The sequence below is a fragment of the Gemmatimonadales bacterium genome, assembly GCA_036265815.1.
Taxonomy (GTDB): Bacteria; Gemmatimonadota; Gemmatimonadetes; order Gemmatimonadales; family GWC2-71-9; genus CAVVWJ01.
This window is the reverse complement of sequence record DATAOI010000058.1, coordinates 57,672-107,560: the sequence shown is the minus strand read 5'-3', so window position 1 is coordinate 107,560 and position 49,889 is coordinate 57,672. Positions and strand designations below refer to the sequence as shown.

Below are 49,889 nucleotides of genomic sequence, written 5' to 3'. Positions count from 1 at the left end.
AGCCCGATAGCCGATGAGCCGGACGTAGACCGTATGAGGACCCGCGGGGACGCCGGTAATCTTGTATTCGCCCGTGCCGCCGCTCACGGCGGCGAGGCCGGTGCCTTCCACGGTCACCGAGGCGCTGGCCAGGGCCCCACCGGTGCTGTCGGCGATGGTGCCGTGCAGGGTTCCCGCCTGCGCGGCAAGTGGGCCCGCCGCGCCGGCCAGCGTCATACACATAACGATACCGATGAGCAGTCGAACCAGGTCTCGGGGCACGAAGACCTCCGGGGGTGAGGACCAGGATTGGATTTGCGGCCGGGCGAGAGACGGAGGCCGCGTAAGCTAGGCGATATGTAGATATGCCGCGGCGGAAGTGGCGTCAAGCGTAAGCGGCGGGGCGGGAGGGGTTCCCGCCGCCGGCAGGGTTTTGACAACTGGCGCGGCGTCTTGCACATTGGCAGACCATCCAGCGCTGCCCGACCCGATCCGACACATCCTCGCACCGGCCTCCCGGGCAGTCTCGTATCACAGGAGAAGGACTATGGCCACTGGCATCCGTCAGCGATGGCTCTCCGCGATCTCACTCCTCTGCTGTGTCCTTCTGGGTGCTCCGATCTCCGTCCTGGCCCAACAGGGCGCCATCGGCGGCCGGGTCACCGACCAGTCCGGCGGTGCCGGCCTGGAGGCCGCACGGATCCTCCTCACCGGCACCAGCCGAATCGAGAACAGCGATCGGCAAGGCCACTTTCTCTTCCGCAACGTGGCACCCGGCAGCTATCAGGTGCGCGTGCTGCGGGTCGGCTACAAGCCGGCCGCCCAGACGGCCGCGGTGGGAGCGGGCGAGACAGTGGCACTCGACTTCGCGCTCGAGGCCGCGCCGGTCCAGCTCGATGAGCTGGTAACCACCGCGACCGGCCAGCAACGCAAGCTGGAAATCGGCAACGCGGTCACCACCATCGATGTGGCCAAGGTGGCGGAGACGGCGCCGATCACCGAGTTCACCAATCTGATCTCGGGCCGGGCGGCGGGCGTCGAGGTGCTCAAGAGCAGTGGGATCACCGGGAGCGGCACCCGAATCCGGATCCGCGGCTCGAACAGCATCTCGCTCTCCAACGAGCCGCTCTACTATATGGATGGCATCCGGCTGGAGAGCTCGGCCTTCTCGACCACCCTGGATATCAGCGGCGAAGGAGTGGACGACCCGACCAACGCCGGCCCCTCGCGGATCAACGACATCAACCCGGACGACATCGAATCGATCGAGATCGTGAAGGGCCCGGCGGCCGCGACGCTGTACGGCATTCAGGCCTCCAACGGCGTCGTCCGGATCACGACCAAGCACGGAACCGCGGGACCACCGCGGTGGAACCTGTTCTCCGAGCTGGGCGCCGTCTCGGACAACAACAGCTATCCGCTCAACTTTGCCGGCCGCGACACGACAGCCGCGGGCATCGAAAGCGGCTACGACGGCTTCTGCAGCATTCAGAGCGAGCGCTATGGGCTCTGCACCCAGACGTCCGTCCAGAGCTTCCAACCACTCAACGACCCGGCTACCCGCCCCTACAAGGCCGGGCTTCGGCAGCAGTACGGCGCGAATGTCTCCGGCGGGAGCGACGACGTGACGTACTTTGTCGCCGGCTCCTACGACAACGAACTGGGCCCGTTCCGCCTGCCGAAGTTCGAGGAGGACTCCGTCATATCGGCGCGCGGCTCGCTGCCGGACAACCAGCGTCGGCCCAATGCGCTGGAGAAGTTCGCGGTGCGGGCCAACGTCGCGGCGAAGGTCGCCAAGACTCTCGACGTCGACGCCTCGGTGGGGTTCCTCAGCAGCAACACCCGGTTCATCGAGAACGACAACAGTTTTCTCACCGTGAACGGCAGTGGAACGACGAGCGGATACCTCCCCGACTTCAACCGGGGCTGGTACTTCATCCCCGCGGAACTTTTCGCCGAGCTGGCCAATCAGGCCGCCAACCGCTTCACCGGCGGCTTCACCGGCAACTGGCGCCCGCGGGAATGGCTCACCGGGCGGGCCACCATCGGCTACGATGTGGTGAACCGCACCGACGTCCAGTTCTTCCCAACCGGTGAGGTGGCAGACTACGACGGGGGTGGCGGCTCCAACCGGCTCGGCGCCCGGAGCGACAACCGGTTCCAGATCTCCCAGACCTCGATCGATCTGGGTGTGGAGGCCCGCTTCTCGCTGTCGGACGCCGTGGGCTCCCGCACCTCAGTTGGCGGCCAGTTTTTCCGCGACCTCTCCCGCGGTAACTACGCCTCCGGCCGGGACCTGCCGGCCGGCTCCTCCAGCATCAGCGGTGCGGCGACCAGCCAGGCGAGGGACACCTCGCTCGAGTCCCGTTCGATCGGGAGCTACCTCGAGGAGGAGATCAATCTCAAGCAGCGCCTGTTCGTGACCGGCGCGCTCCGATTCGACGACAACAGCGCGTTCGGCCAGAACTTCAACGCCACGGTGTACCCCAAAGCTAGCGCCTCGTGGCTGATCTCGGACGAGCCGTTCTTCCACCTCGACGCGCTCAATACCCTGCGGCTCCGCGCGGCTTTCGGCGCCTCCGGCCAGCAGCCCGGCACCACGGACGCCCGGCGCTTCTTCTCCGCGACGGCCGGAAAGCGCACCGGCCGCGCGACCACTGGCGTGAGCTTCGGCAATTTTGGCAATGCCAACCTCAAACCAGAACGCTCGCGCGAGTTCGAGGCCGGCATCGACGCTGGACTCTTCCGCGACCGGGTCTCGGTCGAGCTCACGTATTACGACAAGCTCACCAAGGATGCGCTCATCGAGCGGGACATCGCGCCGTCACTGGGCGCTTCCAAGTCTCAATTCGTGAACCTCTCCCGGATCAAGAACCATGGCTTCGAGGTGGCAATCAACACCCGGATCATCGACAATCCCCGGATCGCGTGGGACGTGACGCTGAGCGGTTCGACCACCAAGAACAGGATCCAGGAGCTGGGCGAAGGGGTGAGTCCCATCTTCGTCGGCTTTTACCAGCGGCACGTCGCCGGCTATCCAGCGGGCGGGTACTGGGCCCCGGTGATCACCTTCAACGACGCGAACGGGGATGGCATCATCGATCTGGACCCGAATCTGGACGGCGTCTTCGACGACTCCGAAGTGAAGCTGAGCGACAGCGCGGTCTTCCGCGGCTCCGCGATCCCGACCAAGGAAGCGTCGCTCAACAGCAATCTGGCGATCTTCGGCGGGCGGGTGGTGCTGGGCACCCAGTTCGATTATCGCGGCGGTCATCTGGTGGACAACTCGCTGGAGCAGTTCCGGTGCTTCTCGATACAGAATTGCCGCGGGCTCTACGACAAGACCGCGCCGCTGGAGGAGCAGGCCAAGGCTCAGGCGACCTTCCTGCCGGGCGGCGGCAACTCTGTCGCGTTCCTGGAGCCCGGGTGGTTCATCAAGCTTCGGGAGCTGTCCCTGACCTTCGAGGCGCCCGATCGCTGGGCCCGGGCGTTCAGGGCCAGCCGGCTGAGCCTCACGCTCGCAGGACGGAACCTGTGGACCATCACCGACTACACCGGGGTCGACCCGGAGGTAAACGCCTTCAACCAGGACAACTTCGCGTCTTCGGATTTCGAATCCCAGGCACAGGTGCAGTACTGGACCGCGCGCCTCAACGTCGGCTTCTGACCGGGATGACATCGAACATGACGATCCTGACATGGAGCAGGGCGCGCCTGGCTGCCACGCTGATCACCAGTGTGACGCTCACGGGCGCCTGCGGCCTGCTCGACACGACCCAACCCGCCGCCATCGACCCCGGCACGCTCGACTCGCCCGAAGGGGCCGCCTCGTTGCGCCTGGGGGCGATCTCCGACTTCGGCTTCGTGAAGGACGGCGATGGAAGCGAATTCGACGACGGGCTGATCTTGCTGAGCGGCCTGCTCGCCGACGAGTTCGAGCACTCCACCACGCCGCCCTCGGAGCAGGAAATCGACCAGCGCACCACCGCGCTGATCAACCCCAACCTCTCCGACGTTTATCGCAACCTGCACAAGGCCCGGGCCGGCGCGGAACACGCCGCAGAGGCGTTGCAGAAGTTTCTGCTGGAGCCGGGGAGCACCCCGGACATCGCCGAGATGCTGGCCCTTGCGGGATATACCTACCTCTACTTCGCCGAGGACTTCTGCTCCGGGGTGCCGTTCGGCAAGGTACGCGGTGACACTGTCACCTTCGGCACCCCGCTGACCACGGCGGAGACATACCAGGCCGCCCTCGCTAAGTTCGACTCGGCGCTCGCCCACCCGGGGCTCGCAGAGGACGACGGCACCATCACCAACCTGGCACTGCTCGGGCGCGCCCGCACCCTGCTGGACATGGGCCAGTTCGCCGAGGCCGGCGCCGTAGCGGCCGATGTGCCGACTGATTTTCTGTATGTGACCGAGCACTCCGAGAGTCCGCTCCGGCTCCAGAACGCCATCTTTACCTATGGTCAGGCGGGCCTCTGGTCGCTGTCCGACCAGGAGGGCGGCGTGGGACTCGCCTACCGGTCGGCGAATGACCCGCGGGTTCCCTACACCGACACCGAGGACTTCGGACTCGATCTCATCACCCCCCAGTTCAATCTCGATAAGTATCCCGACGCCACCTCACCAGTGCCGGTGGCGGATGGCACCGAAGCCCGGCTGATCGAGGCCGAGGCGGCGCTGCAGGCGGGCGACGTGTCGGGGATGACCACGATTTTGAACGATCTGAGGGCGAACGCCATCTCACCTGCGCTGGGCAACCTGGCCGTGCCGGGCTCGAGCGACGAGGCGGTGGACCTGCTTTTCTCCGAGCGGGCCTTCTGGCTCTTCGCTACCGGCCACCGGCTGGGCGACATGCGGCGCCTGGTGCGGCCCGCGCCGACCGGATACGGACGGCCGGTGAACTCGGTCTTCCCCAACGGCGCCTATCACAAGGGCGGCACCTACGGTTCCGACGTGAACCTGCCGATTCCGATCGAGGAGCAGAACAATCCCAACGCACGGACTGGTTGCATCGACCGCAATCCCTGACCTCAGTACACCGCCAGACTCGAGCGCGCGAGATCGCTCTCGAGCGTCCACTTGAGGGTTTGCCCCGGCTGCACCAGCACCGACTCGCTGGTGTAGCCGCTCCCGCCGATGGCATGCGCCGAGAGCCGCGCGTCGCCGCTGTTGCCCAGCCGGCGGTAGGGGAAGGTGAAGACCGTGTTACCCAGCGCGGTCACCATCCCCAGCCGCTGGCGCTGACTGCCCCGGACCAGATAGATGACGATATCGCTCCAGTTGTGATTCTCCACCTCGAGCTCGACCGGCGTATTGGGCGAGACCGCCTCGGAGGTGCCGTGGTGCGAGCCGCAGCCGGCGAACATCAGCGCGAGCAGCAGCGGCCAGGAGATGCGGGTGTAGTGAGCCTTCATAAAGTCACCCGGTATGACAGGGTGGTTACCGTCTGTAGATCGGTGCATCACCTACGGCGACGGATCGGGGCGCCGGCTCCGGCGGCGGGCGTGGTCGGGGGGGCCGGCTCCGGGCCGGGCTCGCTCCGGTCACAACAGGCCGCCCCGGGGACACGGAGCTAGACCGGCATCACACGGCCTGACTCCCTCCGCGATCCCCGCCCGCCGCCTGCGCCCGAGCATCGGAGCCCGCGGGCACGTGCGAACCGACCATCGCGCAACGCCGTTGCGCCCACCACTGTACCAGCGCGGCACCCGCCGCGCTCACGCGCGCTGTGTGCGCGTGCCTGGGGGCCGAGGGGGGTCACGCAGGGAGTGTCAGGCCGTGTGATCTCGTCGTGCGACGTGCGCCCCGGGGCGGCCTGCAACGACCGGAGTGACCCCCCTCGGCCCCCGTCCCTCGGCCCCCGGCCCTCGACCCCCCCTACCGCACCGACGTCGTGGCCTCTCCCGCCTTCAGATACTTCCCGTACCACGCCAGGTACCGCTCCAGCCGGTCCCGCTGGTGGCTCGGCTTGTTGAGCCCGTGCGGCTCGCCCGGATAGATGATCAGCTCGGTCTCCCGCCCCAGGCTCCGGAGCGCCTGGTACATCTGCTCCGAGTTGAGCAGCGGCACGTTGAAGTCGGCGTCGCCACAGAGAAACAGCGTGGGGGTCACGATCCGGTCTGCGTGGAAGAAGGGGTACGACACCCTCATCCAGACCTGCGGCTTGGCCCACGGCTTCCCCAGCTCGGCCTCGTACTCCCGCACGTACTGGTCGGTGCCGTAGCCGGCCAGCGCGTTCCCCTGCCCTGCCCCGACCGTGGCGGCCTTGAACCGGCGGTCGCGCGTGATCACCTGGTTGGTGAGGATGCCGCCGTAGCTCCACCCGCCCACGCCGAGCCGCGTCGAATCGGCGATGCCCTGGGCCACGGCGTAGTCCACCGCCGCCAGCACGTCTTGGCCATCCTTCTCGCCCCACGCGGCCCAGATAGCGGTGGAGAACCTCTCTCCCCGACCCGAGCTGCCCCGTGGATTGGCCCCGACCACCACGTAGCCCTGCGCGGCCAGCACCTGCCAGTCGAAGTTGCCGAAATCGTTATAGAGCTGCCACACCGGACCGCCGTGAATCCGCAGGATGGTGGGATAGCGGCGCCCCGCCTGATAATCCGGGGGCTTGACCAGGAAGCCGTTGATCGGCGTCCCATCCTTGCTCTTGAAGGTGATCTCCTGCACCGGGGCCAGTCGTACCTCCGCGAGCCACGCCTTGTTCTGCTGGGAGAGCGGCCGGAGGTCGCGCCCTTCGACGGCGTAGATCTCCGCGGGAGCCGCGGGCGTGCTCGAGGCCACGGCGATCCGCCCTTCCGGGCCGACCGAGAGGTCGGTGATCGCCCGGCGCCCTTCGACCAACCGCTCCACCGCGCCTCCCTTCGCCGGCACCCGCGCCAGATGATAGACCCGGTCGTCCTCCAGCAGGAAGAGAACCGACGACCCGTCGGGTGACCAGGTCGGCGAGAGCACGTTCCGGTCGAGCGCCCCGGTGAGCACCCGGGCTGGACCGCCGGACACCGGCACCACAGCCACCTTCTGACCCGCATAGTAGATCAGCGCGGGCGGCCCGCCCTGCACGTAGGCGATCTGGGTCCCGTCCGGACTCCACGACGGCGCGCGGTTCCCCCAGTCCGGGTCCATGTCCGGACCGTCGAAGGTGGTGAGCTGCCGCGGCGTAGCGCCCACCAACGCGTCGACCACATAGAGATCGAAGTTGGCGGTCCGGTCGAAGTCCGGCCGCCGCCGGCTCACGAATGCGATCGACCGCCCGTCGGGCGACCAGGAAGGGGAGAGCTCCTCGTACTCGCCCGGCAGCAGGAGGTGAGGTGCGCGGGGCGTAGCCGACAGGTCCAGAAGGTAAAGATGGTCTCGCCGCGCGTCGAGGTAGCCCACCTCGTCCTGCTTGAACTGGAACCGGTCCACCACGATCGGCTTGGGTGTCTTGGGCTTGGCCGAGTCGGCCGGGGACGCGGCGTCAGCGTCCGGGTCCCGCGCTACCAGCGCGATGCGCCGACCGTCCGGGGCCCAGGCATACTCGGAGACCCCGGCGGGAAGATCGGTGATCCGCTCCGCCTCGCCGCCGCTCCGGTTCAAGAGCCAGAGCTGGTCGGACTCATGGGGATCATCCCGGTCGGACAGGAAGGCGAGGTAGCGGCCGTCCGGGCTCCAGCGGGGCGCGTGCTCGTCGGCCGGGCTGCGGCTGAGCTGGACCGTGCGGGCACCGTCCCAACTGATCATCCACACGTCGCTGTCGTTCCGGTCCTTGGCCGTGTCGGCCACCGAGACGGTGTACGCCACCCAGCCGCCCTCCGGCGAAAGCTGCGGATCGCTCACGTCCCGCAACCGGTCCAGGTCTTCCACCGTCACCGTCCGTTGCGCCGATACGGGGGCCGCGGCCGCGACGACAAGAGCGGGGACAAGGCCCACAACACACATCATGCACTGCATCGCACTCACTGCCTCCGTGATGACGAGTTCTCCGGCAGGTAGACCGTCCCGCCCTTCATGACGAAGCCGACCCGCATGACGCGGCTGAGATCGGCCAGCGCGTCTCCCTCCACCGCGATGATGTCGGCGTACTTGCCCGGCGCGATGGAGCCGACGCTGTCCTTCCACTGCATCAGCTCGGCCGCCGAGATGGTGGCGGACTGGACGGCCTGCATCGGGGTCATGCCGTAGCGGACCATGTAGGGCAACTGCATCGCGTTCATCCCGTGCGGATACACTCCGCTGTCGGTGCCGTAGGCGATCCGGACTCCCGCCGCCACCGCCTTCCGGAACCCGGCGCGCTGGGTCTCGGTGGTCTCCAGGTTCTTCCGCAGGATGTCGGCCGGCCAGTGCTGCTCCCGGCCCACGCTGTCGATGTAGTCCCCGTTGTAGATGTCGGCCACCAGCCAGGTGCCGTGCGCTTTCATGAGCGCGATTCCCTCGTCGTCGATCAGGGAGCCGTGCTCGATCGAGCGCACGCCGGCCCGCACCGCCCGCTTGATCCCCTCCGCGCCATGGGCGTGCGCCGCCACGAAGGTCCCGTACTCCGCGGCCTGCTCCACCGCGGCGCGGATCTGCTCCTCGGTGTACTCGGACACGCCCGGCTGAGTGCCGCGGGTGAGCACCGCACCCGTGGCGATGATCTTGATGAAGTCGGCGCCGCTATTGAGCAGTACCCGGACCCGCTCGCGCACCTCGTCGGCCGAGTTGGCCACGCCGAAGCGAAACGACGCCGGCAGATTCACGTCGGGCGCGGCGCCCGCCACCTCACCGCCCCCGGTCGAGACCGTGATGTAGGCACCGGCCACTTTCATCCTCGGTCCGGGTACGGTCCCGTCGTTGATCGCATCCCGCAGGGCCGCATCCACCAGGGCCCGGTAGGTGCCCACGTCGCGGACGGTAGTGAAGCCGGCCAGGAGCGTGGCCTTCGCGTGGCGGACGCCGCTGAAGACCTGCTGCGCCTCGGAGCGCTCCAGCGGCAGCAGCACGTCGGCGGACTCGATGTCGTCCACCAGGTGGGTATGGCAATCGATGAGCCCGGGGAGCACGGTGGAGCGGGAGAGGTCGATGACGCGCGCGCCCGCGGGGAGTTTGGCCGAGCCCGATTGAACGGCCTCGATCCGGTCGCCGCGGACCAGGATGACCTGATCGCGCCGGACTTCGCCCTTGTCCACGTCGACCAGCCGGCCGGCCCGGATGGCGATGAGCGCCGCCGGCCCACCCTGAGCCACGGCGTCGCGCGGCACCCAGCCAGTGGCCAGGGTGAGCGCCGCGAGCCCCGCGCCGAGCTTCAGCATGCCGACTCCTGCTGTGTGCAGAGATGCAACGGTGCAACGACTGGGGACCGCAGGGGAATATATCCAAAGCCAGCCGACCCGCTGGCAGGTGCGCCAGCGGGTCGGAGAAAGAGGATGACCGTTAGCGGATAGCGCTCACGGCTTGCGCTCGGCCGGCGGTTTCACCTCTACCTTCGGCAGGTTCACTTCCTTCTTTTCGGTCTTTACCTTGGGCACGTTGATGGTGTCCTTGACGGTTCCGGTCTCGACGCTCGGCGTCGCCACGGTATCCGTCGTGGTGCCGATGACCGGCTTCTGCACTTCGTATTCGCCCTCGCCGGTTTTCCGGCAGGCGCTGGTACTCCAGAGCGCCGCGATACCCGCGGCAAGGATCAGCTTCCGCACGAACGACCTCCGGGTTGGGGCCTCCCAGGAATTTCCCGTGGGAGTGCCCGGACGCCTGTGTCGCGGGTCACGGGGGCGCCGGATTCTTTTCCTCATCGGATGTAGAAATTGTTGACAACGGAATCTGAATCTACTGCAGCGAGAGAGGTTACGCCCACCTGAACCGACTGAATCTTTGTTGAAGAAACGACGACGGCCACCCTGAGGTGGCCGTCGTGATCCTACCGGGATTCGGCTCCCCCCGCGGTCAATCCTGCACCAGAATGAGATACTTCGATGCAGACCAGAACTCTTCCGGCTGGGCGATGTTGACGGTGCCGGTGACCTTGCCATCCTTCGCGACGCCCGGGGCCAGGTAGGTCGGGCTCTGCCGCGAGATGATCTTGTACTGCTTGTCGGTCCGGGGGAGCGGGATCGAGGTGTTGGTCACCTTGTCGATCGCCGTGAACGCCTGGGGATCGAGGTTGCGGGCCGGCTCCAGGCGGGTGCCGCCGAAGATCAGGAACTTGGAGCCTTCCTTGGTGATCACGCCCCTCTTGATCAGCTCGTCCTTGGTACCCGCGGCGTAGTACACGGTGTTCTTGTACGCGGTAAGGTTGACCACGGTATCGCTCAGCGCGGCCTTCTGGGAGGACAGCGTGGTGTTCTCCGTCGTCAGCGTATCCACCCGGCCGGCCAGGGTCGCGATCTGGGTGTTCGCCGCGGCGATCTGCGCCTCATAGTCGGTCTTCTGCTGCTCGGCCGTGGCCTTGAGGTCGTCGATGGTCTTCTTGTAGGTCTCGATCTGGGCGAGGAGGCGCGCGTTGCGCTGCCGGGACTGCTTGGCGCGGGTTTCGACCTGGCTCAGGTTCGCCTCGCTCTCGTTGAGCTTCGCGATGACAGCCTGGACCCGCGCGAGCGCCTGCTTCCGCTCCTCCCGGTCCTTCTTGGCCCCGGGCAGGCCCGGATCGGTGCCCTTGGTGCTGACCGTGATGCTCTTGGTCTTCGCCAGCTCCCCGTTGATGTCGCTCACGAACTGAGTGGTTTCGAGGACCTCGGTCAGGAGGCTGTCCTTCTGCGCTTCGGAGGCCTTCGCATCGGCGAGGGCCTTCCGCAGTTCACCCTGATTGCAGCCGACCGTCGATACGGCCACGAGCACGATCAACGCCCAAGCTTTCCTCATGCGTGCCTCCCCACTGTGCGTGAAAATTGGTCAATGCCCACGGACGCCTGCGCACGCTGAGCCCGACCGCGCGAGGGCACCCGCCTTTGAAAGGGCGAGCGCACCAGCCAGAGGGAGCCGAATACCCGGTGTGATCAGATTCAGCGGACGAGCACAAGCATAACTGGCGGGTACGCCAAATGGCACCCCTTTCAGAGGTGCCGGATCTGGACCGCGGTAGTTAACTCCTTACCAGGAGAGGCGAAACACGCTGCCGCGGCCGCGACCGTCCTGGGGGTGACAGCCTCCGCCCCCGACCCGGATAATGCCGCCGCGCCGCTCCCTGAGCGGGGCTGGACCCTCCTCCTGCGCGGGGGTGGGTCCGGACTCGGCGGGCACCATCGTCACCGTCTGTCCCGGTTCCAGCGCGGCGGCTCCGCCTTTCCAGACTACCGGCGTCTCCACCGGAGCGGGCGAACGAGAAGGCGACACCGTGACCGGCGCTGGGACAGTCGCCTCGGCAATGGGTGTGACAGTCTGCGCCTTGGGCGCGGGCCGGTGAGCGCGGGACTTGGCCTGCCGTGCCGGCTCCGACCGAATCACCTCGCGACTGGAAATCACCTGCACGGACGGCGAGGAGGTGAGCGGAGTGGTCAGGTCGCGCGGGTGCGGCGGGTCTCGTGGAGCTTCGGCCGGGGTGGAGCGGCTGCCGGCCCCGCAGCCAGCCAGGATGACGGGGAGCAGGGTCCAACTCCAGAATGTCCGCATGAATCCTCCGAGCGTGGACGAACTCTGGTGACGTGCACCTTTTATCATAGTGCACGCTGTTTCAATGGTCACCACTGTGAGTGCCGTTGTTGTGGTGCTGCCGGCCACCATCGCCCCCGCCACCACCTTCACCCCCACCATCCTTCCCGGCCTTACCGCCCTTCCCGCCCTTCCACGGACGCCACTCGCGCCCGCCGCCATGCAGCGATCCGTCCGATGGCACGCCGGGGCATGAGCCGGATGAGCAGCACCAGCAGCCTGTTGCCGAGCCCCGGTACGCAGACCACCGGCCCCCGCCGGTCCAGGCTCCGGAGCGACGCGCGAACCACCGAGGCCGCGCTCATCCACATGAAGGCCGGTGCCCCGGCCGATGACGCGCCCATCCGGTCGTGAAACTCGGTGTGGGTAAACCCGGGACAGAGCGCCTGCGCCTGCACTCCGCTCCCCTCGAGCTCCGCCGCCAGCCCCTCGGTAAACGTCGTCAGGTACGACTTGGTGGCCGAGTAGTTGGCGTTTCCCGGGGAATAGACGAATGAGGCAATCGAGGACACGTTGATCACCGCGCCTCGCCGGTTGCGCAAGAGCATCGGCAGGGCCGCGAGCGTGAGCCGGACCGGTGTAAGCACATGCAGGCGGACCATCGCTTCCTGTTGCGCCGGGTCCGTCGCGGCTAGCCGGCCGGCCGCGCCGAACCCCGCGTTGTTGACCAGCAGCGCGAGCCGGGCCTCCCCCGCGATGCGCTGGGCCACCCGGGTCACTTCGGCGTCGACCGTGAGATCGGCCGGGAGGACCTCCGCACCGACGTCGTATCTCGTCTCGAGCGAAGCCGCGACTTCGCCCAGCCGGGCGGCGTCCCGCGAGACCAGGATCAGGTCGTACCCACGCTGGGCCACCTGCTCGCCGAACTCCCGTCCGATGCCGGCGGAGGCGCCGGTGATCAGCGCGATACCATGGTCGCTGGAGACGCTCATGGGCGACGGCCTCTCAGCGTTGGAGCCCGCTCTCCACCGCGGGCGCGGCGGACCGCACCCCTCTGGCCGTCTCCGCCGCCCTGATGCTGCCGAGCCGGCGGGCCGCCTCGGAGAGAATGTCCTCCGTCTTGCAGAAGACGAACCGCACCAGCGATCGCCCACCGCCCTCGCGGAAGAAGCTCGAGCCGGGCACTGGAGTGACCCCGATCTCACGAGAGAGCCACACCGAGAAGGCGGTGTCGTCCATCGGCGGCCCCGTGCCGGAGACGATTTCGCCCAGCGCCGTGAAGTCGGCCAGGATGTAGTAGGCACCTTCGGGGCTGCTGCACCCGAAGCCCGCGTCGATCAGGGCGCCGTGCAGCAGGTCGCGCTTGGAGCGGTAGGTGGCGGCAAGCGTCTGATAGAAGACCGGCTCCAGATCATCGAGTGCCGCGGCGATCCCTTCCTGCAGCGGTGCCGGGGCGCCTACGGTGAGAAAGTCGTGCACCTTGCGGATGGCGTCGGTGAGTTCCGGCGGGGCGATGATCCACCCGATCCGCCAGCCGGTGACGCTGAACGTCTTGGAGGCGCCGCTGATGGTGACCGTGCGCTCCCGCATTCCCGGCAGCGTGGCGATCGGCAGGTGCGCGCCCTCGAAGCGGATGTGCTCGTAGATCTCGTCGGTCACCGCCAGCACGTCGTGGGCCACGCAGAGATCGCGAATTGCCTCCAGCTCCGCCCGGCCGAGCACCCGGCCCGCCGGGTTGCTGGGCGTGTTCACGACGATCGCCCGGGTGCGAGGCGTGAACGCCGCGGCCAGCCATTCCAGGTCCAGGGGCCGGCCGGGCTCCAGGGGCACGAACACCGGGCGGGCATCGGCCAGGATGGTGTCCGGCCCGTAGTTCTCGTAAAACGGCTCGAACACAATGACCTCGTCGCCTGGGTCCACCACGGCCAGGAGGGTGGCGATCATCGCCTCGGTGGCGCCGCAGGTGACGGTGATCTCGCGCTCGGGGTCGGCGGTCAGGCCATACCACGCCTCGTACTTCCGCGCGATCGCTTCGCGCAACCGCTGCGCCCCCCAGGTGATGGCGTACTGGTTGATGTCGTCCCTGATGGCCCGGGCCGCGGCCTCCTTGAGCAGGTCCGGCGCCGGAAAGTTGGGAAATCCCTGCGCCAGATTGAGCGAGTTGTGCTCCCGCGCGAGGCGGGTCATCCCTCGGATCACGGACTCGCGAAAGCCATGGGTTCGGCGGGCAGTCTGCACTGAGCGCTCGGCGTAAAGGGCTCCGGAAGTATATCTCGGTCCATCTGACTCGGTGATCGGTGATTACCTGAATCCGTGGGCGTGATTAGGATAGACACCGTGAGCTCACCGCACTCTCCCAACCCGCCCCCGCCCTTCGTCGATCTGCACAACCACCTCGTCCCCGGCGTGGACGACGGGTCGGAGTCGGTGGAGGAGTCGCTCGGCTGCCTCGCTGTCCTGTTCGCCGAAGGCGTGCGTACCCTGGTCTCGACCCCGCACCTCCTGCTCCCGCGCCTCACCACCGATGCTGCCATCACCCGCGAGCTCGACGTCCATCGCCGCGCCTTCGACCGGCTCGTGGCCGCCACAGGCGGTCACCGCGACCTTCCCGCGCTCGGGCTGGGTCAGGAGATCTGGGCCCCGGATGCCGGCACCCTCGCGCGGGTGGCGGGCCGGGCCGACGTGGGATTGGCCGGCTCCGCCACCCTGCTGGTGGAGTTCGGCTTCGACCTGCAGGGCGAGCACACCGACGTGATCCGCGCCGCGCGCGCCGCCGGCCGCCGGATCCTGATCGCCCATCCGGAGCGGTATCGTTACCTCGAGGGGACCATCCCGCTGGAGCTGATGCGCCGCTGGCGGGAGCTGGGCGCGCTGTTGCAGGTGAACGCGGGCAGCTTCACCGGGCACTACCGATCGGGCCCTGAGGCGCTGTCGTGGGGGATGGTCACGGAGGGACTGGTGGATCTGGTCGGCAGCGACCACCACGGGATCCGGCGGTCCGGGGTGTCGCCGCTCGCGGCCTATCAAGCGCTCATCGCCCGCGGCGAGCCGAAGCTGGCCGAGCGGGCGATGAGTGTGACACCAGGCGCGCTGGTCGAGAAGCCCGGCGCCGAGAGCGGCGCCGGAGCGCTTAGATCTCCAGCGGCGGGCGGGTAGTGCCGATGGCCTGGAGCAGGTAGCCCACCGGAGTGTTCGAGTCGGCGCCCATCAGCACCGACGCCGAGTCTACCGTGGCCGCGATGCGCTGGCGGAGCGCCGAGTAGCTCTCCTTGGCGGCCGGGTCATCGAACTGGATGGTGCGCGGCGTAATGGTGTAGGCGCCCGCCTGCGCATCCAGCACACCGAGCAGGCTGTCCACTCCCGCGAGGAGCGAGTTGGTGAGCTCGACCACCACCGGCGACTCCTTCGGCGTGACCCGGCCATACCAGCGCCGAATCGCCGCGGGTGACCAGCCAAGCCGCTTGGAGACTACCGTGAACGAGTCCTGATACTGGCGTTCGATCAGACCACGCTGCTGCCGGTACACCCGAATGAAGTTGCTCGCGCCGGCCAGACCCATCCGGGTCTCGGTCACGCCGCCACTGGGAGAGAGCCGGGACGTCCCAAACAGATCGTTCAGCCGCACCACCCGCATGCCGCCCTCCAGCCGCGCCCTGGCCGAGTCGTGCGCCGCTCTCCACTGCCGGATAAAGGTGTCGATCGACACCACGTTTCCCCGCTCGCGTGCGGCCGGCTGAGCGGCCGGCTGGGCCACCGGTTGCGCGGGCAGCGCCTCACGCAGCTGCTTCGAGCGAATCTTGGGGGCCACGGGCAGCTCGAACGGCAGCTTCACCGGGCCGGGCGCGGCAGGCGCGGCGGCAGGGGCGGCGGCAGGCGCGGAAACGGGCGCGTTCACCCGGGCGGTTTCGACCGACGCGCCCTGCTCCGGGTCAAGGTCCTCACTCCGAAGGTCGTCACTCCGAGTGTACCCCTGGTATCTCGACGAGCTGCTCGCGAGGGAGACCTGGGCATCCGGTTCGCCTGCGGGCGCTGACACCTGCTCCGCCCGCTCGGCCGCCGTCCGCGGAGCCAGCGGCTTGGGAGACCACGGCGGACGCGGAGCCGACGACGAGAGCTCGATGCCCAGCAGCAGGAGGAGACCAGTGACGCTCAGCGCCAGCGGGCGGCGCCAGGGATGCATCGGGCCGCCCTCCGAGCGCCCGGAACGGTGCGTGTCGTCCGACGGGGGCTCCGGATCCGTAGCACCTTCGAGGGTCTCGGCGGCGGCGTTGAAGAAGGTCCAGCTGGTGCGCTCCAATGGCGGAAGCGGTGCCGGCTCGGGCTGGCGCTGGGCCGCGATCGCCTTGTACTGCGGGTGCATGGTGATCGAGATCCACTTCGAGGTGGCGCGATGATAGATCCGGGACTGGATGTCGACGTCGCCGCTACGGATGGCGGCCGCTAACTCGTCGCCTGTCCGATACAGCTCTTCCTTGCCCGGCCTCAGCTCAACGAGATACATGGCCCACGCTCGTTCGGTTTTCGGGCCCGGCTGGGCCCTCGGTGGATTCGCTTTGCCGCGTGATGTTTTCGGGGGCTGGATCTCTGGATGCCGCCATGGGGAAGTGCCAGTTCCGTGCTGCTGCTGGTGCCGCCCACGCTGGGGTCACGATCCAGGGCCGCCTGCACCGTGTTAACGCCTTATCGATCAACGTCTTACATCCTAGAAATCGACCACGCCACCGCCCCCGTCCCGTCCGTCCGGCGGCCCCAGCTCGCCCTGCCTGCCCAGACGCGTTTTTCCGCAGCGGTGGTGGAATGCAAGATATTTCCTTCACCCCTCCGATTGATTAGAGTGCGAAACGTTCCCGTTCCGGGCCTGCCCCGGACGCAGCCTACGGAAAGCACTGCGGGGCTGTCGGCCCGCGTTGGAGGATGCATGACGAGAGAGCAGCGCATCAGCGAGGAGTCGCAGGAGACCGGGGGCGGCGGCCGGAGAGGACGCCGGACCGGAGCGGCGGGGGCGCTGGTGCTCGCCGCGGCGATTGGCGTCGGCGTGGGGCTCCTCGCCGCACCCCAGGCGGGCACCAAGACGCGGAAGGTTCTCCGGAAGCGGCTCTCCGAGCTGGGGGACGATCTCGAGGAAGGCTACGAAGAGGTCCAGGAGCTGAGCGGCCGCGCGCGGCGGCGCCTCCAGAAAGGCGCGGGCCGTCTCAAGAAGGGCGCGGACCGGCTGCGCGAGCGTGCCGAGCGGCTCCGCGCGCGCGCTGCGGAGGCTGCCGAGGCGTCGGAAGACGAGGAGGACCTGGACGAGTTCGAGGAGGAGGACGAGCTCGAGGAAGACGAAGGCTCCGGCCGCCTCGGCATCGTCCTGGCGCTCGCGGCGGGTCTCGCGACCACCTTCCTGATCACCAGCGATCGCGCGGCCCCGGCCCGCGAGCGGATTCGCGAAGCCGCGGATACCGTCCGCGAGCGCGCCGGTGAGCAGTGGGATCGCTACCAGCAGCGGAGCAGCACCACCAACGGCGCGCCGTCGGCCAGCGATGCGGCGGCCAACTCGATGGGCGGGGCGCCGCAGGCAAGCTGAAGCTTCCCCCGCTCACCGGACGACGCCTCGCGCTCGCGGCGCTCGTCCTGCTGCTCACGCTGGCGCTCGCCACCGGCGGGTGGATCGCCACCTGCGGCTTCGCCGGTTGTCCCAGCACCGCCCAGATCCAGGCTTTCCGTCCCAGTGAAGGCGGACGGATCCTGGACCGGGCGGGCGCGCCCATCGGCCGGCTGGCCTACGTTCGCCGAATCAACGTGCCGCTCGCGCGGGTGCCCCGCCGGGTGCGCGCGGCGTTCATCGCCGTGGAGGACCGGCGGTTCTACTATCACCACGGGGTCGACTGGCGCAGCGCCGCCCGCGCCGGCTTCCGCAATCTCTCCCATCTGGAAGTGCGCGAAGGCTTCAGCACGATCACCATGCAGGTGGTCCGAAACGCGTTCGTGCCCGAGCTATCGCAGCAACGCTCCCTTCGCCGGAAGCTGATCGAGATCCAGCTCGCCCGGCGGCTGGAGCACTCTCTCACCAAGCAACAGATCCTCCAGCTCTACCTCAACGTCATTTATCTCGGAAACGGCACCTTCGGTGTGGAGGCCGCGAGCCGCGATCTGTTCGGCAAGAGCGTCGACCGGCTCTCGGTGGCGGAGGCCGCGACCCTGGCCGCCCTCGCGCGGGGTCCATCGTTCTATGCCCCGCGGCGTCATCCCGACCGGGCCCGCGGCCGGCGAGACCTGGTGCTCACTCTCATGGCCCGCGAAGGCTACCTCCCGCCCGCGCTCGCCGAGCGCGCCCGGCGCGAGCCACTTCGGCTGGCACCCACCGAATGGCACCCTCGGGAGGAGCGCTCCTACGGGTTGGACCCGATTCGAGCCGTGGTGGACTCGGTCTTAGGAGATGATCCCGGCGGCCTGGGCGACCTGGTGGTCTACACCACTCTCGACTCCACCGCGCAACGGGCGGCAGAAGCGGTGGTGCGCAGGCAGGCCGTGGCCATCGAGCGCGCCGCCGGGCCCCGCTACCGGGGCGGCGGTGAGCCGCTCGAAGGCGCCCTGGTGGCCCTCGATCCCAGGAATGGAGAGATCCGTGCGCTGGTCGGCGGGCGGCAGGCGGTGAGCCGGGGATTCAATCGGGCGCTGGTGGCCAAGCGGCAGCCCGGCTCTGCATTCAAGCCCTTCGTATACGCGGCGGCGCTCACCGACGGGTTCACCCCCGCGAGCGTGGTCGACGACTCGCCGGTGGAGCTCGAGGAGCACGGACGAATCTGGCGGCCGGTCAACTTCGGCGGCGAGTACGGTGGACCACTCACCCTCCGCCGCGCGCTCATGCGGTCGGCCAACGCGGCCACCGTGCGACTGGGCCGCTCGGTGGGCGAGCGGCGGGTAGCCGCGTTTGCCCACCACTCCGGAATCCGGAGCCCGCTCGCCGCCGTGCCGGCACTCACGCTCGGCGCCTCGGAGGTGACGCCACTCGAGCTGGTGGCCGCTTACGCGCCGTTCGCCAACGGAGGATTCCGGGTCACGCCTTCGCTGGTCCGCCGGATCGAGGCCGGAGACGGAACCGTGCTCTGGCGTGCGCCGGCTGCCAAGGCGCAGCGGGTGCTGGGTCCTGCCGAAGCGTTTCAGATCACCTCGATGCTGGAATCGGTCGTGGACGGCGGGACCGGTCGCGTCGTCCGGCAGCTCGGCGTGCGCGGTGCCGTTGCGGGGAAGACCGGCACGACCAACAACGGCGCGGACGTCTGGTTCGTGGGCTACACGCCGACGCTGGTTGCGGGAGTGTGGTTCGGCTACGACGCGCCCCGCCCGATCGCGGCGGATGCTTCGGGTGGACGACTGGCCGCGCCGGCCTGGGCAGCATTCTACCTGGAGGGCTGGCGGGAACCCCCGCGCGCCGGGGACTGGAGCCCGCCGGCCGGGATGGTCCGCCGCACCATCGACGCCTTCAACGGCGATCTCGCCAATCAATGGTGTCCGGTGACCCAGCGCGAGTGGTTCAAGGTGGGCACCGAGCCCACCCGCGAGTGCCAGGAGCACCACGCGCCGCTCATCGAGCAGATCGAAGATCTGGGACGAAAGCTCGGAAAGGCTCTGCGGAAGCTGCTGCGGTTCTAGTCGACCTGCGACGCGACCGGAATCGCGGGCGGCTCGGAGTGCCGGCTGCTGTCTGAGGCAAACCGGAAGGTGGGGTAGAGCAGCAGCTGCCGGCGCACCTGCCCCGCCGCCCGCATCACCTTGCTGGGATATCGGTGGCAGTTGGGCGTGTTGGCGCTCACCACGCACCCGTTGTATCGCAGCAGGGCGCGATGCACGTCCCCGGTGCGGGCGAGCAGCTGTCCGAAGACATGAGCGCCATGACAGATGTTGGCCTCCACCTGCAGCAGGTCGCTCGAGGCGCAGTCGAAGGTCCCCGCGTGGAAGTGCATCACCTGCATCAGTCCGATGGCGCCCTGACTGCTCACCGAGCCGGATTCGAGCCGCGGGTTCTCGGTCAGCAGTACCCCGGTCAGGAGGCTCGGCGCGACGTGCAGCCGGCCCGCCTCCTTCACGATGGCCCGGGCGATCCGCACGGCCATGCCGGGCGCCCGGGTGTGCTGGCCCAGCAGCCGGGCCAGGGGACGATACTCATAGCGCGAAACCACCTCCCGCTCGAGGGCGCTGCTGTCCACCGGCGCCGGCGCAACGGGCTCCGGCGCGCTCACGAAGAGCGCCGGAGCCAGCAGCGGGCGTGCCGGTGCCGCCGCCACGGGCATGGCAGGTGTCAACTGCACCGCGGCGACGAAACCGCACACGGCGAGCGCCACCAGAAATGGCCGTCTCGGTGCTGGCTGGATGAGTCGTCTCCTGCGGGGGAATGGGCCGGGACATCGGGCGGGCCGACGTACGCAAGAAGCAGGCACCAAACCGGGAGGCGCTCGTCAAAAATTTTGGCGGTAGAAGTCCAAGTCGAGTGAGGGCATGGCCGATCGGCCTGGCCTCTCAACCAGAGTCGAGCCAGAATTCGCGGCAATATCCTCGGCGGAGCGGTGAGGCTGGCGACAACAGTGTCCCGGGCCACCGGCGATTTCCCGCCGGCCCCGGAACTTTGCAACCGGACGTCAGACGAGCGAGCGCAGGAGTTCCATCATCCTGACGTCGAAGGGATCGGGCGTTGGATCGTCCGGGGCGATGTCGGGATTCTGCTGCGGGGTCTCCAGCACCAGCGGCACCCCAGCGCTCCTCCGGTCCCCCAGCAGCCAGCGGAACGGCTCCCGGCCGATCTTGCCTTCCCCGATGAGCATGTGCCGGTCCTTATTGGATCCCAGACCGCCCTCGCTGTCGTTGAGATGGAAGAACGCCGGGGGCGCCCCTGCCGCTGCCTCGAACTGGTCGAGCACCTGGGTGAGCGCCGCCGCCGAGGAAGAGATATCGTGGCCGGCGGAGAAGAGGTGGCAGGTGTCGAGCCCGTATCCGGTGCGTGCCCGGAGCGCCCGCGGCACCGCTGCGAGGATGGCACCCACCTCCTCCGCCGTCCGGCCCAGCGTGGTCCCGGCGCCCGCGGTGTTCTCCACCAGGAGCCGCGTGGTGCCGGGGACCGCCTCCAGCGCCTCGGTGATCGCGCGGGCGACCCGACTGGCGCCCGCCTCACGATCGCCGTCGGTAGCGGCGCCCGGATGGAAGCAGACGGCGCCGATTCCCAAGGCGGTCGATCGCTCCAGCTCCTTTCGGAGGCCCGCGGCCGCCCGTCCCCACTTCTCCTCGTCAGCCGTGGCCGTGTTGAGCACGTAGGCGGCGTGGGCCAGCACCTGGGCCGGGGCCACCCCGGCCTGGTCGAGCGCGGCACGAAAGCGGGTGACCCGTTCCGGCCGGATCGAGGTCTTGTCGCCGTAGTATTTGGGGATCGCGGTGAAGAGCTGCAGCGCGCTCATGCCGGCGTTCCCCGCCCGGAGCGCCGCCAGGTGAATGCCGCCGTTGTCGATGGTGTGGGCGCCGAGGTAGGGGATCACGTGATGCTCCTTACAGACAGCGATCTACCACCGCGCCATTCTCCCGGTCTGGGCCTGCCCTCGTGGAGCGCAAGCGCGCGAGGCCCACATTCCCCTAGCCACCGGAGGTCATCGTGCCACGCGAGAGGAACGAAGCGATCAACAGCTATGTCACCGATATGTTGTCGCTGGAGGACCATATCGAGAAGGCCATTCAGGCGCAGATCAAGGATTTGGAGGATTATCCCGACGTCATCACCGAATTGAAGCAGCTCCACCGCACCATCGAGCACCACATCAGCGATCTCCGCATGCTGAGCGAGCGGCGCAAAGCCGCCGGCATTACCGAGGCCGTGAAGCGGGCCGGGTCCGCCGTGGCCGGCGTGGCGGCCGGCGTCATCGACCTGTTCCGCACCGAAGGATTGCCCAAGAATCTGCGCGACGACTACACCGCATTGAGCCTGGCGACCATCGGTTATGTCATGCTGTATACCACCGCGCTCTCCCTGAGCGACCGGGAAGTCGCCGATCTGGCCCAACAGCACTTCCGGGAGTATGCCGAGGTGATGGTCCGCTTCAACAGCTTCATTCCACCGGCGGTCATCCGCTACCTCGGTCAGGAGGGACTCCTGGCGCGGGAGGACGTGCTCCCCGAGATCTACGGCGCCATCCAGGACGGCTGGCGTACCGCGGAGTCCACGGTCGCCTCTCAGCCCGAGGCCGCCACGGTCAGGAATCGCTGAGCCTCGCGGCCTGCGGGGAGGGACCCGCGATCGGCGGCCGGGGCGCCGGACGGGAGCTGGTTCTCCGCTCGGCGTCCCGGCGGCAGTAGAACAGCCGGGCTGGCATGACGTTGCGCAGCTCGAACTCCTCCCGCACGATGCCGAACAGCCCCCGGAGCGAGGGCAGCACGGCCCGGGTGAACTGGAAGACCAGGAAGGTGCCGTGGGGGTGCAGCAGGGCGTGAGTCTTCCGGAGGATCTGATCGCGGGTGCCCTCCGGCATCGTGGTGTAGGGGATGCCGGAGATCACGTAATCGGCCTGCTCCAGGCCGGCGCCGGCCAGCACGTCGTCCGCGTTGGCCGCCGATCCGTGCACCAGCCTCAACCTGGGGTCCTGGATCCGCCGGCGGAGGAAGCGGACGAAGTCGGCGTTGGTCTCGATTGCCACCAGGATGGCGTCGGGAGCCATCCGCCGGAGGATCTCGGTCGTCACCGTCCCCACCCCCGGTCCATATTCCACGATCACCCTGGCCCGGGTCCAGTCGACCGGCGCGAGCAGCCGTTTGACCAGAAACCGTGAGCTCGGAATCACCGACCCCAGCATCCGGGGGTGCTTGAGAAAGTTGCGGCCGAAGAGCAGGAGCCGCTCCGAATGGCCTAGCGGGATCCGCATCCGAATTCCTCCCTCAGGGGGTTCATCTCCGGCGACCCACGGATGATGCCTCTATCCGCGACTAATTCAAGCCCATGCCAGCTCTGGATCGGGACCTCGGGATACGTCTATCCCCACTGGCGCAAGGGCGTGTTTTACCCCCAGGGGCTCCCCCAGAAGGACGAGCTGGCCTATTTCGCGACCCGCTTCCGTACCGTCGAGCTCAACAACTCGTTCTACCGGCTCCCGCCGCCCGACGCGTTCCTCCGCTGGCGGGAGGCGACCCCGCCGGACTTTCAGTTTGCCGTCAAGGCGAGCCGGCTCATTACCCACCTGCTGCGCCTGCGAGACTCCATGGCCCCTGTCGCCCTGCTCCTGGACCACGCGGGTGCGCTGGGACCGAAGCTCGGGCCGGTACTCTTCCAGCTACCGCCGACCTTCCAGGCGGACCTCCCCAGATTGGACCGGTTCCTGTCGCTGCTGCCGGCCGGCCCGCGCTGGGTAATCGAGTTTCGCCATCCGAGCTGGCAGACCGCTGCGACGTATGACCGGCTGGGCCGGGGCGGCGTCGCGCTCTGCGTTCCGGTAGGCGGCAGAATCCAGCCCGATCTGGTGACCACCGCGCCGTTCGTCTACCTCCGAATGCACGCCGGCCGGGGAGCGGAAGGCGGGTTCAGCCCTGGCGAGCTGCGGGGCTGGGCCGCCCGGATTCTCGCGCTCGACCGCGCCGGCAAGGAGGTGTACGTCTACTTCAACAACGACCGGGAGGGCCATGCCGCCCGCGATGGACAGCGGCTCCTCGGCCTGCTCGGCATCGAGCGCTGAGCCGGACACACCGACGCCCACCGGGCCGCGGCCCGGTGGGCGTCGATGTACACTCAGGAACGCTCCGGTCTCAGCGCGCGCCTGCCGCGGCGGTCTGCGCCTGATAGAGGTCGATGCGACGCTTGGCGATGTCCTCGTCCCTGGCGGCCAGATCCTTGGCGGCCTGGGCGCGCGATTGCTGGGCCTCCAGGGTCCTCCGCTCCAGCTCTCGGATCACTCCATCCTGACGCAGGGTGGCTGCGGGGTCGCTGCCCGCGACCTTCGCCCGCTCGGCGCGATGATTGGCCAGCTGCAGCTCCAGCTCGAGACCACTCTGTGACACCTGCGCCAGCTTCTTCGCGGCCTTGGCCGCATCCATCTCGGAGTTGTGGAGCGCCGCGCGGCGGTTGAGGAAGTCGCGATGCCCTTCCAGCACCTTCTTCTCGGCCTGCAACGAGACCTTCTCCGCGTCCTGCTTGCCCTTGTCGGCCGCCTTGATCCGCGAGTCGATGGTGGAGATCTCCTGCTTCTTCACCGCGATGTCGCCCTGGGTGCTCGCCTTGTGGCCGGTGGCCTGGAGCAGATCCGCGTCGGCGTCGCGCTCGGCCCCTCTGGCGTCATCCAGCAGGGCCTGGATGCGCTCGGGAGTCCGGGCGGGCAGAACGTCGATGAACCCGAGCGCGGAAGCAACCGTCGGCGCGGCGGGGGCGGGCGCGGCTGCGGCAGCGGCCGGGGCGACAGCGGCCGGGGCGGCAGCCGCAGGGGCGGCAGGAGCGGGTGTGGGGTTGGCAGCCGCGGGAGCCACGACCGCGGCGGCCGGCGCTGGAGCAGCGGCCGCAGGGGCATACCCCTGGACGGCGCTGTCGGCCGCCTGAGGGGCCACCGGCGCCGGAGCGGGTTGCTGCGCCTCGAGCGGCGAGCAAACGGCCGCCAGCGCGGCGGCAACCATCACTGGGAGGTAACGTCGGGAGTACACGGAGGGCTCCGTTTCCAAGGGTTCCGGGAGGCACGAACTTACCTCCAAAAACCTCGGACGGTAATACCGGGCGGGATCGCTAGGCCTCCACCCAGCGGGTGAGCTCGGCCGCGGGCCGGCGGCGGCCCGGTACCGGGGCTTCGGCGGGGTATCCAAGCGACACGATACCCACCACCCGGAACCCTTGGGGCAGGCCCACCAGCTCCGTGAGCTCGGGAAGCCGCATGACCCCGCCGGTCCGGAGGTAGGTGCCGAGGCCAAGCGATTCCGCCGCGATCATCATGTTCTCGGTGGCCATCATGGCGGAGGCGTAGTCTTCCTCGCGGGTGAGCTCGTCGTCGCTCACCGCGCACATCACCGCCACGAACGCCGGCGTCTCCAGTGCCTCCCGCCGGACCTTGTCGGCTCCGGCTTTCGCCTCGGGCGATTCGGGATCGGTGTATCGCTTGCTCCGATGCCGGGCCCGGATCTCTGCAAAGCGCGCCCGGGCGGCCCCGGTGAGCACGGCGAACCGCCAGGGCTGGGTCAGCTTGTGATTGGGGGCCCGTACAGCGCACTCGAGCAGGCGCTCGATGGCTTCACGGGGCACCGGCTCGGGTCGGAAGCGGCGAACCGAGGTCCGCCGCTGAATGGCATCGATGGCATCCATTCGCCCAATCTACCCCTGATGCACCGCGCGGGCCGGGAGCAACTCGATGATCGCGAAGACGGCCTCCTGAGGGTCCTCCAACACGGCGCACCGGCCGAGCTCCGGTACCTCGGCCGGAGACACCACGATCCGACCGCCGATCGAGGCAGCCTTCGCCGCCGCCGCCTCGCAATTCTCCACCGCGAAGTACAGCAGCCAGTGGGGCAAGCTCGGGCCATCCACGGCGCCGGCCCTCCGCATCCCGCCCGCAAACGACCCACCCCGGCGGCACCGGGTGTAGCGGATGCTTCCCATGGGGTGGGAAACGCACTCCCATTCCAGCAGCCCGGTGTAGAACGCCACTGCGCTCTCCGGATCGGTCGTGACCAGCTCGTTCCAGCACGGCGTGCCCGGCTCCCCGACCACGCCTGCCCCGATGTGCCGCTTTGGTTCCCATAATGCGACGACCGCGCCGATGGGGTCCCTGATCACGGCCATCCGCCCCACGTCCAGCACGTCGAAGGCCTCGTCCAGCACGTGGCCTCCCAGCTCGCGGGCCCGTTGCACGGTGGTTGCGGCGCCCTCGACGGAGATGTAGGAAAGCCAGTGCGGCGGAGCTGCCGGCTCCGACTGGGCGTCCTGCCGGTAGAGGGCGGCCACCGGCCGTCCTCCGATCGAGAACATGGTGTAGAAAACGTCCGGGCCGAGCGGCCGGTCCACGGAATCCCAGCCGAAGAGCTGCGTGTAGAACCGGGTCGCGGCCTGGGCGTCGGGCGTGCCCAGGTCGGCCCAGCAGAACGTGCCTGGGGCGTACATTTCCATCAGCGTCATGCCCGTCCTCCAGTGCTGATCTTTTCGGCGGGATGGTGCAGCGAGGGGGGGCCGCGGCCGGCCCCCAGCTAAAGGACGGACTCGACCGGGGCCGGTTTCACACGGGCCAGGAGCGCCAGTGCGATCAGATCGTAGAGTCCATGGGCCAGCATGGGCACCAGCAGGTTGCCGGAGAGCAGAAAGATCACACCGAGATAGAGTCCGACGAGGGCGGCGGCGAGGGCGTACTCGCGGGTGAGGAAGTGGACCAGACCGAAGAGGATGCCCGTGGCGGTCAGCGCGGTCCAGTCCGGCAGGTGGTCGGCCAGGGTCGGCTGCAGCACCCCGCGAAAGAGCGCCTCCTCCCCCGCTCCGGCCAGCGCAGCTATCATCGCCAGCTCGAGGAGCGAGCAGCCGGCGAATAGCGGCCGGACCCGCTCGTCCACCAACCGGACCAGGCGAGCGACGGGCGAGAGCCGGGTGTGAAGACACCACGCCAGTGCGGCGCAAAGGGGAGCGGTCGCGGCGATACCCCAGCCGATGCCGCTCCAGTCGACCCGGAGCTGCGCCAGGGGAGGGTGCCCTGTCAGGCGACCCACCCCAAGCGCCAGCAGCAGGATTCCTCCTTCGACCATCGCCGCCGCCCGGATCACCGTCGGATGCGGCGGTCGCTCCGCCGGCGTGGTTACTTGGCCCGCTCCAGGTAGACGCCCTCCCGCGGATTCACCCGGACCCGCTCGCCCTCCCCGATGAACTCGGGCACCTGAATCGTCATCCCGTTGCTCAGCTTGGCTGGCTTGGTGCTGGCTGTCTTGGTGGCGGTCTTCATGGTGGGTGCCGTTTCCACCACCTCCAGCTCGGCCACCGATGGAAGCTGGATCGAGATGGGACGGCCATTCAGCCAGTCGGCCTGAAAAGTCATGCCCGAGTCGAGCCACTGCCCCTGGTCTCCGATGACCTCGTCGTCCAGGGTGTACTGCTCATAGCTCTCGGCATCCATGACGTGGACCCCGTTGGCATCGCGGTACATCACCTGGAGATCCTTGGTGTCGAGCCGGGCATCCTCCACGAACTCGGTGGCGCTGAGCCGGGTATCGAAGGTGTTCCCCGAAGTCAGGTTCCGGAGCCGCAGCTGGACGAATGCGCGCAGGTTGCCCGGCGTCCGGTGCTGAAAGTCCATCACCCGGCAGGGCTGCCCTTCGAGAATGAGGACGTGACCGCGGCGGATATCGCTTGCCTTCATCGGTAGGACGCTCCCTGTTGCTGCATGGCTGTCAGCCGGACGGAAGGTGGAAAATACACCCGGGTCGCCCAGGCGGCAGGAGGGAGGTGGTGAGCACAGTCACATCCCGGCTCTCGCCTCCCGGTGTAGCTTCGCCGCTGAGATCAGCGGGGGGATCTGGCGTGACGGACGAGCTCCGGGGTGTCGAGCTCCGGGTGATGAACGGCTAGGCGGACCGGGGCCGACCGGCTCGCTCCCTGGCGCGCCAACGTCGGGGAGCCGCTGGCGCTCGACCTCGCGCCACCGAGCGAGACGCACTCAGCCACGTCTACCCTCGTGGTGCTCAGCTGGAACGTCTGGATCGGGCGCGGTCGGCTGAGCGACCTGGTCAGCCGCATCCGCCCGGGACCCGAGGCGGCCCTCGTCGTTCTGCTCCAGGAGGCGTACCGCGCCGATCACTCCGTGCCCGCCCGTTCCAGTGGCCGCGCCGGGCGCGACCACCTCACCCGCGCTCGCCCGCAGGAAGACGTTGCCGACGCCGCGCGGCGGCTCGGCCTCAACTTGCGCTACGTGCCGTCGATGCGGAACGGCGGCGAGCGGAGCGACCGAGGCAATGCGATCCTCTCCAATCTGCCGCTGGCATCGACCACCGCCGTGGAGCTGCCGCTGGTCCTCCAGCGGCGAGTGGCCTTGACGGCGTCGATTTCCCTGGCCGGCCGGCACATCCGCCTGGTCAGCGCGCACCTCGACCCGCGTGGACCACCGGGGCACAAGTGGCTGGGCGCCGCCGGCCGAGGCCGGCAGGCTCAGCATCTCCTCGAGCATGTGGAGGACGATCTCGTGGTGCTCGGTGCCGATCTGAACTTGGGGCGGGGACGCGCGGAGCGGAGCTGGCGGCTGCTCAAGGAGGCCGGATTCGCTTTCGGGGTTCCCCCCGCGCTGCCGGCCTGGCGGCACACCTTTCATGCGTTGCCTCGGCTGGTCCTCGACTACGTGCTGATCCGGGATCGCGCCGGGGCCGTGGCCCGCGCGGACGTCGAGCGGCTCGACGAGCATCCGCGCGACCGCGGGGCCACCGTGTTCGGGTCCGACCACCATCCGCTGCTTGCCCGGATCGCGCTGCGTGCCTCGGACCGGAGTCCGCCATGAGCGGGTGGCTCGGGCTCGATCTCCCCTGGTTCGCCTGGCTCCTGCTCGCCATCGGCGCCGTATCGCTGGTCTCGGTGATCGGCGCGCTCTTCCTGCCGGACTGGCCCGAGCCGGATTATCAAAAGGGGTTCGGGCTCGACACCGGCACCGATGACTTCATTCAGGCGGCCGCCGGGTTCCTCAATGTGCCCGTGCTGCGCGGCGGAGAGCCGACGTTGATGGAAAACGGCGATGCCTTCTACCCCGCCATGCTCGAGGCCATCCGCGGCGCCAGGGAGAGTGTCAATTTCGAGGTCTACATCTTCGTGCCGGATGAGGTCGGCCGAGAGTTCCTGGACGCGTTCAAGGAGCGGGCGCGGGCGGGCGTGGAGGTGCGGCTGCTGGTGGACGCCTTCGGCTCTCACCAGTTGAAGAAGCGCGAGCGCGAGGACCTGCAATCGGCCGGGGTCAGGATCGAGCGGTTCCGCCCGGTCGCGCTCCGCAACCTGGTGCGGGTCTACCGGCGCACCCACCGGCGGGCCATCGTGATCGACGGGCGAGTGGCGTTCATTGGCGGCGCGGCGGTGTCGAAGAAGTGGATCGGCAACGTCCGCAACACCCACGAGTGGCGCGACAGCATGACGCGGGTCACCGGCCCGATGGTCAGCGGAATCCAGTCGGCGTTCGCCACCAACTGGGTCTACTGCACCGGCGAGGTCATCGCCGGGCCGCGCTTCTATCCCCGGTTCGAGTCGGCCGAAGGGGCGTGTGGGCTGTCGGTGGTGAGCTCACCCTCCGACGCCCACCAGCCCATCCGGTTGCTCTTCTGGCTCAGCTTCATCAATGCTCGCCGCCGGCTGTGGATCGCCAACTCGTACTTCATTCCGGATCGGCGGCTCCGACAGGCGGTGATCGAGCGGGCACGGAGTGGGGTGGATGTGCGGGTGCTGGTGCCGGGCAACCACACCGACGCGGTGCCGGTGCAGCTCGCCGGTCGCAGCTATTACCAGGAGCTGCTCGAGGCCGGCGTGCGGATCTTCGAATTTCAGCCGTCCATGATGCACGCCAAGACCGTCGTGGTCGACGACGGCTGGTCGATCGTCGGTTCCGCCAACCTGGACGAGCGCAGCATGGAGCTGAACGAGGAGAACGTGCTCGGCATCGGCGACCGGGAGTTCGCCCGGGCCGTCTCCGACGGCGTCGAGGCGGACTACGGCCGCTCCCGCGAGATCCGGCTCGACCAGTGGCGCCGGCGATCGCTGCTGCAGCGCGGGCTGGAGATGATCGCCAAGGCGCTCATCGAGCAGTACTAGCCGCCCGCGATCGCCGCCACCACAGTGATCTCGTCCCCTTCGCGCACCGGGGTGGCGAAACCGTCGCGAAACCGGATATCCTCGTCGTTCAAATAGAAGGTGACGAACGGGTAGGGCCCGCCGGCCTCGTCCCGGAGCCGCGGCGCCAGCCGGGGAAACCGTCCCGCGATCTCCGACACCACATCGCCCAGCGTCGTGCCACTCGCCTGGATCGTCGCCTGCCCGTCGGTCAGCCGGGCCAGGACGGTGGGGAGACTAAAGGTCACGGCCATGGAGAGCCTCCAGCTCGCGAATCTTGGGATTGATGATCGGCGCCGCGGGCAGGGTGCCCTCCAGCGCATCGGCGGTCTTGAGTCCGTTGCCAGTGATGCAGAGCACGACCTCGTCGTCCGAGCGGAAGCGCCCTGCCTCGGCCAGCGCGAGCGCGCCGGCCACGGTCACCCCGCCGGCCGTCTCGGTGAACACGCCGGTCGACTCGGCCAGCAGCCGGATGCCGGTGAGCAGGTCTTCGTCGGAGACACCGGCCACCCATCCACCGGTGTCTCGGATCGCCCGGGCCGCGAAGCGCCCGTCCGCGGGGTTGCCGATGGCGAGCGAGCGCGCGATGGTGCGGGGAATCACCGGCTCGACCGCTTCCCCGCCCCGCTTGACCAGGTTGACGATCGGCGCGCAGCCCTGGGCCTGAGTGCCGTAGAGCCGCGGGGCCTGGCCGGACACCAGCCCCGCCTCGGCGAACTCGCGGAACCCCTTCTCCAGTTTGGTCAGCAGCGATCCGCCGGCCATCGGCGCCACTACCGCGCTCGGCAGCCGCCAGCCGAGCTGCTCGGCGATCTCGAACGCCATGGTCTTGGAGCCTTCGCCGTAGTATCCGCGGAGGTTGATGTTCACTAGGCCCCAGCCGAAACGGTCGGCCACCTGGGAGCACAGCCGGTTCACGTCATCGTAGTTGCCCCGGACCCGCACCAGGTGGGGATGGTAGACCAGGGTGCCCACTACCTTGGCCGGCTCCAGGTCGTGTGGAATGAAGATCCAGGCGGGGAGCCCGGCCCGCGCGGCCTGCGCGGCGACGGCATTGGCCAGGTTGCCGGTGGAAGCGCAGCCAACGGTGTCCAGACCCAGCGCGTGCGCCGCGTTGAGGGCGGTGGCCACCACCCGGTCCTTGAACGAGAGCGAGGGATGGGAAACCGCATCGTTCTTGACCCAGACCCGCGCGACTCGCAGCAACCGCGCAAGGGACGGACTCTCCAGCAGGGGCGTGAACCCGCTGTCGAGTGAATGGACCGGCGTGCCCTCGAAGGGAAGCCACTCGCGGTAGCGCCAGAGCGACGGAGACCTCGCTCCGATCTGCGCCGCGCTGGGCAGCGCCCGGCCGGCGGGATACACCGGCTCCAGCGGTCCGAGACATTCCTCGCAGGTGGCGGAGGCCGTGCCGGGATAGGTGGTGTGGCAGAGTTTGCAGACCAGGGGAAGGACCCGAAGGTCCCGACCGGAGCTGGCGGCGGGCTTGCCGAGAGCGATAGACGGCAGGTCGAGCGTGATTGTCATGAGGCTGATCTCCGCCCCACGCTCCGCTGTCTCGGCACGGGCCCGAAAAGACGAAGCGCCCGATGCCAAAAAGACACTCGGGACGCGAGGCTTTTTAGCATTTGTTTTACGTGGCTGCAATAGGCCGCAAATGACCACGAGATTCAGTTGTCGAAGTCAGGATACGTAATTGGCGGGCGGGGCGCAAGGTGGGGGAGCTGACGTTGCCCCCGCGGTTGCCTCTACCTCCCCGAGCCACGGCTCGATCCCATCACGGTTCGATAGCACTGCGCTGCCGCCTGACGGCAGATGCTGAGATCGGGTCGGAAGCGCCACACCTCGGCGCGCACCAGCGCCGCGGTACCGGCCAGCGCGCGTCCGGGCTCCGCCGTGCGGTCCTGACTCCGGCCGGCCGGCGCCTGCTGGAGTTCTGTGGCCGCTACTTCCCGGAATACGCCCAGCTCGCCGTCGAGCTGGCCCGCGGAGCCCCGGCCGCGCGGAGCCGCTTCGAATCGCCGCGGTCAGCGGGTTCGGCCGCTATGTCCTCTTCCCCGCGCTCAGCGCGCTGGTTCGGGGCGAGGCACCCCCGGCCCGGCTCGACCTCCGTTTCCGAACCGCTGCCGAGGTGCTCCGCATGGTCGAAGACGGTGAGGTCGACCTCGGCGTCGTCTATCTGCCCAAGGTGTCGAACCACCTGAGCTTCCGGGCGCTCAGGGGACGAGGAGCTGGTGCTGATCGCCGCGCCGGCGCTGTTGCGCGGCCGCCTGGCGCAGCGCACACTCGGCCGGCTCGAGACCTACGAGACGGTGCCCTTCGTGACCTACCTGGAGGGAGATTATGTATTCGGCCGCTGGTTCGACGCGCACTTCGGGGCCCAGCCAGCCCGCACCAGCAGCGTGCACCATTTCGACGAGCTGGAGGAGGTGGTCGCGACCGTCGCGCTGGGAAGCGGAGCCTCGGTGGTGCCACTGGACTCGGTTCGCGCCGCCCTGAGCCGGCGCGAGGTCCGCCTGGTTCGCCCCATCCGGGGCCGGTGCTGTGTCAACCAGGTGTTCGCCGTCACCCGGGCGGGCGCGTTCGTCCGTCCCGAAATCGAAGCGGTCCTCGCCGAGCTCGGTCGGGAGAAGCCCGCAGGCGGCACCGCCGTCGAGAACCGCAGATAGGCGAGGAGAATGGTCCCACCTGAGGCCGACACTCGTGTGGCACTCATCGGCTTCGGGTACGCGGGCCGGGTGTTCCACGCACCGCTGATCGCGGCGACACCGGGCCTAGCTCTGGCGGCAATCGGCTCGCGTCAGGGGAGCCGCGTGGGATCGGCTTACCCCGGCGTCGATGTCATTCCCGATCCGCTCGCGGCGGCACGGCATCCCGACATCGATCTGGTCGTGATCGCCACGCCCAACGACACCCATGCGCCGCTCGCCGAGACGGCGTTGCGCGCGGGCAAGCACGTGGTGGTGGACAAGCCGTTCACCATCACGCTGGCGGAGGCTCGTGCGCTCGCCGCCATCGCGGGCGCGGCCGGGCGGGTCCTCTCCGTCTTTCAGAATCGTCGCTGGGACAGCGACTTTCTGGGCGTCGCCCGGGAGCTATTGGCGGGGCGGATCGGCGAGATCCTGGAGCTCAGATCGGAGATGAGCCGCTACCGCCCGCAGATTCGCGATCGCTGGAGAGAGCGTGCCGGTCCCGGGGCGGGCATCTGGTACGATCTCGGCCCGCACCTCATCGATCAGGCGCTCGTCCTGTTCGGTCCCCCCGAGACGGTCCTGGCCGATCTGCAAATCCAGCGCAGCGGCGGAGCGGCCGTCGACTGGTTCGAGGCCATCCTCGGCTACGGAAGGAAGCGGGTCATCCTGACGTCCAGCATGTTGGCGGCGGACTCGGGCAGGCGCTTCCTCGTGCGCGGTACCAGCGGCAGCCTCCTCAAGCGCCGGGGCGACCCGCAGGAGAAGCAGCTCGTTTCCGGGCGGACGCCCGGCTCGCCGGGCTGGGGCAGCGACCCCGATCCGCTCCTGCTCATCGCCGGCGAAGCGGCGTCGCCCGCGGAGGTCGCCGCGCCGGCAGGGAATTATCTGGGATATTATCTGGCGCTCCGGGACGCGCTTCGAGGCGAAGCAGAGCCTCCGGTCACCCCGGGGCAGGCAGCCACGGTAATGGCGATCATCGAGGCCGGCATGCGGTCCGCGGAGGAGGGCCGGCGGGTCGCTCCGGAGTACACCGACGCCGAACGGTCGGCATGGCGGCCAGGAGACGCGCCTCACCAGTCCCGGTCGCCGGTCGCTCCCGACTTCGGTGGCCGCCCTTCGTGACTGGTGAGCTGCTGCCGCTGCACCGTCTCCAGCAGCCGACGCGCCTGGTCGAGGTCCAGCTCCTTCACCGTCTCGCCCTCGCCCGCGCCAAAGCCGCCGCCGGCCATCGCGCCCACGGCGGCTTCGGGGTTCCCCTCGTATCCCGGATTGTTCATGTTGCCTCGCCCATAGTCTGCGTTGCGGCCGCGTCCGGGTGAGCCGCCCGACGTCCGATCGTCTGACAGCCGCCTGACCGCAAGCTCCAGGTTCCACTTCGCGGCCACGTCTCCGGGATCGAGCCGCAGGGCCTCCTCGTATGCCGTGATCGCCTCGTGCAGCGGCTCGGGATGGCTGGGCGCTTCCTCTGCGGCCCGTACCAGCGCGTTGCCGAGGTTATACATGCTCCGCTGCCGGAGCTCCGCGGATTCGGCCGCCAACCGGTAGCGTCTGGCGGCATCCTCGTATCGCCGCAGCCGGTACAGCGCGTTCCCCGAGTTATACGCCCGGGCCGGCGTAGTGTCGGCCGCGAGTGCCTGGTCGAACGCTGTCGCCGCTGCCGCGAAATCGCCCGCCTCGTAGCGCTGCTCTCCCCGGCGGCTCTCCAGGAATCCGCGCCCGCAGCCGGCGGTCCCGAGCGACAGCAGCAGCGCCGCCGCCACCACCGCGCGCCTGACCACGGACGCGGTCGGCGGGCGAGCCACCCGCACCCGGAGCCCCAGCTCCGCCAGCAGTGCCAGCACCGCCAACGCGAGCGGCCACTGAAAGCGGTCCGCTCGCTCCCGCGACTGCCGGGCGGCCAACGTGCGCGATTCGAGCTTCCCCAGCACGGCGGTGAGGTGGCGCCGCTGCGCCGGCTGATCCCAGCGGGCGAAGACGCCGCCGGTGGCCTCCGCCACGCGACGGAGCTCGCCCTCTTCCATCCTGGAGACCGCGATGCGCCCGATGTGGTCCCGGTGGAATCGCTCCGGCGCCTCGGAGCTGTCCGCCGGCACAGGTCCGCCCGCTCGGGTCCCGACCGCGAGCGCGAACACCGGGATCTCCGCCTTTCGGAGGGCCGCCAGGGCGCCGTCCAGATCGCCCTCGCCGCTCTCGCCGTCGGAAACGATCAGCGCGGCCCGGTGTCCCCGCTCGCCCTCGTGCTCGAACACCTTTGCCGCCGTGCTGAGTGCGGTGGGGATATCGGTGGCCGGGTCACCCAGATCATCGGGCGTAGCGGCGTCGAGGAAGAGCCGCAGCGTGGCCTGATCCGAGGTGAGCGGCAGCTGGAGGAACGCGCTCCCGCCGAAGACCAGGAAGCCGACCCGGTCGCCCGAGTTCGCGGAGATCGTTTCCCACGCCGCGCGCTTGGCCACGGCCAACCGGGAGGGGGACACATCCTGCACCGTCATCGAGCGCGAGAGGTCGAGCATCAGCAGCACGTCTCGTCCCTGCCGGGCCAGCTCCGCGCGCTTCTCGCCGAGCTGCGGGCGGGCCAGCGCCAGGAGACCGAACCCGAGGGCCGCGACCTGGAGCCCGGCGCGGATCGCCATCACGCGGTCGTCCGCTATGACCGAGCCGCGCCGGAGCAGCGCCGGATCGCCGAAGCTCCGGAGCGCCGCCCGGCGCTGCCGCTCTCGCCGACGCGCGAGCCACCCCGCCGCGGGCAGCAGCAGCGCCAGCAGCAGCAGTCCGAGCGGGGCAGCGAAGCTCATCGCCTCCTCATGGCAAGCCACGGAGCCGGGTGGCACCGAGCAGGAGATCGGCCGCGAGGAGCAGCAGCGCGGGCAGCAGCACCCAAGGGTAGAGCTCGCGATAATCCCGCGTCTCGCTGATCCGGACGTCGTTCCGCTCCAGCGGATCGATCCGGGCAAGAATCCGGGTCAATGCCTCCGGGTCGGTGGCCCGGAAGTACTCGCCCCCGCTCCGGTCGGCGATCCGCCGGAGCACCGTCTCGTCGGCGCTGGTGAGCCGGTCGGGCGTGCGGCCCCAGCGCCAGATGAACTGCTTATCGGGACCGGTCGTGTCGGCGGCGCTCACGCCGATGGTGTGGATCCGGACGCCGATGGCGCGGGCCGCCTCCGCCGCCACGTAGGGCGATGGCTGGCCGGTGTTGTTGGCGCCGTCGGTGATGAGCACGATGACGCTCGCCTTGGGCGGCAGATCCTTGAGCTGGTTGAGGCAGGTGGCCAGCGCGGTTCCGATCGCGGTGCCGTCCGGCAGCATGCCGATGTCGACCCGGGTGAGCGTCTTTCCCAGGAGATCGATGTCGGGAGTGAGTGGCGCCTGGAGAAAGGACCGGCCCGCGAAGATCACCAGCCCGAGCAGGTCGCCCTCGCGCTGGGCCACGAACTCGCTCAACACCCGACGGGCCACCTGAAGCCGATTGCCGGGTTTGAAGTCGCTCGCCTTCATGCTGCTCGAGATGTCGAGCGCGAGCATGATGTTCCGGGCTCGGCTGTGGATCTGGCGGATCTCGTGGGGGAGCTGCGGCCGGGCCAGCGCCAGGATCAGGAATGCGAGTCCGCCGAGACGGAGCGCCGGCGGGAGCTGGTGCAGCCGAGCCCGCAGTCCCGTTGGCGCCTCGCCCAGGAACAGTAGCCCCGGGAACCCGATCCGCTCGGGCGGCGGCTGTCGGCGCCGGAGCCATCGCCACGCGGCGTATCCCAACGGAAACGCCAGGAGCAGGAGGAACCCCGGATCAGCGAACCGCATCGAGCTCCTCCGCCCGCGGCGCGGCAGCATGCCAGCGGGTGAGCAGGTCGCGCGCGCGTTTCAGGAAGGCCGCCGAGTCAGCGGGACCGGGCCGGACGCGGGCGAACTTCACCAGGTCCGCCTCGTCCAGCGTCTCCTCGCAGCGGCGGCGAAGGCCGCGCTCCACCAGGTGCGGCGGCAGGGCCCAGAGCAGCTCGGACGTGGTGCGCTCTCGTGCCGGCAGCGACTCCGCGGCCTCGAGATAGTCCCGCAAGGCGTCGGTGACCGCCTGGTAATGGCGCGCCACTTCTCCCTGGGCCGGCCAGTCCGCCCGTTCGATCTCCCCCAGCCGGTCCCTTGCGATGGCGAAGGGATCGGGCTCGGGCGTGGGTGCCGGCTCCGCAGGAACAATGGCGGCCGGCACCGCGCGCGACCGTCCGCGGCGTACGAGCCAGGCCGCGGCCGCCATCAGCGCCAGCGCGATGCCCAACCAGAATGGCCCGAGCCCTGGCGCGGGGGCCAGTTCCCGGATATCGCGCAGCGAGGGGTTCCCGGCGTCGAGCACCGGCGCGATCTCCACGAACGCGCTGTCGCTCAGCACCGTTCCGTGCTCGATCCCCTTCACCGCCCGCATGAACGGCAAGGAGAAGACCGGCACCGCCTGCTGTCCCGGGCGAAAGAAGACGAGACGCGCCTGCCCCACGAAGATCCGGTCGGGCCGCCGGACCAGCTTCTCCACCGACAGCAGGCGCACCTCGTCAGTCAGCGGATCGGCCGGGCGGGGCAGCGAGTCGAACAGGAGATCGCGCTCGTCCAGCCGGAGCCGGAAGCGGACCGTCACCGGGTCGCCCACCGTTGCCCGCGCCGTGTCGGGCACCACCTCCCATTTCTGGTCGGTGCGCTGGGCCTCTGCGGGCTGAGTGAGGAGGGTAGCGAGGAGCGAAACTGTCATCCCGAGCGCTCGCGCTGTCATCCGGAGCCCATTCGCTGGGCTCAGGGCAAGCTCCGCGAGGGATCTTCTCCGCCGGTCCCGGAGAGTCGCGGCGCGCACTCCTCCCCGCTTCACCGCCACAGCATCCGCTCCCGCCGGCGGAAGAACGCCAGCAGCGGCTCCGCGTACGACCGCCCCGTCTCCAGACGCAGCAGATCCGCGCCCCGCTCGCGGAGCCCCCGCTCGAGCGAGCGGTCGAAGTCGAGTGCCCGGCGGCGGAACCCCTCACGCACCGACAGGTCGCTCGTATCCACTCGCCGCCAGCCACCCCGCTCGGGATCCCACAGCGTCACCACGCCGGCATCGGGCAGCTCCCGTTCCCGGGGATCCACCAGCTGCAGGGCCACCAGGTCGTGGCGCCGCGCCAGGCGTGCGAGGGTGCCCTCGTAGTCCGCGGCGATGAAGTCAGAGAGGAGGAAGATGACTGCCCGCCGACGCAGCGTCGGCTCCAGCTCGTCGAGGGCCGCGGCCAGGTCGGTGCCCCGGCCGGACGGCTGGAAGGAGAGGATGTCGCTGATGACCCGCAACACGTGGCGTCGGCCCTTCCGCGGCGGAACATGGTGCTCCACCCGGTCGGTGAACAGGAGGGCGCCCACCCGGTCGTTGTTGCGCGCCGCGGCCAGCGCCAGCACCGCGCAGACTTCGGCCGCGAGCTCGCCCTTGGTGCGCACCCGGCTGCCGAACCCGCCCGAGGCGCTGAAGTCCACGGCGAACATCACCGTGAGCTCCCGCTCCTCCAGATAACGCTTCACGTACGCGGCGCCGAGCCGGGCGGTGACGTTCCAGTCGATGGTGCGGACGTCGTCTCCCGGCTGGTACTCCCGCACCTCCGAGAACTCCACGCCGCGGCCACGGAACGCGCTGGAATACTCTCCGGCGACGATGTCTCGCACCAGGTGGCGGGTGGTGATCTCGATCCGCCGCACCTCGTGCGTGACCTCCTCCGGCGTCATGGCACCGGCACCGCCTCGAAGATCCGGAGCAGCAGCGCGTCCGCCCCGATGCCATCCGCATCCGCCCGGTACGTCAGGATGATCCGGTGACGGAGCACGTCGAGGCCCAGGGCCTTGATGTCGTCCGGCGTCACGTAGGCCCGGCCGCGGATGAAGGCGTGCGCCTTGGCGGCGCGGAGCAGGAAGATGGCGGCCCGGGGCGAGGCCCCGAACTCCACCAGCGGGGCCAGCTCGCCGAGCCCCGCCTCGGCGGGCCGCCGGGTCGCCGCCACCAGGTCCAGCACGTACTCCTTGATCCGCTCGTCGGCGTAGATGGTCTGCACCAGCCGCCGCGCCCCCAGGATCCGCTCCGGCTCCACCATGCGCTCGGCCGTCGGCTCGGTCGGACCGGTCATCCGGTCGAGCACGGCACGCTCCTCCTGCCGCTCCGGGTAGGTGACGACCAGCTTGAACATGAAGCGGTCGACCTGGGCTTCGGGAAGCGGGTAGGTGCCCTCGTGCTCGATCGGATTCTGGGTGGCGAGCACGAGGAAGAGCTCGGGCAGCGGAAATGTCTTCCCGCCGATCGTCACCTGCTTCTCCTGCATCGCCTCCAGCAGCGCGCTCTGCACCTTGGCCGGCGCCCGGTTGATCTCGTCGGCCAGCAGCAGGTTGGTGAAGATCGGCCCCTGCTGCACCGTGAAGTCGCCGCTTCGCTGATTGTAGATCATGGTGCCGATCAGGTCGGCCGGCAGGAGGTCGGGAGTGAACTGGATCCGATGGAAGCCGGCCGCGATGCTGGCTGCGAGGGTCCGCACCGAGAGCGTCTTGGCGAGCCCCGGCACGCCTTCCAGCAGCACGTGCCCATCGGCCAGGAGACCGATGAGCAGTCGCTCGAGCATCACCCGCTGGCCCACGATCACCCGGCCGAGCTCGCGCATGAGCTCGCCCACCAGCCGGCTCTCCCGCTCGATCAGCGCGGCATCCGGCACGCCCGGCGCCGCGCGGGGATCGGCCGCGAATCGTTCGGGAAGCGATGGCATGGGAAGAAATCTACTACGGCCACTCCACCAGCGGTGCGGGGGCCGCGGGGAGCGGCGCGCCGATGGTCACCGTCGCCGGTGCAAACACCTCGCTCCGCCGCCTGCGCTCGACCGCCGCGCTCCACACGTACTGCCGCCCGTCGTAACGCGCCCCGGAGTACCAGAAGGTGATCGCGTCCGTCAGCGGCTCGTAGGCGAACGTCGTCCGGTAGACGATGTCCTCGAATTGCGACACGGTCCCCTTGGCCAGCACCGGCTGTGGCAGCGCCTGCCAGGTCACCCCGTCGTGACTAGTCGCGAGGAACACGGCGGGCGTGGTGCACGAGCCGGAGGTCTTCCCGTTGTACACCGCCCAGAACTCGTCCCGGCTGGGGATCCACTGCACGTCGATGTGCCAAGCCCAATAACCGGGCTGGGCCAGATCGACCGTCGTAGGCGTCCCCCAGTGGAGCCCATCGCTCGAGCGTCGGAGCTCAACGCTGGTCGTCGTCGCGCCGCAGCCGGTGGGGCCGCCGTTGACCGACCACATCCACCACTCATCCGCCGACCGGCGGACTACCGTGGGGGAGATAAGCCCGTGATTGGGCACCCGGACCAGCTCCGCCGGTGCGCTCCAGGTCACGCCGTCCGTGCTCCGCACCAGCTGCACGATGTTGTCGGTCGTCACCTGGCGATAGTAGAGCCACAGCTCGTGGGTCTCGGACAGATACACCAGGTCGGGATCGGAGAGATAGCCCAAAGTGGGCCGCACTACCGGGTTCGGGCTGCCCGTTGTGAGATGCCAGTGATCGAGGGACCCGCCGCCGAACAGCGACGGATTTTCCAGGTGCGCGTCGCCGAACGGGTACGGGGTGATCGCCAGGTGATGCGGCGCTCCCGTCCCCACCGGTGACGCGGCGTAGTCGGGATGCACCACCTGACCGGAGCCGTCATAGGTGGGAATCTCGAGTTGGCGGATCTGGTCGAACGGCAGCGCGTCGGGCGACTCCGCTACCGCGGTGAACACAACCGGTGCGGCGCCGGAAATTCTGGCGACCGCGGTAACCGTCCCCGCCATCAGGCCCAGGGTCCAGGTTGACCGCGCCTGGCCCTCGGCGTCGGTGATCGAGGACTCGGGAGACACAGTGCCGGCGTCGGCGCGCCACGAGACCGTGACTCCCGGCATCGGCTCTCCTGCCGCGTCCACCACTTTGACGACGAGGGGCGCGGGCAGCGCGTGCCCGGCGAACGCGACCTGCCCGTTGCCGTCGGCCACCCGCACTTCGGCCGACTGCGGTGGCTCTACGTTTCCGGCGTCCCGGCATGCAACGGAGGAGGCGAGCCACAGCAGCGGCGCGATGCGCGCCGGTGTTCGGAAGAACAGAGAGAATGACATTGACCAGTGACAGACGCCGCTCCGCGTTCGGTTGTGACAGCCGAAACTCTCGACGGCCCGCCGAGTCCATCACCAGCCCTCGGCGACCTGGCGCACGCCCGCGCGTATCGGATGGCGGGTGTCGGGCGGTTCGGTGGACTCGAGCGGCGGGTACGGACCGGCTGGGTTTTGGAGTGTCGCGCTGGACGACAACAGTCAGGTGGGCGTCTTGGTCAACAGCTACCTGCGTAAACCGGATTCGTGCGGATCTATGGCGGGGGATAGAACAGCGGGAGCCCGACCCGAATCAGGCCGGCATTCTGGCGGTCGCCGAGTAGTTCCTACGCCGGGCCGTTGAACGCCGGATCGGTTGCCCGCGTCCGGAGGTCGGTTTCGGTGCCGCGGTACCACCCACCCCGGAACTCGAAGTGCTGGCCGTCCAGGATGCGGCTATTGAGCGCGTCGGTCCCCTGCTGCTGCACCTGCCACAGCAACACCTTGGCCCCCATTTCCGCCGCGGTCTCCCAGATGCCCGCCACCAGAGGCGGATAGAGATCGGCGTACTCGGCCTTCAGTCTGGCTTCGCGGGCCGTGAACTCCATGCCAGCCTCCGGGGGACGACGTTGGTCATTAGCCCCCAACGACGCGAGGGCAGGCCAGCAGGATAATGCAGCCCGGTCGGCAGAGCCACCAGGGGGCGGGGGGGGTCGCCCCTCCCGGTCCCCTCCGAACCAGGCCAATTTACGGCCCCATGCGCATTGCCGTGGTGTTCGACACACCGTACGACGGGTGGGGCTCCCCGGAGCACGAGCGCCAGATGGCGACCGAGGTCGCGGCCTGGAAGCACGATGAGCCGGAGATGGAGTACCAGATCGCCGACGCGCTCCGGGTTCGCGGCCATGAGGTCTTCCTGATCGGAGTGCGCAACGATCTGCAGTACCTGGTCGGCTGTCTGGAGGAGATGCGGCCGGACCTGGTCTTCAATGCGGTCGAGGCGTTCTGCGGCAACCCCGGGCTGGAGTACATGATCCCCGGGATGCTCGAGGCCAAGGGCTACCACTACAGCGGGGCACCGCCGCTCGCGCTCGCCGTCTCCCGCAACAAGGCGATGAGCAAGAAGGTCCTGGCGTATCACGGCATCCGGGTGCCCGGGTTCGTGACCTACCGTCCGGGTGAGTCGGTGGAGGGTTCGCCCAAGCTCCCTTTCCCCCTCATCGTCAAGCCGCTCCAGTCCGACGCCTCCGCCGGTATCGCCCAAGCCTCCGTGGTCCAGGACGAAGCGGCGCTGGCCGAGCGGGTGCAGCTGGTCCAGGACCGGTTCCACCAACCCGCGATCGCGGAGGAGTTCGTCCAGGGACGCGAGCTCTACGTGAGCGTCCTCGGCAACGGGGACGCGCTCACCATGCTGCCGATCACCGAGATGGTCTTCGACCAGCGGCGCACCCGGCCGGAGGAGCGGATCGCCACGCAGTTCGCTAAGTGGGACGAGGACTACCGCACCCGGAAGGGGATTCGGAACGTCTTCGCCCGCCCGCTGTCCCGGGTGACCCGCGAGCGCATCGAGTCGATCTGCCGCACTGCCTTTCGCGCGCTCTGGCTCCGGGACTACGCCCGGCTCGACATCCGGCTCGCCCCGGACGGCGAGATCTGGTTCCTCGAGGCAAACGCCAATCCCTTCATCAGCTACGGGCACGACATGGCGAACGCGGCCCACAAGGCGGGCATGGATTACTACCAGTTCATCCAGCGTCTGGTCGACGAGGCGATGGCGCGCGATGCCGCCCGCTAACCGCCGCCGACCCGCGCGCCGTGCCGAGCTCCGCTGCGTCTGCGGGCAGGCGCTCAAACGCTATTGGGCCCACTGCCCCAACTGCAGCCGCACCCTTCAATGGCGTGATCTCGGCAACGTGACCGGGGCGGAGTGCTATAACTGCGGCTGGATGGTGTCGGACAAGTCGTCCTACTGTCCCTGGTGCGGGGTGGACATCTTCGAGGAGGGCTACTCGGCCGAACAGCCGCTCAAGGCCCCCAAGGGCTTCCGGATGGACGCGCGCTGCGACTGGGGCTGCGGCGGCGGGGTGCAGTACCCCATGAGCTTCTGTCCCTGGTGCGGCCGGGCGCAGTCGTGGAACTACGACGATCAGTTCGAGGGCGAGTGCCCTCACTGCACGCGCGGGGTGGACGACTGGATGAACGCCTGCCCCTGGTGCGGCAACGACGCCACCGGCCGGGACTTGATTCCCCGCGCGCTCACCCGGGTGCGCCGGCTGCTGCTGGTGTCCCGGATTCGCGACTGGGGCTACCGCGTGCTGCTGCGGCCGGGCGTCTCGGGAGTGGATCCGCGCTACCCCAAGGCGGTCGAGATCGAGCAGAGCTACGTGGTGGGCAAGCGCCGGCGGGAAGAGATCCCCTGGACCATGCTGGTCGGGCTTCTCACCCACGAGTTGGGCCACAGCTTTCTCTACCAACATTGGGACTGGACCCGGAGCCGGCGATTCATCCGGGCGTTCGGCGAGGTCGACAAGGCGTACCGGGGGATGGACAACACCTGGGTCTACTTCCAGCGCCGCCGGGTGGCCATCGCCCCGCGCGACTTCGTCAGCGCCTATGCCGCCAAGCACCCGCAGGAGGACTTTGCCGAGACCTTCCGGTTCTACGTTACCCGGCGAGGCCGGCTGAGAGACCTGTTCGCCGAATTCGGGCAGAAGCGGAAGGGTGTGATTCTGTACGAGAAGTTTCTGGTGCTGCACGACTTTGTGCGGGCGTTACGGGGATGGGGTTAGGGGGGCGGGGGGCTGGGGAGGCTCGCTCCGGTCACAACGGGGGGGGCTGGGGAGGCTCGCTCCGGTCACAACAGGCCGCCCGGGGGGGCACGTCGCACGAGGAGATCACACGGCCTGACTCCCTGCGCGAGCCTCCCCAGCCCCCCAGGCACGCGCAGTGCGCGTGAGCGCGGCGGGTGCCGCGCTGGTACAGTGGTGGGCGCAACAGCGTGGCGCGAGGCTCGGGTGGGACGTGCCCGCGGGCGCCGATGCTCGGGCGCAGGCGGCGGGCGGGGATCGCGGAGGGAGTCAGGCCGTGTGATCTCCGTCGAGCTACGTGTCCCCGGGGGCGGCCTGTGGTGACCGGAGCGAGCCCCGCCCGTCGCCTGCGCCGGCCCCCCGACCCGCCGCCGGAGCCGGCCCCCCGACCCCGCTGGCCGCAGCCGCCGATGCTCCGACTCTCCCCGGCCGCGTCCGGCAGCGGATCACCCGTCGGCCAGAACCACGGCGGCCGCGTTCCGCCCGTTGATCCCGATCACGCTCCCACCCGGGTGGGTTCCGGCCCCGCAGAGATACACCCCCGGCATCGGCGTCCGCGCCTGCAGCCGGCGATCCCACATGTACTCCGGCAGAATCTCCCCCTGGAAGATGTGCCCACCCGTGAGCCCCACTCGCTGCTCAATATCGGGCGGACCCAGCACCTCCATCGCCAGGATCGCCTCGGGCAGGTTGCTGCAGAAGCGCGCGATCGACTCCACGACCACTCGCCCCACTTCCTCCCGCCGCGCCTCCCAGCTTCCGTCCCGAAACCGATACGGCACGTACTGCGCGAACACGCTGAGCGTGTGGACCCCCGGGGGCGCCACGCTGGGGTCGAAGACCGTCTGCAGATAGAGCTCGTTCCAGGTCCGCGGCGGAAGCAGCCCCGCGTTGGCGGCCCGGTGGTGGCTCCGCCACTCGTCCTTGCTGAGTGGCGTGTTCACCTGGCCGGTGTGGTGCGGCTCGCACGTGCCGGGGCGGGCCGTGAAATCGGGCAGCTCCCGCAGCATCATGTTGACCTTGACGGTGACCCCCTCGATCGGCACCGCCAGCACCTGGCGGGACCACGCCGGATCTGCCGCACCGTCCAGCAGCGACAGGGTCATGCGCGGGTCAGCATTGGAGACCACTCGCGGCGCCTGAATCAGCTCGCCGGACGCGAGCTCCACGCCTTCTCCCGGTCGGATCCGCGCGACCGGAACCTGGGTGGCGATCACCGCCCCCGCTTCCCGGGCGATGTCGCAGAGCAGGAACGAGATCATTCCCATGCCGCCGGCGACGTAGCCCCAGGTTCCCGGCATCCCGTCCATCCGGCCCGAGGCGTGGTGATAGTAGACCGAGGCGGTGCCCGGATCGTGCGGGCTGGCGTTGGTGCCGATGATCCCCTGCCCCAGGTAGGCCAGCTGCATCCGCTCGTCCGCGAGGTAGCGCTCCACCAGCTCCACCATCGACCACTCGAAGAGCAGGCCACGCGCTTCGGCGTCCCCCCGAAGCCGGCGCTCGATCTCCTCCCGGCGCGGCGCGGGGTCCGCCCAGAGATCGCCGTCGCCCTCGGGACGGAGCGCGTCGCGGAGCCGCCGCTTCACCGCCTGCATCGCCCGCCAACCGGAGAGGTCGCCCGGGGCGAAGAGGCGGATCTCCTCCTCGCAGCGGGCGTCGTCGTTCCACAGCTGGATGCTGCTCCCGTCCTCGAACGGAACGAACAGCCCGCCCGCTGCCGGCGTCCAGCGGAACCCATGCCCCGGCAGATCGAGCTCCCGCATGACCAGCGGATGCAGCAGACCTACCACGTACGCGCAGGGCGACATCCGGACCCCGGGCCAGGGCTCCTCCAGCGTGCAGGCGCCGCCCACGTTTGCCCGCGCCTCCAGCACGAGCACTCGTCGGCCGGCGCGGGCCAGATAGGCCGCGCAGGCGAGCCCGTTGTGCCCGGCCCCCACCACGATGACATCCCACGGCCGCGCGGCCAGCTGACGCACCGGCTCGGGCAGACCGATCCGGCCCAGGACGGCGGCAGTGGGACTCGCGCGCAGGGCTGCGCCCACCGGGATCAGACTCGACCGGCCAGCGTGAGCACGCCCCAACCCAGCAGCGCCGCCCCCGCCACACGGCCCACCACCCGGCCCCCCGGCACCACCTTCTCCACCAGCACGAATCCCGCGATCGCCGCGATCCAGAGCAAGTTCATCACGCCGGCCACGAAGAGCAGCGCCATCAGCAGCCAGCAGCAGCCTACACAGTGACTGCCGTGGCGGAGACCCATCGTGAGCGCGCCGCCCGGTCCCTCCCGCCAATCGGCCGCGAAGACTCCCAGAGGCGAGCGGCAATGGGTGAGGCACATGCCCTTGAGCGGAAGCCACTGGTACAGCCCCGCCGCAATGAGCAGCCCCCCGCCCAGCAGCGGGCTCGCACTGGTCATCGCCGGGGAGAGCAGCGCGGCGCGGTGCAGCACCCATTGGGCGGTGGCCGCGACGATGGCGAAGGCCGTCCAGGCGAGCAGATAGCCCAGCGTGAACCAGCCGGCAGAGACGGCCGGGAGGGACCGAGCGCGCCGGCGGCGAGAGACGTCGGCGTACTGCACAATGGCTGGCGTGGCGGAGGGAATCATCATGGCCACCATCATGACCGTCCACATCGTCACCAGCCAGCCGAGCTCCTCGATGCTCCAGCCGGCGGCTCCCATCGGCATGGACATCTCCATCCGCGGCACCGCGAGGCGTACGATGTATACCCACGCCAGCGCGGCGAGCCCGAGCAGCCCCAGGGCCATGATCACCCGTTCCCGCCGGAGCGCTGCCTGGAGCACGTTGCTACCGCTTGTTGGGCCAGCCATGGACTCGAATCCGGTCCGGCTTCCGGGCCGTCGCCGGGGCGGCCGATTCCGAACCAGCGGTTGCATGGGTCATGTGGCTCCTCTTGAATTCAGAATCGCGCGGCAGGTGCGGGACACCCCCCGCCTGGGGCTCAACCAGGTGACCCGCTATCGTAAGCCGGAAGGGTTCCCCGCGCCACCTGGGCGGCCCCAGACGAGCGCTTCCGGCGAACTCCACCGGATCACGGTGACCTATGACCGACCGCCTCTACTACACCGACGCTTACCTTACCTCATTCGAGGCCACCGTCCTCGAGCTCGCGGACGGAGGCCGGCGGGCCTACCTCGATCGCACCGCCTTCTATCCCGCCTCCGGCGGCCAGCCGTGCGACCGGGGGTGGCTGGACGAGATCGAGGTCGTCGACGTAGTGGACGAGGGCGAGCGGATCGCGCACCTGCTGGCTTCAGCAGTCGCCGAGGGCCCTGTTCGGGGACGGATCGACTTGCCCCGCCGCTTCGACCACATGCAGCAGCACACCGGTCAGCACCTCCTCTCGGCAATCCTCGCGGAGCTGTTCGGCTGGCAAACGCTGAGCGTCCATTTCGGCCGGGAAAGCGCCACGCTCGATCTGGACGCCGAGTCGGCCGGCCACGAGCAGATCGTGGCGGCGGAGATCCGCGCCAATGAGGTGGTGGTCGAGAACCGGCCCGTCCGGGTGAGCTTCGAGGAGGCTTCCACCGCGGGTGGACTCCGGAAGCCGGCCGCGCGGGCCGGCACTTTGCGCATCGTGAGCATCGAGCGACTCGATCGCAGCGCCTGCGGGGGGACCCATGTGCAGGCCACCGGCGAGATCGGCTCCATCCTGATTCGCAAGGTCGAGCGGGTGAAGCAGCACACGCGCCTGGAGTTTCTGTGCGGAGGGCGCGCAGTCCGAGCCGCCCGGAGCGATCTCGATCTGCTGACCCGGATCGCGACCCTCCACTCCGCGCTCGCCGAGGAAGTGCCTGCCCTGGTCGCGGCTCAGCGGGCGGAGCTCAAGCAGGCGGTGGCGGCGCGGCGTGAGCTGGAGCAGGAGCTGAGCCGGTACCGCGCCCGCGAGCTGTATCAGGCGGCTCGGCTCCGGCCCGATGGCATCCGGGTGACCCTGGTCCGCGAGGAGACCGGCACCGCCGAACGGCTTCGGCCGCTGGCTCAGGCGTTCGGAGCGCTTCCGCGAACGCTCTTCATCGGAGTGGTAGAAGACCCGCCGACGATCCTGCTCGCGTCCTCCGAGGACTCCGGCATCGATGCGGGACGGACGCTGCGGGCGGAGCTGGAACGGGTGGGTGGGCGGGGTGGTGGATCGGTGCGGCTGGCGCAGGGCAGCGGGAAGGATCGAGAGGGACTCGAAGCCGTGGTGGGGGCGCTCGCGGCACCCACCGGCTGACTCGGCGGCGCTACTCTTCCGCCTTCGTGCTGGTGCCGCCCATTTGGGTCTCCAGCATGCCGCTCAGGGTCACGCCCTCGGCGCCGAGCAGCCGAAACATCTCCCACTCGGCGGCCCGCGCGGCGTGAATCCGGCGTCCGTTGTACATCAGCGAGATGACCAACACGCCATCAGGGCGGCCGAGGTACCCGGCCAGGGCGGCGACGTTCTCCAGAGTACCCGTCTTGGCGTGCACCACGCCCCGATGCATTCCCTGGCGCAGGTTCCGAAGCGTCCCGGTGCCGTTGGCCGGGAGCAGCATCGGGTAGCCCTGGTTGCCGGGGAGCTGCGGGTAGCGCGCCAGGTAGAGCACCTGGGTGAGCGGGCTGATCCGATCGAGATCGCTGAGTCCGCTCCCATCCACCAGCAGCACCCGCGCCGAGGGACCCACCACCTCGCGGACGTGCTGTGTCACCAGCTCGGGCCCAGCGGTCTGACTGCCGGCCGCCCACTGCAGCATCAGCTCCGCTCCGATGTTGAGACTGCGGCGGTTGACCTCCGTCGCCACGCTGTCGAACGGCGCGGACTCCACCTGTGCCAGCACCGTCGTGGTGCGGGGCGTGAAGGCGACCGGTCCCCCCGGGTTGACCCAACGGATGCCGGCCCGCTCCAGCGCCGCGGCCCACACCACGGTGAGCAGCCGGGCCGGATCGTACGCCACCGCCGAAAGACCCGCCGTCCTCCGGTACAGTCCGATCCTTCCCACCAGGGTCCAGCCACCGTCCGGCGCCGGCAGGAGCGAAAGCCGGCTGCCGCTTCCGCCGACCGTGGTGGCGGCAATCCGGACCAGCCGGTCGACCCCCGCGGGATACGCGCTCACCAGCAGGGGCGGCGAGCCGACGTCGCGGCCGGGCCTGAAGGTGAGCGAGACGGTATTCTCGTGCAGCGTGACCGGCCCCACCGGCGGAGCGTAGAGCTGACCCTGAAACTCGGTGGACCAGGTGACTGGGTAGCTCGACGCCGCGGGTCCGGTGCGACTGGTGAGCGCCAGCGGACCGTCCAGTATTCGCACCCCGCGCTCGCGGAGCCGGCGGGCAAGCTCGAGCAGCTTGGGCCCGTTGCGGCCGGACCGCTCGAGCGTCGGATCACCGCCGAGCTCCAGCGCCCATGCGCCCTGCCAGCGGCCCGAGTTCCGATCCAGCGCGCCATCGCCGACCACTCTCGTGGTGATCCGCGAGTTGCCCCCCACCCGCGCACGGGAGAACCCGGTGGTGAAGAGCTTGGCCGTGGACGCCGGCACCATCTCGAGCTCCGGGCTGGCGCTCCACAGGATCTTGCCGTCCATGGTCCCGACCGCGATGCCCCATAGTCCGCCCGGCGTCCGCTGGACGGTACGCCGGTACCACCCGTCGAGCGCGTCGCGCTCTCCCGACGGAAGGGTCTGGGCTGACAGGGATGCGGTCGTGGCAGCGCCCGCCACCAGGCAGACGACGGCCAGAGCCCGAGTACGTGCTCGGATCATGAACGACTCGATCTGAAACGGGGTCGGACAGGAATATCCGGCACAATTCTAAGCAAGTGGCACGCCAAGTTGCAACCGGTGGCGCCGCAGAGCCTTACGAGTAAACAAACGAAGCGACGCAGAGCAATTCGCCCGACAGTTCCGATCCAGCCGGGCCGGTGCAATCCTTGACGCTCTCAGCTTCTGGTGATACGCTCTCCCTGCCTTCCCAGCAGATGCTGCCCGTTCGCTCGTTCGGCCTCGAGCTCCTGACCCTTCATCCCCGGAGGTGTCCCGTGGACGTGCTGCTCGCACTCGGCATCAGTATCGGCATCCTGATCGCAGGCTGGACTTACGTGGCTCTCGGACCCGGCGCGCTTCCGGTCTGGGCCGGCATCGTGGCGTGGGGCAGTTTCTTCGCCGCGGGCGGAAAGATGGCCGGCCTGACCAAGACCATCGCCTCCAATCTCTCGGGAGTCCTCTGGGCCTACCTGGCGCTGACGGCCGCCAACCGGTTCGGTGGCGGGTTGCCAGTGCTGTCCGCCATGGTCGGGATCGCGGCGTTCATCATGGTCCTGCAGGCCAAGATCTCGCTCTTGAGCTTCATCCCCGGCGCCTTCCTCGGGGCGGCAACTGCCGTGAGTGTCGTGGTCGGGGCCAACGGGGAATGGATCAGGACCGTCATCGCACTGGTGGCCGGCGCCGTGCTCGGCTACCTCTCCGAGGTGCTGGCCGGGGCGATGACCGGCACCGCGAAACAGGCCGCCTGATCGAGGAGAGGCAGCAGCAAAACACGGCGTCCAGGCGCCGTCGGCGGCCGGCTCGGGGAAGCCCGATCCGGCCGCTTGACCGTCCAGGCTGGGCGGTATCGGCTCGTCGTATTGGGCGGTGAGCTGCTCGCCGGCCACGCGCGCCTGGACCCGCTGCGATACCATCTGGGCCACGCTCGCGGGCAAGCCGAACTCGCGCAGATAATGATCCGTGGCCTGACCCACCGACATGATCCCCTTGAGCAGCCGGGTAAACCCGATCGCGTTCTCGACGTGGGTCCCGACCACCGCTTCGGCGGCGCGCGCCCCGACCATCCGGGCCAGCTCGAAGGTCTTCTCCTGATACCGGCGGCGGTAGCGCTGATGCTCGATCACCAGGTCGGGCCGGAAGCGGTGCCAGCCCGCCAGCACCGGGAACTGCCCCAGAGGCGGCAGCGACTCGAGCTCAAGGGCGGTGAAGGTCCGGGAGCGCACCACCTCCTGCATTGCCTCCGGCACCGCGGTCACCTGAAAGTAGAGATCCATCGCGTG

General features: G+C 69.2%; 46 protein-coding genes and 1 riboswitch (1 of these 47 only partly in view). Of the genes, 16 read left to right on the top strand and 30 right to left on the bottom strand.

Annotated elements, in window-relative coordinates; genetic code table 11:
- Positions 1 to 261: carboxypeptidase regulatory-like domain-containing protein (locus VHR41_13250; GenBank protein HEX3235162.1), on the bottom strand; the 261-nt coding region annotated here is incomplete at its 3' end.
- 265 nt (positions 262 to 526) lie between these two features.
- On the opposite strand from VHR41_13250, the gene VHR41_13245 reads away from it, so the two are divergent.
- Both VHR41_13245 and VHR41_13240 read left to right on the top strand, forming a co-directional pair.
- Positions 527 to 3,646, top strand: coding sequence for a SusC/RagA family TonB-linked outer membrane protein (locus VHR41_13245; GenBank protein ID HEX3235161.1), 3,120 nt, complete (start codon positions 527 to 529; stop codon positions 3,644 to 3,646).
- A gap of 17 nt (positions 3,647 to 3,663) precedes the next feature.
- The gene (locus VHR41_13240; protein ID HEX3235160.1) at positions 3,664 to 5,013 is read left to right on the top strand and encodes a hypothetical protein; all 1,350 of its coding nucleotides are present in this window, start codon (positions 3,664 to 3,666) and stop codon (positions 5,011 to 5,013) included.
- A gap of 2 nt (positions 5,014 to 5,015) precedes the next feature.
- On the opposite strand, the gene VHR41_13235 is transcribed toward VHR41_13240, so the two are convergent.
- From VHR41_13235 to VHR41_13200, 8 genes are all read right to left on the bottom strand, one after another.
- Positions 5,016 to 5,399 (bottom strand): hypothetical protein, encoded by a 384-nt coding sequence (locus VHR41_13235; GenBank protein HEX3235159.1) that lies wholly within the window; start codon positions 5,397 to 5,399, stop codon positions 5,016 to 5,018.
- A gap of 463 nt (positions 5,400 to 5,862) precedes the next feature.
- Positions 5,863 to 7,896 carry a S9 family peptidase gene (locus VHR41_13230; GenBank protein ID HEX3235158.1) on the bottom strand — a complete coding sequence of 678 codons (2,034 nt, stop codon included), beginning with the start codon at positions 7,894 to 7,896 and terminating at the stop codon, positions 5,863 to 5,865.
- A 26-nt stretch (positions 7,897 to 7,922) separates the two neighbouring features.
- Positions 7,923 to 9,254: an amidohydrolase family protein gene (locus VHR41_13225; GenBank protein HEX3235157.1), complete on the bottom strand. Its 1,332-nt coding sequence runs from the start codon at positions 9,252 to 9,254 to the stop codon at positions 7,923 to 7,925.
- 135 nt (positions 9,255 to 9,389) lie between these two features.
- Positions 9,390 to 9,638: a hypothetical protein gene (locus tag VHR41_13220; GenBank protein ID HEX3235156.1), complete on the bottom strand. Its 249-nt coding sequence runs from the start codon at positions 9,636 to 9,638 to the stop codon at positions 9,390 to 9,392.
- Positions 9,639 to 9,885: 247 nt separating this feature from the next.
- The gene (locus tag VHR41_13215; protein HEX3235155.1) at positions 9,886 to 10,800 is read right to left on the bottom strand and encodes a hypothetical protein; all 915 of its coding nucleotides are present in this window, start codon (positions 10,798 to 10,800) and stop codon (positions 9,886 to 9,888) included.
- Positions 10,801 to 11,028: 228 nt separating this feature from the next.
- Positions 11,029 to 11,547: a hypothetical protein gene (locus VHR41_13210; GenBank protein ID HEX3235154.1), complete on the bottom strand. Its 519-nt coding sequence runs from the start codon at positions 11,545 to 11,547 to the stop codon at positions 11,029 to 11,031.
- A gap of 152 nt (positions 11,548 to 11,699) precedes the next feature.
- Positions 11,700 to 12,518, bottom strand: a complete 819-nt coding sequence (locus tag VHR41_13205; protein ID HEX3235153.1) for an SDR family oxidoreductase — start codon at positions 12,516 to 12,518, stop codon at positions 11,700 to 11,702.
- A gap of 13 nt (positions 12,519 to 12,531) precedes the next feature.
- A complete protein-coding gene (locus tag VHR41_13200) occupies positions 12,532 to 13,713 on the bottom strand; it encodes an aminotransferase class I/II-fold pyridoxal phosphate-dependent enzyme (protein HEX3235152.1) in 1,182 nt (393 codons plus the stop codon).
- A gap of 150 nt (positions 13,714 to 13,863) precedes the next feature.
- On the opposite strand from VHR41_13200, the gene VHR41_13195 reads away from it, so the two are divergent.
- Entirely contained in the window at positions 13,864 to 14,682 is an 819-nt protein-coding gene (locus VHR41_13195) for a CpsB/CapC family capsule biosynthesis tyrosine phosphatase (GenBank protein ID HEX3235151.1), read from the top strand.
- Here VHR41_13195 and VHR41_13190 read toward each other — a convergent pair.
- Positions 14,657 to 16,027 (bottom strand): hypothetical protein, encoded by a 1,371-nt coding sequence (locus VHR41_13190; GenBank protein ID HEX3235150.1) that lies wholly within the window; start codon positions 16,025 to 16,027, stop codon positions 14,657 to 14,659. The genes VHR41_13195 and VHR41_13190 overlap by 26 nt on opposite strands.
- A 417-nt stretch (positions 16,028 to 16,444) precedes the next feature.
- On the opposite strand from VHR41_13190, the gene VHR41_13185 reads away from it, so the two are divergent.
- Both VHR41_13185 and VHR41_13180 read left to right on the top strand, forming a co-directional pair.
- Positions 16,445 to 17,092: a YtxH domain-containing protein gene (locus VHR41_13185; GenBank protein HEX3235149.1), complete on the top strand. Its 648-nt coding sequence runs from the start codon at positions 16,445 to 16,447 to the stop codon at positions 17,090 to 17,092.
- Positions 16,993 to 19,161, top strand: a complete 2,169-nt coding sequence (locus VHR41_13180) for a PBP1A family penicillin-binding protein (protein HEX3235148.1) — start codon at positions 16,993 to 16,995, stop codon at positions 19,159 to 19,161. Before VHR41_13185 ends, VHR41_13180 begins: the two co-directional genes overlap by 100 nt.
- On the opposite strand, the gene VHR41_13175 is transcribed toward VHR41_13180, so the two are convergent.
- Both VHR41_13175 and VHR41_13170 read right to left on the bottom strand, forming a co-directional pair.
- Positions 19,158 to 19,850: a transglycosylase SLT domain-containing protein gene (locus VHR41_13175; GenBank protein ID HEX3235147.1), complete on the bottom strand. Its 693-nt coding sequence runs from the start codon at positions 19,848 to 19,850 to the stop codon at positions 19,158 to 19,160. The two genes, VHR41_13180 and VHR41_13175, sit on opposite strands and share 4 nt — an antisense overlap.
- Positions 19,851 to 20,144: 294 nt before the next feature.
- Positions 20,145 to 21,032: a deoxyribonuclease IV gene (locus VHR41_13170; GenBank protein ID HEX3235146.1), complete on the bottom strand. Its 888-nt coding sequence runs from the start codon at positions 21,030 to 21,032 to the stop codon at positions 20,145 to 20,147.
- 113 nt (positions 21,033 to 21,145) lie between these two features.
- Between VHR41_13170 and VHR41_13165 the strand changes: the two genes are divergently transcribed.
- Positions 21,146 to 21,754: a hypothetical protein gene (locus VHR41_13165; GenBank protein ID HEX3235145.1), complete on the top strand. Its 609-nt coding sequence runs from the start codon at positions 21,146 to 21,148 to the stop codon at positions 21,752 to 21,754.
- Here VHR41_13165 and VHR41_13160 read toward each other — a convergent pair.
- Positions 21,741 to 22,406, bottom strand: coding sequence for a methyltransferase domain-containing protein (locus VHR41_13160; GenBank protein ID HEX3235144.1), 666 nt, complete (start codon positions 22,404 to 22,406; stop codon positions 21,741 to 21,743). The genes VHR41_13165 and VHR41_13160 overlap by 14 nt on opposite strands.
- 129 nt (positions 22,407 to 22,535) lie before the next feature.
- Between VHR41_13160 and VHR41_13155 the strand changes: the two genes are divergently transcribed.
- Positions 22,536 to 23,210, top strand: a complete 675-nt coding sequence (locus VHR41_13155) for a DUF72 domain-containing protein (protein ID HEX3235143.1) — start codon at positions 22,536 to 22,538, stop codon at positions 23,208 to 23,210.
- Between the two features lie 70 nt (positions 23,211 to 23,280).
- Here the strand turns inward: VHR41_13155 and VHR41_13150 are convergent, their stop codons facing one another.
- From VHR41_13150 to efp, 5 genes are all read right to left on the bottom strand, one after another.
- Positions 23,281 to 24,165 carry a hypothetical protein gene (locus VHR41_13150; protein HEX3235142.1) on the bottom strand — a complete coding sequence of 295 codons (885 nt, stop codon included), beginning with the start codon at positions 24,163 to 24,165 and terminating at the stop codon, positions 23,281 to 23,283.
- A 79-nt stretch (positions 24,166 to 24,244) separates the two neighbouring features.
- Positions 24,245 to 24,814 (bottom strand): nitroreductase, encoded by a 570-nt coding sequence (locus tag VHR41_13145; protein HEX3235141.1) that lies wholly within the window; start codon positions 24,812 to 24,814, stop codon positions 24,245 to 24,247.
- Between the two features lie 9 nt (positions 24,815 to 24,823).
- A complete protein-coding gene (locus VHR41_13140) occupies positions 24,824 to 25,624 on the bottom strand; it encodes a VOC family protein (protein ID HEX3235140.1) in 801 nt (266 codons plus the stop codon).
- A 68-nt stretch (positions 25,625 to 25,692) separates the two neighbouring features.
- A complete protein-coding gene (locus tag VHR41_13135; protein HEX3235139.1) occupies positions 25,693 to 26,256 on the bottom strand; it encodes a CPBP family intramembrane glutamic endopeptidase in 564 nt (187 codons plus the stop codon).
- A 32-nt stretch (positions 26,257 to 26,288) separates the two neighbouring features.
- Entirely contained in the window at positions 26,289 to 26,846 is a 558-nt protein-coding gene (gene efp, locus VHR41_13130; GenBank protein ID HEX3235138.1) for an elongation factor P, read from the bottom strand.
- A 315-nt stretch (positions 26,847 to 27,161) separates the two neighbouring features.
- On the opposite strand from efp, the gene VHR41_13125 reads away from it, so the two are divergent.
- Together VHR41_13125 and VHR41_13120 are read left to right on the top strand one after the other, a co-directional pair.
- Complete coding sequence (locus tag VHR41_13125) at positions 27,162 to 27,974, top strand: endonuclease/exonuclease/phosphatase family protein (protein ID HEX3235137.1); 813 nt, start codon at positions 27,162 to 27,164, stop codon at positions 27,972 to 27,974.
- The gene (locus tag VHR41_13120) at positions 27,971 to 29,266 is read left to right on the top strand and encodes a phospholipase D-like domain-containing protein (protein ID HEX3235136.1); all 1,296 of its coding nucleotides are present in this window, start codon (positions 27,971 to 27,973) and stop codon (positions 29,264 to 29,266) included. The genes VHR41_13125 and VHR41_13120 overlap by 4 nt, the downstream gene beginning before the upstream one ends.
- Here the strand turns inward: VHR41_13120 and VHR41_13115 are convergent.
- Both VHR41_13115 and thrC read right to left on the bottom strand, forming a co-directional pair.
- Entirely contained in the window at positions 29,263 to 29,538 is a 276-nt protein-coding gene (locus VHR41_13115) for a MoaD/ThiS family protein (GenBank protein ID HEX3235135.1), read from the bottom strand. The genes VHR41_13120 and VHR41_13115 overlap by 4 nt on opposite strands.
- Positions 29,522 to 30,811, bottom strand: a complete 1,290-nt coding sequence (gene thrC, locus VHR41_13110) for a threonine synthase (protein HEX3235134.1) — start codon at positions 30,809 to 30,811, stop codon at positions 29,522 to 29,524. The genes VHR41_13115 and thrC overlap by 17 nt, the downstream gene beginning before the upstream one ends.
- A 74-nt stretch (positions 30,812 to 30,885) precedes the next feature.
- Positions 30,886 to 30,959, bottom strand: a riboswitch (SAM riboswitch).
- Between the two features lie 556 nt (positions 30,960 to 31,515).
- Between thrC and VHR41_13105 the strand changes: the two genes are divergently transcribed.
- Positions 31,516 to 31,953, top strand: a complete 438-nt coding sequence (locus VHR41_13105) for a LysR substrate-binding domain-containing protein (GenBank protein HEX3235133.1) — start codon at positions 31,516 to 31,518, stop codon at positions 31,951 to 31,953.
- A gap of 9 nt (positions 31,954 to 31,962) precedes the next feature.
- Positions 31,963 to 33,099: an oxidoreductase gene (locus VHR41_13100; protein HEX3235132.1), complete on the top strand. Its 1,137-nt coding sequence runs from the start codon at positions 31,963 to 31,965 to the stop codon at positions 33,097 to 33,099.
- On the opposite strand, the gene VHR41_13095 is transcribed toward VHR41_13100, so the two are convergent.
- The 7 genes from VHR41_13095 to VHR41_13065 all read right to left on the bottom strand — a co-directional run bounded on the left by VHR41_13095 (position 33,048) and on the right by VHR41_13065 (position 40,670).
- Positions 33,048 to 34,769, bottom strand: coding sequence for a VWA domain-containing protein (locus tag VHR41_13095; protein HEX3235131.1), 1,722 nt, complete (start codon positions 34,767 to 34,769; stop codon positions 33,048 to 33,050). The genes VHR41_13100 and VHR41_13095 overlap by 52 nt on opposite strands.
- 7 nt (positions 34,770 to 34,776) lie before the next feature.
- Complete coding sequence (locus VHR41_13090) at positions 34,777 to 35,769, bottom strand: VWA domain-containing protein (GenBank protein HEX3235130.1); 993 nt, start codon at positions 35,767 to 35,769, stop codon at positions 34,777 to 34,779.
- Positions 35,756 to 36,700: a hypothetical protein gene (locus tag VHR41_13085; protein HEX3235129.1), complete on the bottom strand. Its 945-nt coding sequence runs from the start codon at positions 36,698 to 36,700 to the stop codon at positions 35,756 to 35,758. Before VHR41_13085 ends, VHR41_13090 begins: the two co-directional genes overlap by 14 nt.
- Before the next feature lie 110 nt (positions 36,701 to 36,810).
- Entirely contained in the window at positions 36,811 to 37,692 is an 882-nt protein-coding gene (locus VHR41_13080) for a DUF58 domain-containing protein (protein ID HEX3235128.1), read from the bottom strand.
- Positions 37,689 to 38,714: an AAA family ATPase gene (locus tag VHR41_13075; protein ID HEX3235127.1), complete on the bottom strand. Its 1,026-nt coding sequence runs from the start codon at positions 38,712 to 38,714 to the stop codon at positions 37,689 to 37,691. Before VHR41_13075 ends, VHR41_13080 begins: the two co-directional genes overlap by 4 nt.
- 13 nt (positions 38,715 to 38,727) lie before the next feature.
- Positions 38,728 to 40,089 (bottom strand): Ig-like domain-containing protein, encoded by a 1,362-nt coding sequence (locus VHR41_13070; protein ID HEX3235126.1) that lies wholly within the window; start codon positions 40,087 to 40,089, stop codon positions 38,728 to 38,730.
- Positions 40,090 to 40,409: 320 nt separating this feature from the next.
- Positions 40,410 to 40,670: a hypothetical protein gene (locus tag VHR41_13065; protein ID HEX3235125.1), complete on the bottom strand. Its 261-nt coding sequence runs from the start codon at positions 40,668 to 40,670 to the stop codon at positions 40,410 to 40,412.
- A gap of 149 nt (positions 40,671 to 40,819) precedes the next feature.
- On the opposite strand from VHR41_13065, the gene VHR41_13060 reads away from it, so the two are divergent.
- Both VHR41_13060 and VHR41_13055 read left to right on the top strand, forming a co-directional pair.
- The gene (locus VHR41_13060) at positions 40,820 to 41,857 is read left to right on the top strand and encodes an ATP-grasp domain-containing protein (protein ID HEX3235124.1); all 1,038 of its coding nucleotides are present in this window, start codon (positions 40,820 to 40,822) and stop codon (positions 41,855 to 41,857) included.
- Entirely contained in the window at positions 41,844 to 42,851 is a 1,008-nt protein-coding gene (locus VHR41_13055) for a putative zinc-binding metallopeptidase (protein HEX3235123.1), read from the top strand. Before VHR41_13060 ends, VHR41_13055 begins: the two co-directional genes overlap by 14 nt.
- 464 nt (positions 42,852 to 43,315) lie before the next feature.
- Here VHR41_13055 and VHR41_13050 read toward each other — a convergent pair whose 3' ends face one another.
- Both VHR41_13050 and VHR41_13045 read right to left on the bottom strand, forming a co-directional pair.
- Positions 43,316 to 44,914, bottom strand: a complete 1,599-nt coding sequence (locus tag VHR41_13050) for an NAD(P)/FAD-dependent oxidoreductase (GenBank protein ID HEX3235122.1) — start codon at positions 44,912 to 44,914, stop codon at positions 43,316 to 43,318.
- Between the two features lie 5 nt (positions 44,915 to 44,919).
- Positions 44,920 to 45,702 carry a DUF2182 domain-containing protein gene (locus VHR41_13045; protein ID HEX3235121.1) on the bottom strand — a complete coding sequence of 261 codons (783 nt, stop codon included), beginning with the start codon at positions 45,700 to 45,702 and terminating at the stop codon, positions 44,920 to 44,922.
- 233 nt (positions 45,703 to 45,935) lie between these two features.
- Between VHR41_13045 and VHR41_13040 the strand changes: the two genes are divergently transcribed.
- Entirely contained in the window at positions 45,936 to 47,108 is a 1,173-nt protein-coding gene (locus tag VHR41_13040) for an alanyl-tRNA editing protein (protein HEX3235120.1), read from the top strand.
- Between the two features lie 10 nt (positions 47,109 to 47,118).
- On the opposite strand, the gene dacB is transcribed toward VHR41_13040, so the two are convergent.
- A complete protein-coding gene (gene dacB / locus VHR41_13035) occupies positions 47,119 to 48,609 on the bottom strand; it encodes a D-alanyl-D-alanine carboxypeptidase/D-alanyl-D-alanine-endopeptidase (GenBank protein ID HEX3235119.1) in 1,491 nt (496 codons plus the stop codon).
- Between the two features lie 275 nt (positions 48,610 to 48,884).
- On the opposite strand from dacB, the gene VHR41_13030 reads away from it, so the two are divergent.
- Positions 48,885 to 49,358 carry a DUF1097 domain-containing protein gene (locus VHR41_13030; GenBank protein HEX3235118.1) on the top strand — a complete coding sequence of 158 codons (474 nt, stop codon included), beginning with the start codon at positions 48,885 to 48,887 and terminating at the stop codon, positions 49,356 to 49,358.
- Between the two features lie 75 nt (positions 49,359 to 49,433).
- A protein-coding gene (locus VHR41_13025; GenBank protein ID HEX3235117.1) for a hypothetical protein crosses the window boundary here: on the top strand, positions 49,434 to 49,889 show its 5' portion. The gene runs 204 nt beyond the window's last position; the window shows 456 of its 660 coding nt (coding positions 1-456); its start codon is at positions 49,434 to 49,436; its stop codon lies off the right edge, out of view.

Bases quoted from the DNA above. Each gene is read 5' to 3' on its own strand.
- VHR41_13245 (HEX3235161.1), top strand. From the start codon at position 527: ATGGCCACTGGCATCCGTCAGCGATGGCTCTCCGCGATCTCACTCCTC.
- VHR41_13240 (HEX3235160.1), top strand. From the start codon at position 3,664: ATGACGATCCTGACATGGAGCAGGGCGCGCCTGGCTGCCACGCTGATC.
- VHR41_13235 (HEX3235159.1), bottom strand. From the start codon at position 5,399: ATGAAGGCTCACTACACCCGCATCTCCTGGCCGCTGCTGCTCGCGCTG.
- VHR41_13225 (HEX3235157.1), bottom strand. From the start codon at position 9,254: ATGCTGAAGCTCGGCGCGGGGCTCGCGGCGCTCACCCTGGCCACTGGC.
- VHR41_13215 (HEX3235155.1), bottom strand. From the start codon at position 10,800: ATGAGGAAAGCTTGGGCGTTGATCGTGCTCGTGGCCGTATCGACGGTC.
- VHR41_13210 (HEX3235154.1), bottom strand. From the start codon at position 11,547: ATGCGGACATTCTGGAGTTGGACCCTGCTCCCCGTCATCCTGGCTGGC.
- VHR41_13205 (HEX3235153.1), bottom strand. From the start codon at position 12,518: ATGAGCGTCTCCAGCGACCATGGTATCGCGCTGATCACCGGCGCCTCC.
- VHR41_13200 (HEX3235152.1), bottom strand. From the start codon at position 13,713: ATGACCCGCCTCGCGCGGGAGCACAACTCGCTCAATCTGGCGCAGGGA.
- VHR41_13190 (HEX3235150.1), bottom strand. From the start codon at position 16,027: ATGTATCTCGTTGAGCTGAGGCCGGGCAAGGAAGAGCTGTATCGGACA.
- VHR41_13185 (HEX3235149.1), top strand. From the start codon at position 16,445: ATGACGAGAGAGCAGCGCATCAGCGAGGAGTCGCAGGAGACCGGGGGC.
- VHR41_13160 (HEX3235144.1), bottom strand. From the start codon at position 22,406: ATGCGGATCCCGCTAGGCCATTCGGAGCGGCTCCTGCTCTTCGGCCGC.
- VHR41_13145 (HEX3235141.1), bottom strand. From the start codon at position 24,814: ATGGATGCCATCGATGCCATTCAGCGGCGGACCTCGGTTCGCCGCTTC.
- VHR41_13140 (HEX3235140.1), bottom strand. From the start codon at position 25,624: ATGACGCTGATGGAAATGTACGCCCCAGGCACGTTCTGCTGGGCCGAC.
- efp (HEX3235138.1), bottom strand. From the start codon at position 26,846: ATGAAGGCAAGCGATATCCGCCGCGGTCACGTCCTCATTCTCGAAGGG.
- VHR41_13120 (HEX3235136.1), top strand. From the start codon at position 27,971: ATGAGCGGGTGGCTCGGGCTCGATCTCCCCTGGTTCGCCTGGCTCCTG.
- VHR41_13115 (HEX3235135.1), bottom strand. From the start codon at position 29,538: ATGGCCGTGACCTTTAGTCTCCCCACCGTCCTGGCCCGGCTGACCGAC.
- thrC (HEX3235134.1), bottom strand. From the start codon at position 30,811: ATGACAATCACGCTCGACCTGCCGTCTATCGCTCTCGGCAAGCCCGCC.
- VHR41_13100 (HEX3235132.1), top strand. From the start codon at position 31,963: ATGGTCCCACCTGAGGCCGACACTCGTGTGGCACTCATCGGCTTCGGG.
- VHR41_13095 (HEX3235131.1), bottom strand. From the start codon at position 34,769: ATGAGCTTCGCTGCCCCGCTCGGACTGCTGCTGCTGGCGCTGCTGCTG.
- VHR41_13090 (HEX3235130.1), bottom strand. From the start codon at position 35,769: ATGCGGTTCGCTGATCCGGGGTTCCTCCTGCTCCTGGCGTTTCCGTTG.
- VHR41_13085 (HEX3235129.1), bottom strand. From the start codon at position 36,700: ATGACAGTTTCGCTCCTCGCTACCCTCCTCACTCAGCCCGCAGAGGCC.
- VHR41_13080 (HEX3235128.1), bottom strand. From the start codon at position 37,692: ATGACGCCGGAGGAGGTCACGCACGAGGTGCGGCGGATCGAGATCACC.
- VHR41_13075 (HEX3235127.1), bottom strand. From the start codon at position 38,714: ATGCCATCGCTTCCCGAACGATTCGCGGCCGATCCCCGCGCGGCGCCG.
- VHR41_13070 (HEX3235126.1), bottom strand. From the start codon at position 40,089: ATGTCATTCTCTCTGTTCTTCCGAACACCGGCGCGCATCGCGCCGCTG.
- VHR41_13065 (HEX3235125.1), bottom strand. From the start codon at position 40,670: ATGGAGTTCACGGCCCGCGAAGCCAGACTGAAGGCCGAGTACGCCGAT.
- VHR41_13060 (HEX3235124.1), top strand. From the start codon at position 40,820: ATGCGCATTGCCGTGGTGTTCGACACACCGTACGACGGGTGGGGCTCC.
- VHR41_13055 (HEX3235123.1), top strand. From the start codon at position 41,844: ATGCCGCCCGCTAACCGCCGCCGACCCGCGCGCCGTGCCGAGCTCCGC.
- VHR41_13045 (HEX3235121.1), bottom strand. From the start codon at position 45,702: ATGGCTGGCCCAACAAGCGGTAGCAACGTGCTCCAGGCAGCGCTCCGG.
- VHR41_13040 (HEX3235120.1), top strand. From the start codon at position 45,936: ATGACCGACCGCCTCTACTACACCGACGCTTACCTTACCTCATTCGAG.
- dacB (HEX3235119.1), bottom strand. From the start codon at position 48,609: ATGATCCGAGCACGTACTCGGGCTCTGGCCGTCGTCTGCCTGGTGGCG.